This is a genomic window from Neorhizobium sp. S3-V5DH (assembly GCF_004343065.1).
GTDB lineage: Bacteria > Pseudomonadota > Alphaproteobacteria > Rhizobiales > Rhizobiaceae > Neorhizobium > Neorhizobium huautlense.
The window spans coordinates 1-57,671 of record NZ_SMCL01000006.1 but is presented as its reverse complement, the minus strand read 5'-3'; the positions used below and the strand labels follow the sequence as shown (position 1 = coordinate 57,671).

General features: G+C 57.3%; 50 protein-coding genes and 2 pseudogenes (1 of these 52 running past the window's edge). 25 read left to right on the top strand and 27 right to left on the bottom strand.

Annotation, left to right across the window (positions count from 1 at the left end):
* A protein-coding gene (locus tag EDE09_RS11580) for a LysR substrate-binding domain-containing protein (protein WP_132410498.1) crosses the window boundary here: on the bottom strand, window positions 1-157 show its beginning. Its footprint begins 740 nt before the window's first position; the window shows 157 of its 897 coding nt (coding positions 1-157); the start codon lies at window positions 155-157; its stop codon lies beyond the left edge, outside the window.
* A gap of 104 nt (window positions 158-261) precedes the next feature.
* Here EDE09_RS11580 and EDE09_RS11575 point away from each other — a divergent pair, with 104 nt between their 5' ends.
* Window positions 262-462, top strand: coding sequence for a hypothetical protein (locus EDE09_RS11575; RefSeq protein ID WP_105371858.1), 201 nt, complete (start codon window positions 262-264; stop codon window positions 460-462).
* Between the two features lies 1 nt (window position 463).
* On the opposite strand, the gene EDE09_RS11570 is transcribed toward EDE09_RS11575, so the two are convergent.
* Both EDE09_RS11570 and EDE09_RS11565 read right to left on the bottom strand, forming a co-directional pair.
* Complete coding sequence (locus EDE09_RS11570) at window positions 464-1,087, bottom strand: glutathione S-transferase family protein (protein WP_105371785.1); 624 nt, start codon at window positions 1,085-1,087, stop codon at window positions 464-466.
* Window positions 1,088-1,156: 69 nt separating this feature from the next.
* Window positions 1,157-1,513: a DUF4406 domain-containing protein gene (locus tag EDE09_RS11565; protein WP_105371786.1), complete on the bottom strand. Its 357-nt coding sequence runs from the start codon at window positions 1,511-1,513 to the stop codon at window positions 1,157-1,159.
* A gap of 126 nt (window positions 1,514-1,639) precedes the next feature.
* Between EDE09_RS11565 and EDE09_RS11560 the strand changes: the two genes are divergently transcribed.
* Window positions 1,640-2,395, top strand: coding sequence for a DeoR/GlpR family DNA-binding transcription regulator (locus EDE09_RS11560; protein WP_132410496.1), 756 nt, complete (start codon window positions 1,640-1,642; stop codon window positions 2,393-2,395).
* Here EDE09_RS11560 and EDE09_RS11555 read toward each other — a convergent pair.
* Window positions 2,392-3,399 (bottom strand): asparaginase, encoded by a 1,008-nt coding sequence (locus EDE09_RS11555; RefSeq protein WP_132410494.1) that lies wholly within the window; start codon window positions 3,397-3,399, stop codon window positions 2,392-2,394. The genes EDE09_RS11560 and EDE09_RS11555 overlap by 4 nt on opposite strands.
* Window positions 3,400-3,483: 84 nt before the next feature.
* Here EDE09_RS11555 and EDE09_RS11550 point away from each other — a divergent pair, with 84 nt between their 5' ends.
* Window positions 3,484-4,221 (top strand): DUF3750 domain-containing protein, encoded by a 738-nt coding sequence (locus tag EDE09_RS11550; protein ID WP_132410492.1) that lies wholly within the window; start codon window positions 3,484-3,486, stop codon window positions 4,219-4,221.
* Between the two features lie 73 nt (window positions 4,222-4,294).
* Here the strand turns inward: EDE09_RS11550 and EDE09_RS11545 are convergent, their stop codons facing one another.
* From EDE09_RS11545 to EDE09_RS11525, 5 genes and pseudogenes are all read right to left on the bottom strand, one after another.
* A complete protein-coding gene (locus tag EDE09_RS11545; RefSeq protein ID WP_105371790.1) occupies window positions 4,295-4,441 on the bottom strand; it encodes a DUF1127 domain-containing protein in 147 nt (48 codons plus the stop codon).
* Between the two features lie 287 nt (window positions 4,442-4,728).
* Window positions 4,729-5,788: pseudogene (locus EDE09_RS11540) on the bottom strand (GSU2403 family nucleotidyltransferase fold protein).
* A gap of 333 nt (window positions 5,789-6,121) precedes the next feature.
* Entirely contained in the window at window positions 6,122-7,171 is a 1,050-nt protein-coding gene (locus EDE09_RS11535) for a class I SAM-dependent methyltransferase (RefSeq protein ID WP_132410490.1), read from the bottom strand.
* 165 nt (window positions 7,172-7,336) lie between these two features.
* On the bottom strand, window positions 7,337-8,404 hold the full coding sequence (locus EDE09_RS11530; RefSeq protein ID WP_132410488.1) for an alpha/beta fold hydrolase: 1,068 nt from the start codon (window positions 8,402-8,404) through the stop codon (window positions 7,337-7,339).
* A gap of 133 nt (window positions 8,405-8,537) precedes the next feature.
* Window positions 8,538-8,990 carry an Lrp/AsnC family transcriptional regulator gene (locus EDE09_RS11525; RefSeq protein ID WP_132410486.1) on the bottom strand — a complete coding sequence of 151 codons (453 nt, stop codon included), beginning with the start codon at window positions 8,988-8,990 and terminating at the stop codon, window positions 8,538-8,540.
* A 119-nt stretch (window positions 8,991-9,109) separates the two neighbouring features.
* Between EDE09_RS11525 and EDE09_RS11520 the strand changes: the two genes are divergently transcribed.
* Complete coding sequence (locus EDE09_RS11520; protein ID WP_132410484.1) at window positions 9,110-10,090, top strand: nucleoside recognition protein; 981 nt, start codon at window positions 9,110-9,112, stop codon at window positions 10,088-10,090.
* Window positions 10,091-10,456: 366 nt separating this feature from the next.
* Here EDE09_RS11520 and EDE09_RS11515 read toward each other — a convergent pair whose 3' ends face one another.
* The 3 genes from EDE09_RS11515 to EDE09_RS11505 form a co-directional block, all read right to left on the bottom strand.
* Window positions 10,457-11,461: an NAD(P)H-quinone oxidoreductase gene (locus EDE09_RS11515; RefSeq protein ID WP_132410482.1), complete on the bottom strand. Its 1,005-nt coding sequence runs from the start codon at window positions 11,459-11,461 to the stop codon at window positions 10,457-10,459.
* Window positions 11,462-11,539: 78 nt separating this feature from the next.
* Window positions 11,540-13,345, bottom strand: coding sequence for an EAL domain-containing protein (locus EDE09_RS11510; protein WP_112802599.1), 1,806 nt, complete (start codon window positions 13,343-13,345; stop codon window positions 11,540-11,542).
* Between the two features lie 162 nt (window positions 13,346-13,507).
* Window positions 13,508-13,900 carry a VOC family protein gene (locus EDE09_RS11505; RefSeq protein ID WP_132410480.1) on the bottom strand — a complete coding sequence of 131 codons (393 nt, stop codon included), beginning with the start codon at window positions 13,898-13,900 and terminating at the stop codon, window positions 13,508-13,510.
* A gap of 251 nt (window positions 13,901-14,151) precedes the next feature.
* Between EDE09_RS11505 and betC the strand changes: the two genes are divergently transcribed.
* The 3 genes from betC to betA are packed head-to-tail and all read left to right on the top strand — an operon-like array spanning window position 14,152 to window position 18,803.
* On the top strand, window positions 14,152-15,675 hold the full coding sequence (gene betC, locus EDE09_RS11500) for a choline-sulfatase (protein ID WP_132410478.1): 1,524 nt from the start codon (window positions 14,152-14,154) through the stop codon (window positions 15,673-15,675).
* Between the two features lies 1 nt (window position 15,676).
* Window positions 15,677-17,140, top strand: a complete 1,464-nt coding sequence (betB, locus tag EDE09_RS11495; protein WP_132410476.1) for a betaine-aldehyde dehydrogenase — start codon at window positions 15,677-15,679, stop codon at window positions 17,138-17,140.
* 10 nt (window positions 17,141-17,150) lie between these two features.
* Complete coding sequence (gene betA / locus EDE09_RS11490) at window positions 17,151-18,803, top strand: choline dehydrogenase (protein ID WP_132410474.1); 1,653 nt, start codon at window positions 17,151-17,153, stop codon at window positions 18,801-18,803.
* A 103-nt stretch (window positions 18,804-18,906) separates the two neighbouring features.
* Here the strand turns inward: betA and EDE09_RS11485 are convergent, their stop codons facing one another.
* The 9 genes from EDE09_RS11485 to EDE09_RS11445 form a co-directional block, all read right to left on the bottom strand.
* Window positions 18,907-19,839, bottom strand: coding sequence for a HEPN domain-containing protein (locus tag EDE09_RS11485; RefSeq protein WP_132410472.1), 933 nt, complete (start codon window positions 19,837-19,839; stop codon window positions 18,907-18,909).
* A 376-nt stretch (window positions 19,840-20,215) separates the two neighbouring features.
* Window positions 20,216-20,686, bottom strand: coding sequence for a DUF2214 domain-containing protein (locus EDE09_RS11480; protein ID WP_132410470.1), 471 nt, complete (start codon window positions 20,684-20,686; stop codon window positions 20,216-20,218).
* Between the two features lie 10 nt (window positions 20,687-20,696).
* Window positions 20,697-21,080 (bottom strand): DUF6152 family protein, encoded by a 384-nt coding sequence (locus EDE09_RS11475; protein ID WP_132410468.1) that lies wholly within the window; start codon window positions 21,078-21,080, stop codon window positions 20,697-20,699.
* 103 nt (window positions 21,081-21,183) lie between these two features.
* Entirely contained in the window at window positions 21,184-22,545 is a 1,362-nt protein-coding gene (locus EDE09_RS11470) for an AcvB/VirJ family lysyl-phosphatidylglycerol hydrolase (RefSeq protein WP_132410466.1), read from the bottom strand.
* The gene (locus EDE09_RS11465; RefSeq protein ID WP_132410464.1) at window positions 22,542-23,861 is read right to left on the bottom strand and encodes a GNAT family N-acetyltransferase; all 1,320 of its coding nucleotides are present in this window, start codon (window positions 23,859-23,861) and stop codon (window positions 22,542-22,544) included. Before EDE09_RS11465 ends, EDE09_RS11470 begins: the two co-directional genes overlap by 4 nt.
* Before the next feature lie 203 nt (window positions 23,862-24,064).
* Window positions 24,065-25,105 carry a sulfate/molybdate ABC transporter ATP-binding protein gene (locus tag EDE09_RS11460; protein ID WP_132410462.1) on the bottom strand — a complete coding sequence of 347 codons (1,041 nt, stop codon included), beginning with the start codon at window positions 25,103-25,105 and terminating at the stop codon, window positions 24,065-24,067.
* Between the two features lie 15 nt (window positions 25,106-25,120).
* Complete coding sequence (gene cysW / locus EDE09_RS11455; RefSeq protein ID WP_132410460.1) at window positions 25,121-25,990, bottom strand: sulfate ABC transporter permease subunit CysW; 870 nt, start codon at window positions 25,988-25,990, stop codon at window positions 25,121-25,123.
* Entirely contained in the window at window positions 25,983-26,840 is an 858-nt protein-coding gene (gene cysT, locus EDE09_RS11450; protein WP_132410458.1) for a sulfate ABC transporter permease subunit CysT, read from the bottom strand. The genes cysW and cysT overlap by 8 nt, the downstream gene beginning before the upstream one ends.
* A gap of 13 nt (window positions 26,841-26,853) precedes the next feature.
* Window positions 26,854-27,888 carry a sulfate ABC transporter substrate-binding protein gene (locus tag EDE09_RS11445; RefSeq protein WP_132410456.1) on the bottom strand — a complete coding sequence of 345 codons (1,035 nt, stop codon included), beginning with the start codon at window positions 27,886-27,888 and terminating at the stop codon, window positions 26,854-26,856.
* Window positions 27,889-28,212: 324 nt separating this feature from the next.
* Here EDE09_RS11445 and greA point away from each other — a divergent pair, with 324 nt between their 5' ends.
* A complete protein-coding gene (gene greA / locus EDE09_RS11440; RefSeq protein WP_132410454.1) occupies window positions 28,213-28,695 on the top strand; it encodes a transcription elongation factor GreA in 483 nt (160 codons plus the stop codon).
* Between the two features lie 36 nt (window positions 28,696-28,731).
* On the opposite strand, the gene EDE09_RS11435 is transcribed toward greA, so the two are convergent.
* The gene (locus tag EDE09_RS11435) at window positions 28,732-29,187 is read right to left on the bottom strand and encodes an Rrf2 family transcriptional regulator (protein ID WP_105371811.1); all 456 of its coding nucleotides are present in this window, start codon (window positions 29,185-29,187) and stop codon (window positions 28,732-28,734) included.
* 361 nt (window positions 29,188-29,548) lie between these two features.
* On the opposite strand from EDE09_RS11435, the gene EDE09_RS11430 reads away from it, so the two are divergent.
* From EDE09_RS11430 to cysN, 3 genes are read left to right on the top strand one after another with little or no spacing between them, the layout of a single operon-like run.
* Window positions 29,549-30,331, top strand: a complete 783-nt coding sequence (locus EDE09_RS11430; protein WP_132410452.1) for a phosphoadenylyl-sulfate reductase — start codon at window positions 29,549-29,551, stop codon at window positions 30,329-30,331.
* Between the two features lie 40 nt (window positions 30,332-30,371).
* Entirely contained in the window at window positions 30,372-31,325 is a 954-nt protein-coding gene (gene cysD, locus EDE09_RS11425) for a sulfate adenylyltransferase subunit CysD (protein ID WP_112802569.1), read from the top strand.
* Between the two features lies 1 nt (window position 31,326).
* The gene (cysN, locus tag EDE09_RS11420; RefSeq protein ID WP_112802567.1) at window positions 31,327-32,814 is read left to right on the top strand and encodes a sulfate adenylyltransferase subunit CysN; all 1,488 of its coding nucleotides are present in this window, start codon (window positions 31,327-31,329) and stop codon (window positions 32,812-32,814) included.
* 244 nt (window positions 32,815-33,058) lie between these two features.
* Here cysN and EDE09_RS11415 read toward each other — a convergent pair whose 3' ends face one another.
* The 3 genes from EDE09_RS11415 to EDE09_RS11405 form a co-directional block, all read right to left on the bottom strand.
* Window positions 33,059-34,840, bottom strand: coding sequence for a hypothetical protein (locus EDE09_RS11415; RefSeq protein ID WP_132410450.1), 1,782 nt, complete (start codon window positions 34,838-34,840; stop codon window positions 33,059-33,061).
* A gap of 107 nt (window positions 34,841-34,947) precedes the next feature.
* On the bottom strand, window positions 34,948-35,991 hold the full coding sequence (locus EDE09_RS11410) for a hypothetical protein (protein ID WP_112802563.1): 1,044 nt from the start codon (window positions 35,989-35,991) through the stop codon (window positions 34,948-34,950).
* A gap of 212 nt (window positions 35,992-36,203) precedes the next feature.
* The gene (locus EDE09_RS11405) at window positions 36,204-38,012 is read right to left on the bottom strand and encodes a glycosyltransferase family A protein (RefSeq protein ID WP_162712530.1); all 1,809 of its coding nucleotides are present in this window, start codon (window positions 38,010-38,012) and stop codon (window positions 36,204-36,206) included.
* A gap of 353 nt (window positions 38,013-38,365) precedes the next feature.
* On the opposite strand from EDE09_RS11405, the gene EDE09_RS11400 reads away from it, so the two are divergent.
* The 10 genes from EDE09_RS11400 to EDE09_RS11355 all read left to right on the top strand — a co-directional run bounded on the left by EDE09_RS11400 (window position 38,366) and on the right by EDE09_RS11355 (window position 52,389).
* The gene (locus tag EDE09_RS11400; RefSeq protein WP_132410448.1) at window positions 38,366-39,409 is read left to right on the top strand and encodes a hypothetical protein; all 1,044 of its coding nucleotides are present in this window, start codon (window positions 38,366-38,368) and stop codon (window positions 39,407-39,409) included.
* 292 nt (window positions 39,410-39,701) lie between these two features.
* Window positions 39,702-40,652 carry a glycosyltransferase gene (locus EDE09_RS11395; protein ID WP_112802557.1) on the top strand — a complete coding sequence of 317 codons (951 nt, stop codon included), beginning with the start codon at window positions 39,702-39,704 and terminating at the stop codon, window positions 40,650-40,652.
* Window positions 40,603-41,298: an acylneuraminate cytidylyltransferase family protein gene (locus EDE09_RS11390; RefSeq protein WP_208325212.1), complete on the top strand. Its 696-nt coding sequence runs from the start codon at window positions 40,603-40,605 to the stop codon at window positions 41,296-41,298. The genes EDE09_RS11395 and EDE09_RS11390 overlap by 50 nt, the downstream gene beginning before the upstream one ends.
* A 4-nt stretch (window positions 41,299-41,302) precedes the next feature.
* The gene (locus tag EDE09_RS11385) at window positions 41,303-42,256 is read left to right on the top strand and encodes a phosphoglycerate dehydrogenase (RefSeq protein ID WP_205839324.1); all 954 of its coding nucleotides are present in this window, start codon (window positions 41,303-41,305) and stop codon (window positions 42,254-42,256) included.
* Window positions 42,256-43,281, top strand: a complete 1,026-nt coding sequence (gene galE, locus EDE09_RS11380; protein ID WP_105371821.1) for a UDP-glucose 4-epimerase GalE — start codon at window positions 42,256-42,258, stop codon at window positions 43,279-43,281. The genes EDE09_RS11385 and galE overlap by 1 nt, the downstream gene beginning before the upstream one ends.
* Before the next feature lie 151 nt (window positions 43,282-43,432).
* Window positions 43,433-44,191, top strand: coding sequence for a 6-hydroxymethylpterin diphosphokinase MptE-like protein (locus EDE09_RS11375; RefSeq protein WP_280952520.1), 759 nt, complete (start codon window positions 43,433-43,435; stop codon window positions 44,189-44,191).
* Window position 44,192: 1 nt separating this feature from the next.
* Window positions 44,193-48,920 (top strand): 6-hydroxymethylpterin diphosphokinase MptE-like protein, encoded by a 4,728-nt coding sequence (locus EDE09_RS11370; RefSeq protein ID WP_132410446.1) that lies wholly within the window; start codon window positions 44,193-44,195, stop codon window positions 48,918-48,920.
* Window positions 48,921-49,079: 159 nt separating this feature from the next.
* Window positions 49,080-50,924, top strand: coding sequence for a glycosyltransferase family 4 protein (locus EDE09_RS11365; protein ID WP_112802552.1), 1,845 nt, complete (start codon window positions 49,080-49,082; stop codon window positions 50,922-50,924).
* Window positions 50,917-51,672 (top strand): glycosyltransferase, encoded by a 756-nt coding sequence (locus EDE09_RS11360; RefSeq protein ID WP_112802550.1) that lies wholly within the window; start codon window positions 50,917-50,919, stop codon window positions 51,670-51,672. Before EDE09_RS11365 ends, EDE09_RS11360 begins: the two co-directional genes overlap by 8 nt.
* Before the next feature lie 129 nt (window positions 51,673-51,801).
* Complete coding sequence (locus EDE09_RS11355) at window positions 51,802-52,389, top strand: 3'-5' exoribonuclease (RefSeq protein WP_112802548.1); 588 nt, start codon at window positions 51,802-51,804, stop codon at window positions 52,387-52,389.
* A gap of 166 nt (window positions 52,390-52,555) precedes the next feature.
* Here the strand turns inward: EDE09_RS11355 and EDE09_RS11350 are convergent, their stop codons facing one another.
* The gene (locus tag EDE09_RS11350; protein ID WP_105371827.1) at window positions 52,556-52,801 is read right to left on the bottom strand and encodes a hypothetical protein; all 246 of its coding nucleotides are present in this window, start codon (window positions 52,799-52,801) and stop codon (window positions 52,556-52,558) included.
* Window positions 52,802-53,056: 255 nt separating this feature from the next.
* Between EDE09_RS11350 and EDE09_RS11345 the strand changes: the two genes are divergently transcribed.
* The 4 genes and pseudogenes from EDE09_RS11345 to EDE09_RS11325 form a co-directional block, all read left to right on the top strand.
* A complete protein-coding gene (locus tag EDE09_RS11345; protein ID WP_105371828.1) occupies window positions 53,057-54,097 on the top strand; it encodes a hypothetical protein in 1,041 nt (346 codons plus the stop codon).
* Window positions 54,098-54,156: 59 nt separating this feature from the next.
* A complete protein-coding gene (locus EDE09_RS11340; RefSeq protein ID WP_105371829.1) occupies window positions 54,157-54,804 on the top strand; it encodes a class I SAM-dependent methyltransferase in 648 nt (215 codons plus the stop codon).
* Between the two features lie 137 nt (window positions 54,805-54,941).
* Window positions 54,942-55,766 (top strand): ABC transporter permease, encoded by an 825-nt coding sequence (locus EDE09_RS11335; protein WP_105371830.1) that lies wholly within the window; start codon window positions 54,942-54,944, stop codon window positions 55,764-55,766.
* Window positions 55,767-56,095: 329 nt separating this feature from the next.
* A pseudogene (locus EDE09_RS11325) lies at window positions 56,096-57,108 on the top strand (IS3 family transposase); the annotation flags it as partial.
* A 264-nt stretch (window positions 57,109-57,372) separates the two neighbouring features.
* On the opposite strand, the gene EDE09_RS11320 reads toward EDE09_RS11325, so the two are convergent.
* On the bottom strand, window positions 57,373-57,671 hold a 299-nt coding region (locus EDE09_RS11320; RefSeq protein ID WP_165924157.1), incomplete at its 5' end, for a transposase.

Genomic DNA, 57,671 nt, shown 5'->3' with positions numbered 1-57,671 from the left:
CCGGCTGGCCCAGCTGCGCTTCGGCCTTGATGACCTGCTGGCTGACGGCACCGATCGAAACGCCTAGCTCTTCCGCAGCCGCCTGCAACGAGCCGAGGCGGCCGACCGCTTCCAGAGCCCTCAATCCGTTCAGATGCATGAGGTTCAGGTTCTTCATATAGATTTTCTATATCGCTTGGTTTAAGAACTCAATTGCAAGCCATGCCTGCGGCGAGGATACTCCACCTGCAAATGATTACAAATTTGCGAAAGGTGACGATCATGACACCCCTGAAGATTTTCTTGAAGCTGAGGACCTGGTTGGAAACGACAGAAGCGTTTGCGGAGACGCAGACCTGCGACCCGCTCCGCCACCCGGATATCCAGACCATGGATCTCAGGCAGCTTGCGGACCTGCCCTTCCCTGGGACCTATCACGCCGAACCGGCAACTGAGAGACCGCAATTGGCCAAATGCGCCTGAACTAGGCCGCAGTTTCTTCCGCCAGCGCCTTCTGAACGGCAGGCCGCGCCTTTATCCGCTCGAAATGCCTCTGGACGCGCGGAAATTCGGCGATATCGACCTTATCGCCCTCAAGCCAGCCGGCTATCGTGAAAAGATAGGGATCGGCGACCGAATACTGCTCGCCCAGCACATAGGGGCCGGCAAGAAAGTCGTTCTCGATCAGGCGGAAGCACTCGGCCATGGTCTGCGGAACCTTGCGCAGCATGTCGGCATGCGAGGACGGTTCATCGGCCCAGCGGGCGCTGCGCCGCCCGTGCGCATGGGCGACGTGAACGGTCGAGGAGAGATAGGCGTTGAAGGCCTGCATGCGGGCAAACAGGAACGGATCGTCGAGCGGGGCCAATCCGGCCTCCGGCACAATCTGCGCGATGAAGGCGAGGATCGCAACGGTTTCGGTCAGCACCCCCTTGTCCGTGACCAGCGCCGGCACGCGCCCCTTCGGATTGATCTTCAGATAGGCCTCGGAGCGCTGCTCGTTTTCGGCAAACCTTATCCGCTTGACCTCATAGGGCAGGCCGGATTCGGCAAGGGCGATATGGCTTGCGAGCGCACAGGTGCCGGGAGCGACATAGAGCGTGTACATGGCATCCTCCGTTGGGGGCATCCTACGTTTGAGGATGCCCTTTTAGCACGCCCCGACCTGACGGAAAGGTCAGATCACGCCCGGAACGTCTTCCAGCCGGTACCAGACGGGAATCCCCCGCTCTGTCGCGATCCGCACGTCGTTGTCGGCACCCTTGGATTCGCCCGGCAGACGCAGCACGCCCTCGCAAAGCTGCAGCAGGCGTCCCGCCGTCGGGTGGAAAATCTCCTCGTAGAGATCATCGCCCACCCGCTTACCGCCCGCTGCATGCCAGACCGGTAGCGCCACCCATTCGCCGATCATCGGCAGGTGACCCGCCTGGAACAGGGCGTAGGACGGGGCTTCCAGCCGCTTCAGATTCTCCGCCATCTTTGCCGGATCGTCACCCGTTCCAGAACGGTAGGGGCCGGCAATCAAAATCAACATCTTCGTTTCTCCACCTTATCCGCTCGCATCGCGGAACTGCACGAAATTGCCTGATGAGCTTTACTTTTTGCCCACAATCAGGCATTCTTGCGCTTATTCATGCAATATCGTGCAGAGTCAAGAACCATGCTGACCAGCCAACGCAAAAGCCTCATCCTCGACATGCTGCGCCGGGAGGGGCAGGTCGTCGCCAAACGGGCAGCGGAAGAATTCTCACTGTCGGAGGATACGATCCGCCGCGATCTGAGGGAAATGGCGGCCGAAGGCCTGCTCCGGCGCGTGCATGGCGGCGCCATGCCGGTATCGCCGGACCTGCCGGATTTTTCTGCCCGGCGAACGGTCTCATCCGACGTGAAGCAACGGCTCGGGGTCCGGGCGGCCGGATTGGTGCGACAAGGCCAGATGGTCTTTCTCGATGGCGGCACGTCGACTGCAGAAATTGCGCGGGCTCTCCCACGCAACATCCCCTTCACCGTCGCCACCCACAGCCCGACGATCGCAGCCGATCTCGAACATCATCCGTCGGCGGAAGTGATCCTGATCGGAGGCCGGCTCTACAAACATTCCATGGTCGCAACGGGTGCTGCGGCGATGGCGCAGATCACGCAACTGCGGCCGGGCATCTTCTTCCTCGGAGCCACCGCCGTCCATCCGGCGCGCGGCCTTTCGACGGGCGATTTCGAAGAGGCTGCGATCAAGCGGCACGTCGCCGCCTCGTCCGCGGAAACCTACGTCCTGATCACCGCGGAAAAGCTCGACGCCTCCTCACCCTGCACGATCATGCCAGTCTCCGATCTCGCGGGCATGATCGTGGAAAAGGGGATCCAGGAGGAGCGCCTGGCGCCCTATCGCGCGCAGGGCGTCAACATCATCGAAGCTTAGGCGAACAGCGCATCGGTGACGCGGATGTCGCCGACATGCATGCCGTTCCAGTTGCTCATGGATTTGTTCGCCATCGCCAGCAGCTTGGTCTCGACCTCGCCGCCCTTTTCGAAATAGCGGGAGACCAAAGCAAAGATCATGGCCTCGGCGGCGCGCGTCGTGCCGTCCTCGCATTTGACCGCCATGGCGATCCCGTGCTCCGGCAGGGCCGCAACGAACACACCTTCTGCACCGGTCTTTGCGAAGATCCTGCCGGGCGCGACCTGCATCAGCTTGGTGCAGGCCCGGCCAGTGCCGGCGACATAGAACGGCTCGGCCATACAGGCTTCGATCAGACGGCGCGACGCCTTGGCTCGTTCGACCGAGAGCGCGGCGCCCGTCGTCATCTTTGCAAAACCGTGGGCGAGCCCCTTCAGCGGCACCGCATAGCTCGGGATCGAACAGCCGTCGATGCCGCAATTGTCGTGACCGAGCACGGTGCCGGTCAGGCTTTCCATGACGTTGCGGATCTCCCGCTGCAGCGGATGATCGTAGCCGACATAACCCTTCACGTCCGTGCCGGCGTGGACGCAGGTGCAGACAAAACCGGAATGCTTTCCAGAACAATTGTTGTGGAGCGCGCTCGGCTTGTCGAGCGAGCGAGCCTGGTGGATCAGCACATTCTGGTCGAATGCCCAGTGCGCGCCGCATTCCAGGGCGGAGTGATCCCGGCCGGCTTTGGCAAGCATGGCGGCAGCGGTCGCCACATGGGCGTCCTCGCCCGAATGGGAAGAACAGGCAAGCGCCAGCTCGACATTGCCGAAGCCGTAAGCGTCCGCCGCGCCGCTTTCGATGAGAGGCAGAGCCTGCATCGCCTTGCAGGCCGAGCGCGGAAAGACACCCGCATCCGCATCTCCGAAGGAAAAGAGGATCTTGCCCTCCCCATCCACGACCACGCCGAGGCCACGGTGGCGGCTTTCGACCAGGTTGCCTCTGGTAACTTCGACGGTAACGGGGTTTTGCATGGCCTGTCCTGAAATTGCTGTTTTCAATGATCCATATCACCGGCTCATAAACCAGTCCGGCGGGACTTGCACGGGGCGCTTAGCATGAAATCCGTTAAACGGTTGTTTCTGATTATCTTCATCGTCTACCTGCTGCCGACCTTCGCTTCGGCGGGCTTGTGGGCGATCAAGGAAAGGCCCTCCCGGTGGAGCGAGGCGAGATGGTCTTCGGCGGGCATATTGCCGGAGGCCAGCGACAGCGAGGAGGCGGCGATCTACGTGTTTTCCGCCATGACCGGCGGATTGAAGGGTGCCGTCGCAAGCCATGCCTGGATCGTCACCAAGGCAAAGGGCGCGAACAGCTACACGCGATACGACAAGGTGGGCTGGGGCTCGCCGATCCGCAAAAACCACCGACCAGCGGACGCCTACTGGTATTCTAACGCGCCACAGCTCGTGGCCTCGGTCAAAGGCGCGAAAGCGGAACTGCTGATTCCGAAGATCGAGGGTGCGATTGCCGCCTATCCCTATGCGGAGCCGGGAGGTTACACGATCTGGCCAGGGCCGAACTCCAACACCTTTGTCGCCTATGTGCTGCGAACGGTACCGGAACTCGGTGCGGTATTACCGCCGCATGCGGTCGGCCGCGACTATCTTCCGGACGGAGAGTTCTTCCACCTCGACGACGACTGGCGCGACCTGCATGTCACGCTGCGCGGCCTTGTCGGCTTTTCCGCCGGTGTGCGCAGCGGTTTCGAGGTGCACTTTCTGGGATTGGTGGCGGGGCTGGATTTCTCGCGGCCGGGCATCAAGGTGCCGGCCCTCGGGCGTATCGGAATTTGAAGATCAGCTATGCGCAAAATGCAAAACGCCCGCGGTCGAGCGGGCGTTTGACATACATAGAGTCAGATGGCGATCAGAAGCCGACGGCTTGGCGAGCAACGCGGCGGATATCGCTCTGTGCGATGCCGAGGTCGTTGAGTTCGCGCGGGGTCATACGGCCCAGTTCGGCAACCGTCTGACGGTACTTGCGCCAATTGTTGAGAGTGCGTGCGACGTTCATGATGGTTCCCCTTTCCTGGGATTTTCGAAGCTTGAGCGCCAGTCCTTGGCGCTCTCGTTTGCTTCGATGGCTGTTATATAGGCCCTCCCCAGTTGAACTGAAAGCGCGCACTTGACACGCCACCCATGCGTTTTGTGCATGGGTTGGTCAATTGGAAAGCAAAAACCGCGATCACTCTAGGGGAGAGTCGTCGATGGGTGGCCATCTCGAAGCTTCGATGCCTTGTTCCCTGCGCTCGATGTCCGGGGACAGTCTATGACAGCCCTCTTCTTCTATTCCCGTGATCGTCAGAATGGCAGGGTGATATCCTCGCCGATGGCGACGGCCCCTGCCCTGAGACAGTGCCTGAGGCGATCTCGGTCCTCGTCTAAGAGCATTCCGGCTCCGGCGCGGATCGCCTCCTGCCATGCAGGCCCGCGTTCCCATGCTTCGTTATAGACAAGCGCCAGGTCGGATGCTCTGCGCGTTTGCTGCAGCGCTTCGAATAGAAGGGCGGCTTGCCGGATGTCCTTGTCCCGCTTCAGCACGCTTTGGCCGTCGGTGCGCCGTCTGGTGGCAACGATGAGCTTGTGGACCGCATAACGTTCTGGGGCAGGGACTGTCACAGGGACACCGCCCTTGTGGAGCAGCACCGTCCGGATGGGATCCCTTATGAGGAAATCGAGGAAGCGCAGCGGATCCGCGCTCGCGCCGCCGAGGCCAGGCATCTTCGACGGCTGGTCGATGTAGTCGTTCGATCCGCGGTTCGAGGTCAGGAACTCAACCCGGTAGCCACTGTCAGTTTGAAACGCGCTGGAGGCCGAAGATCCCGATCGATGTGGAACAGCCCGAAATGTCGGATCGACAGCCTGCAGCAGTTCGACGAACGGAGGCAGGGTGTCCTCGACCTCCCGGCTGATGGCGTAGTCCTGGGCAAGATCGGCATCTCCGGTCAGCAGCGCGGCCATGGGGAGCCGCACTCCGAGTATCCCGGCGCAGGTCTGGAAGGCTACAGTGCCGATCAGCACGCCGCGGAGCCGGAAGAAGCCTCCGGCCGCCGATGCCTCCACGATGTCCCCGGACATGGCATCGGGAGCGATCATGCCGCCCTTCGCGGGTGAGACTGGTGACCATGCGCCTGCGAGCACGGAAATCGTCTTTGTTGCGTTTGAAAGATTCGACGCGCTGCGCGATCTCGGGGTCGTCTGCAGGGCCGACATAGCGCCGGGACTTGCCTCCGGAGCCGTCAGGGATGTCGATGTACCAATACCGCTTGTCCTTCACTTGCGCCGTAATGAAGCGTCCTTCAGCAGGGAAGTCCGCTGTCCATGCCCTGTCCATGGTCCGCTGCGTCAGTTCAGCGAGCATAGGCTGATACGTGAGATCGATGGCCTCACGTCCATCTCCGAACGAGTTGTTACCGCTTTTCAAAAACGGTAATAACCGAAATAGAGAGGAAGGAGAAGAGGCGGCTCTCGCATGGACTTGTGTACGGACTGTCCCACGACTTTGCACAAGCATGGGCCAGTCCATGTCCATAGCCTAAAAGAAGTGGAGCCCTCCGACATGGCCAAGGGTGGAGACCGCTTCGAATTGGCTTCAACTTTCCCGACTCTCCGGACGCTACGTACCGGCCGTCTTCCCGCCCGACCGGCATCGGCATAAGAGGTCGACCTGCTATCGCGCCTTCAGCTTTCCTTCTCAGGTCGCTTCAAGCACCATGTTGAGCGGCGTCTGAGCCGCCCGCCGGACATGAGTGAAGCCGCCCGACCGGATCACCTCGGTCAACCGGCGTTCGCCCGCTTGAGCGCCAAGTGCCAGTCCGGTCTCCTGGGCCAGCGAGGTGGGGACGCAGATCATCGTCGAGGCGGAGTAGTAGAGCCGGCCCACCGGATTGAGGTTTTCCTCAAGCGTGTCTCCGGCGGCAGGCTCAACGACCATCCACGTCCCACCCTCCTTGAGGGCCTTATGGATATGAACCGCCGCAGCCTCCGGATCGCCCATGTCGTGCAGGCAGTCGAAGCAGGTGATCAGATCGAAGTCGCGCCCTTCGAAGTCCTGGGCCCTCCCGATCTCGAAGTGCAGGTTCGCCAGCCCGTGCGCCCGCGCATGGGCGGTCGCAGCAGCAATCGAGCCCGGATGGAAGTCGTAGCCTGTAAACTGCGAGCGGGGAAAAGCCTGCGCCATCAGAATCGTCGACAGCCCATGGCCGCATCCAACGTCGGCGACCGTCGCACCCGCTTCGAGCTTGTCGATCACGCCGTTCAGCGCCGGCAGCCAGTCCTGCACCAGGGCATTGATATATCCCGGCCGGAACAGCCGCGCCACGGCACAGAACATGCAACCGGCCTGATCGCCCCAGGCGACGCCCCGACCGGTCTTGAAGGCGGCCTGCACCTTCGGCTGGTTTTCGACCATGGCGGCGGCGGTATCGAAAGCGCCGATCAGGTTGACCGGGCTGTCCGGCTCCGCAAACACCAACGACTGCTCGGGCGTCAGCGAGAAACGCCCGTGCTCGTGATGCACATAGCCCGAGGCTGTTTGCGCCGCCAGCCATTCCCGCACGTAACGCGGCGCGCAATCGGCCGCTTCGGCAAGCTCCTCGGGTTTTGCCGGACCGATCTCCTTGAGCGCATTGTAGAGTCCGTGCGCATCGCCGATCCGCACCAGCGGCACGCTGACCGCTCCGCCAAGGTCGCCAAGGACGCGGCCTACCAGTTCGTTCAGCGTGGTTTCGTTGAGTTCCGTCATGTCGAATTCCCTCCCGGTTTTCGGGCGGCGTCCTGCTGCCCGTGGCCGGAGGATGCGCCCCGCCGCGACGGCGGGCATGAGGCGGCTGTCCCTTGCCGGCTGGAAAGTTCCCGGCTTGCAGGGACAGATGTCCCGTCGGCGCCGGGTAGCGACGGCAACCCTCGATCAGCCGGACGAACCGGACAGTGCTATGACGATCGCCTGGGAGCGGTTGTGCACCCCAAGTTTGCTGAAGATCACCGACAGCTGGTTGCGCACGGTCTTTTCGCTCTTGCCGAGGCGTCCCGCGATCGCATGGTTGTCTAGCCCTTCTGAAACGAGGTCGAGGAGCGCCGCCTCGGCCGGTGTCAGCCCAGCCTCGCGAATGGCGCGCGGCCGCATGGACTGGCCCTGCCCGAGGAAGGCGGCAAGTTCGGCCTGAAACACGACCCAGGCCGGTTCGTCCGGCAACAGCACATGGTTTTTGCTCTCAAGCGGCACGAAGCGTGCATCAGGGATCGCGGCTGCGAGTTTGCAGCCCTGATCGAACGGAACGCGTAAGTCACCACGGCTATGGGCGATCAAAGTGGGGACGGAAAGCGTGGCAGCAAGCTCCAGGACATCGATCCCCTGCATCTGCCAAAGCAACTCCGCGGCGACCTCGGCCGTTGCCGTTACCCGCTCGAGGTCGCCCCACCAGCGATGCTGTTCGGGCGTTCCGTTAGGGATGAAGAGATTGGTGAAGAACTGACAGAACGCCGGATTGTCGCGTCCCCAGCCGATGCGGATAAAATTGACAAGGGTTTCGGCTTCAAGCCGCTCAGCGTCGGTCTGAGCCCTGGTCCGGGCGCCCTGAGCGTAGGCATTCAGCAGCACCAGATGCGATACGCGTTCGGGATGCCGCCGGGCATAGGCGATCGCAAGGGCGCCGCCCTGCGAAAGACCGAGGAGGACAAAGCGCGGATCCTCGATCGAGGCCGCAACGGCGTCCAGATCCGCGTGCCAGGCGGCGATCGAGAGGTCGGCGACATGACGGTCCGAGAGACCGCAACCACGCGGGTCGTAACGCACAAACCGGTTGTTGGCCGAAAGCGCCTGGACCCAGGGCCGCCACACCGGGCTTTCGAGATCGTAATCGACATGGCTCAACCAGTGCGCGGCGCGCAGGATCACCTGCCCCTTCCCACATGACGCGACGGCGATCCGCGTGCCATCCGCCGAGGTACAGAACCTTATGGTCTGGCTAAGCTTCATGGGCCGAGAATATCGCAGCGCAAAGGTGCGTAACAGGCCCATCTCCCGAGCCAGATCGAAACGGTGCCCTGTGACGGACAGTCTAGATCGAAACGATGAGCCTTGTCGGCCGGATAACGCCACTCTGCCCGGGCTACAAAGGAATTGCGGTTTCATTCTTTGCAGTGCGAATGATCATCATCGTGAAGAACCTGGCCACATTTGTCTCGTCCCGAAAGAGACGATCACAAAGCGCATCGTATTCCTCCATATCGCGAAGATGCAGCATCAGGACGACGTCAACCTCCCCCGTTACCGCATAAGCCTGCGCCACCGCATCCTCTCTGGTTGCCCGATCGAAAAACTGGCGCATCTGCTGCTCGCTGTGCAGCTTCAATTCGACCGTCACCATTGCTTTCAACGTGCGCCCGGCACTGGCTGGATTAAGGATTGCGACAATCCTGTCGATGACACCCGTCTGGCGTAGCCGTCGAATGCGGCGCAGGCAGCTCGACGGTGAGAGCCCGACCTCGTCGGCCATATCCGCGTTCGTTCGCGATGCATCGCGCTGCAAAAGATTGAGGAGCTTCCTGTCTATCCGGTCCATACGCTTCTCCAAGGAGGCGCGAGAAGAATGCAATAAAATTGCATAACAGCGCAATATTTGACCGCAAATGCGAACGGCTCCGGTTTACACGATGGCTATAGCAGCATCAGGAAACAGGCATGTCAGCGCTCGAATTTACTCTCCGCAAGACCCGGGAAACCTTGCAAATATATTGGGAACTCGTTCGTATCATCGTTCCGGTCACGATAATGACCGAAGTGATGTTACGCATGGGCTTGATCGAGGCCATTTCGCCTGCCCTGGCACCAGTCATGGAGCTTTTCGGCTTGCCCCCGGAACTGGGATTGGCCTGGCTGACAGGCATGTTGGTCGGTTTATGGGGCGCGATTCCGATGATCTTCACGTTGGTGCCGCCGTCATCCTTGACGGTCGCGGACATCACCGTTTTCTCAGCGCTTTTGCTTTTCGCGCATGGTCTGCCGATCGAGCAGAAGATCATTCAAAAGGCGGGACCGGGATTTGCCATAACCACGCTGATCCGCGTCGCCGGCAGCGTGGTTTACGCCATCATGCTTCATCATCTTCTTGCCGCGACCGGCTGGCTGTCGCAGACCTTGGATCCGGCCTGGATCCCGACATCCGCCTCGACCGACTGGTGGGGATTCCTTACAGGCCTGATCGAGGCGCTCGTCTTCATGTTCCTCATCCTGACGGCGCTCGCCTTTGGACTGGAGATACTGAAACTGTCCGGGCTCATGGCTTTGCTGATGAGAACGCTCGCACCCTTTCTGCGCCTCGCCGGAATAAATGCCGAAACCGGGCAGTTCACCGCCGTCGGCCTGTTTCTGGGCATTTCCTATGGCGGCGGGCTGCTCATTCGCGAAGCGCGGTCAGGCCAGGTTTCGCCTCGCCAGGTGTTTATCTCATGCGTCTTTATGGGATTTGCCCACAGTATCATCGAAGACACTTTGATCGTCATGGCATTGGGTGCGGATGCCATAGGCGTGTTTGTCGGAAGGATTGTTTTCGCAATTTCTGCGACCGCCCTGATTGCCTATGTCGTTCGGTCAATTCCGGATCAAAGCTTTTTTGCATGGGCATTTCGGCGAGCGGACTGCCAGACGGCAGCAGGTCTTTAGAGGGGATTAAGCCTCCGCGGACGTTCCTCTATCGCCCAGAAATGGAAAAGGGCCGCTGCTGGCGACCCTTCCATGAGTTTTGGTCCGGTTGAACGAACCCGGGCGCTTTGTAAGCCGCCCGAAGGAAGATGAAGTTCAGGCCGAGGGCTGCCCCGTCAAAACCATCACCTTTCCATTGCCCGTTACGCAGACCGAAATCTCATTAGACATTGGATCACCTTCCTTTCATTACGTTGACGATGGGATGAAGGTAGGGGCCAGGCCCTGAGTCTGCAAGGCAAGTTATGTGAACGATTGCGTATATAATTGAGTTGCCAAACGATTTTCTGGCGCTATCATTCGCGAGCTTTCAGTCGAGAGCCCCTCTCAGCCGTCCAGGTTCAACACGATCTTTCCGATATGGCTGCTGCTTTCCATCAGCTGGTGCGCCTCTACGACGTCTGCGAACGGCAAGGCAGCGTGGATGACCGGCGCGACCGTCCCCGCCTCCAGCAGCGGCCAGACCTGGCCTGAGAGATCGTCGCGGATCGCCCGCTTTTCTTCCGCCGTTCGCGGCCGCATTGTCGAGCCGGTGACCGTCAGGCGCTTCACCATGATCGGGCTCAGGTTTACCTTTTCTGCCACATTGCCGCCGAGGAAAGCGATGATCGACAGGCAACCATCCTTGGCGAGCACGGAAAGGTTCTTTTCGAAATAGGCAGCGCCGATCATGTCGAGGACGACGTCGACGCCCTTGCCGCCGGTTTCCGCCTTGACGACCTCGGCAAAGTCTTCGGTTCTGTAATCGATACCCCTGACGGCGCCGAGCCTTTCGCAGGCCTGGCACTTTGCCTTCGAACCCGCGGTGGCGTACACAGTTGCGCCAAAAGCGCGGGCGAGCTGGATCGCCGTGGTGCCAATGCCGCTCGTGCCACCATGGATCAACACGGTTTCGCCCTCGGTAAGCCCAGCCATCTGGAAAAGGTTGGCCCAGACGGTAAAGAAGGTCTCGCAAAGGGCCGCGGCCTTGACCGCGTCATATCCCTTTGGCCAGGGCAATGCCTGGCAGGCCGGCACGGCGCAGAATTCCGCATAACCGCCGCCATTTGCCAGCGCGCAGACCTTGTCGCCGATCCCGAAATCGCTGACACCGTCACCCAGCGCGACCACTTCGCCGGCAATCTCCAGCCCAAGAACGGGGCTGGCGTCCTTGGGCGCCGGATAATTGCCGCTGCGCTGCGCTACATCCGGCCGATTGACGCCCGCCGCCTCGACCTTCACCAGGATCTCTCCGGGCAGCACCGCCGGCAGAGGTCCGGTCGCAAGCACCATCACTTCAGGCCCGCCGAAAGTCGGCAGATCGACAAAACGCATTTGCGCGGGAAGCGACATGGCAGGACTCCTCTCAGTGGCTTGCCACTGACTTAGGACAGTCTGCCACCGACGGGAAGGCGACGTTCCGCCGCGCGGCTACTTTGCATCGCCGAAAATTGCAAAAACGAGGCCGCCGTCGTTGTCCTTCGCCTCCGCCTTGACGGCGGCAATCTCGGCGCCGATGCGGCTGACATCATCAAGCAGCAGGCCCTGCGGCAGTTCGAGCACGCCGATCGAACAGCGAAGCAGGGGGAAGTCGCGTTCTTCGCCGAAACGGTCGTGCCCGCGGATTTTCCCAGCCGCCCGTTCTTCCGACGAATAAAGCTCGATCACATCGTCATGGAAATCGGACAGAAGGCGCTCGAGGATCTCCGTCAGTTCGTCCCGCGTCCAGTCGCGCACGCCGATGAAAAAATCGTCGCCGCCCACATGGCCGAGGAAATCGTCATCCGAGAAAAAGTAGCGTCTGACCAGCGCTGCAAAAAGCGAGATCGCGTGATCGCCCATATGGAAGCCGTAATGATCGTTGAACGGCTTGAAATGGTCGAAGTCGCAATAGCAGAAGAAGCGGGTCTGTTCGTCGTCGCGGCCGGCTTCCTGCATGAAGTCGCGGATGGCGCGGTTGCCCGGCAGGCTCGTCAGCGGGTTCTGGTCCTGCGCGATCTTCAACTGCTTTTCGTTGACGACCTTGATGAGCGAGGCAGCCGAAACGACCCCGGCGTAACGCATGTTCTCCGTCAGGATGACGCAGGCGCTGTTGTCCATATTGGCAAACAGGCTCATCAGTTCCTCGGCTTCCGCGTCGAGCCCGATGATTGGCGCGCGGTCGACGAAATGGGCGATGGTGCGTTCGTAGACCTTGTTCTTCAAAAGATCGCGGCCGAACGGCTGATAGATATATTCCTTGAGGTGATATTCGTTGATGACACCGCGCGGTTCGCCATTGGCATTGAGGACGGGAAAGAAGGCCTGCCGGGGATTGCGGCGGAAAAGTTCGAAAACGCTGTCGATGCTTTCGTTCTCGTAGACGGTCGGCAGGTGTTCGATCTGCTTGCGGATGAGGATCTCGTCGAGCGACTGGCTGGAGCGGCGGGAACGGCCGATATCGGCAAGATAGGGAAACGACGGCTGTAACTCGCTGACAAAGGTGGTCGGCCGGGCGATGAACCAGCCCTGGACGAGGTCGACGCCATATTCGCGGCAGGCGAGGAATTCCGCCTCAGTCTCGATGCCCTCGGCAATCACCCGGATGCCGAGTACATGCGCGATGTTGACGATGTTCTTCACCAGGTGCCGCTTGCGCGGATTGCGGTCGATGCCGGCGACGAAATGGCGGTCGATCTTGAGATAGTCGACCGGATAGTCGCAAAGCAGCTTCATCTCGCCATGGCCGACGCCGAAATCGTCGATCGCAAGCTTGAAACCCTCCTTGCGCATCTGCGTCACCAGATCGGCAAATTCGGGTACGCTGGTATTGTCGAACCGTTCGGAAAACTCGAAACAAACCGAAGACGGCGCGATATTGGCCATCCGCAGGTGCTGGACGACCTTTTCGAGGAAGAGCTGGCCATGCGGGATCAGCCGGACATCGAGATTGAGGAAAAGCGTTGCGGAAGAATAGTCGGGAACGCTTGCAAACTTTGCAAGAGCCCGGGTCGCCATCATCTGCTCCAATGCCAGAAGCTGGCCGATCTCATGCGCCTGGTCGAGAAGTTCGGGCGGAGAAGAAAAGCCGATCCGCTCCTGGCCCCGCAGCAGGGATTCATAACCAAAGACGGAGCCCGTGCCGATCTCGACGATCGGCTGGAAAGCATTTTCCAGAACCAGCTTCCCCAGCGCGACCAGCTGATCGCTTGCGTATCGACGGAAGACGCCCGGTTCCAAAATGGCCGCAGACGACATTACTCATTACCCCACGCGCAATGGCCTAAAATTGCAGGTGAAGCTCCCACCAATTCCTCAAGAATCCCTTTCCCGAGGATGAAAGTTTTGTGACGATGAAAGATGTTTTTATTCAATATTTTGGGGAGTTTGGCAAGCGTGGCATCCGGCTATGGGCGGTTGCTAAGCGCCCGACGTAATATCGTCAGATGCAGGCTGCTCCTTCGTCGGTTCCCAAAGCTCGACCGGATTGCCTTCGGGGTCGTGAATGCGAGCAAAGCGACCAACTTCCGAATCCCACTCGGTGCGAGTTTCCACCGTGATCCCGCTCGCCGTCAGGCTTGATATGAACCCATCAAGGTCATCAACCCGAAAGTTGATCATCCATTGCTGTCCTGCTCGTCCAAAATAGTCGGTATTTTCAGAGAACGGACCAAAAATTGTTGCTCCTGCCTGTTGTTGCCATACCGACTTGTGCAGGTCGTCAATTCCAAGATGTTTCTCGTACCATTCGGCAAGCCCTACCGGGTCGGCCGCTTTGAAAAACACACCACCAATTCCAACGATCTTCGGCACGCAATTTCTCCCCTAACGTGGGAAGACAATGCCGCCGAGGGCATTCACATGCAACTCCAGATCGACCAAGGCGGCCTTCTGAGGCGGGTGGAGCGACCTTCTTCCTTGGGCATTTCGATTTCAGCAACTTCCCAATCACCCCCATCCGCGCTTTTGGGACAGGATGGTTCGCAATCCCTTCTTGATTGGCGACGGGATCAAAAATAACTCAATCTGGTGAGAAGACCGTCGCCAGAGAGTCGATTCCGCCAATGACCAAACCCAATATTCTGATCATCATGGTCGACCAACTGAACGGGACCTTGTTTCCGGACGGTCCGGCGGAGTGGTTGCATGCGCCGCATCTCAAAAGCCTGGCGGCGCGTTCGGCCCGATTTGTCAACAACTATACCTCTTCGCCGCTCTGCGCGCCGGCGCGGGCTTCCTTCATGGCCGGGCAATTGCCGAGCCGAACCCGCGTCTACGACAATGCTGCGGAATATGTTTCCTCGATCCCGACCTATGCGCATCACCTGCGCCGCGCCGGATATTACACCGCGCTGTCGGGCAAGATGCATTTCGTCGGGCCAGACCAGTTGCACGGCTTTGAGGAGCGGCTGACGACGGACATCTATCCGGCCGATTTCGGCTGGACCCCGGACTACCGAAAGCCTGGAGAGCGGATCGACTGGTGGTATCACAATCTCGGCTCGGTGACCGGCGCGGGCGTTGCCGAAATCACCAACCAGATGGAATATGACGACGAGGTCGCCTTCCTCGCCAACCAGAAGCTTTATCACCTCGCCCGCGAGCGTGACGATGCAGCCCGTCGGCCCTGGTGCCTGACCGTTTCCTTCACCCATCCGCACGACCCCTATGTGGCACGCAGAAAATTCTGGGACCTCTATGAGGATTGCGAACACCTTCTGCCGGAGGTTGGCGAAATACCGCTCGCGGAACAGGATCCGCATTCCCAGCGGATCATCTTTTCCTGCGACTACAAGAATTTCGACGTCACGGATGACCATATCCGCCGGGCGCGCCAGGGCTATTTTGCCAACCTTTCCTATATCGACGAGAAGGTCGGCGAACTGATCGATACGTTGACCCGCACACGGATGCTCAACGATACCTTCATCCTGTTCTGCTCCGACCATGGTGACATGCTGGGAGAGCGGGGGCTGTGGTTCAAGATGAACTTCTTCGAAGGATCGGCGCGCGTGCCGCTGATGATTGCCGGCCCGGGTATCTCCCCTGCCCTCCTTGCAGCGCCGGTTTCCAACCTCGACGTCACGCCGACACTCTGCGATCTGGCCGGAATTTCGATGGACGAGATCAAGCCATGGACGGATGGCGAAAGCCTGAAGCCGGTCATCGATGGAGGCATCCGCTCCGCACCGGTGCTGATGGAATATGCGGCAGAAGGCTCCTACGCGCCGCTGGTCGCTATCCGCGAAGGCAAGTGGAAATATATCCACTGCGAGCTGGACCCGGAGCAGCTATTTGATCTCCAGGCCGATCCGAAGGAGCTCAGAAACCTTGCCGCGGATCCGGCCTATACAGACGTGCTGGAGGATTTCAGAGCCAAGCGGAGGGCCAAGTGGGACATGGCCGCTTTCGATGCGGCCGTGCGGGAAAGCCAGGCACGGCGCTGGGTGGTCTACGAGGCGCTTCGCAACGGAGCCTATTATCCTTGGGACCATCAGCCATTACAAAAGGCCTCGGAGCGCTACATGCGCAACCATATGAACCTCGACAATCTCGAGGAATCCAAACGCTACCCGCGCGGAGAATGAGATGAAAGCCCAGCCGATCGCCAGCCATTTCATCGATGGCGAATATGTCGAGGATACCGAGGGCACTCTCATCGAAAGCCTTTATCCGGCAACCGGGGAGGTGATTGCCCGGCTGCACGCGGCAACGCCTGCCATCGTCGAACGGGCGATCGCTGCGGCCAAACGCGCCCAGCCAGAATGGGGGGCAATGAGCCCGACGGCGCGCGGGCGTATCCTCAAACGCGCCTCGGAGATCATGCGGGAGAGGAACCGCGAGCTTTCCGAACTTGAGACGCTCGACACCGGCAAGCCGATCCAGGAGACGATTGTCGCCGACCCGACCTCCGGGGCGGACAGTTTCGAGTTCTTCGGCGGGGTGATCGCCGCGGGCATGAACGGCAGCTATATCCCGCTCGGCGGCGATTTTGCCTATACCAAGCGTGTGCCGCTCGGCGTCTGCGTCGGCATCGGCGCCTGGAACTATCCCCAGCAGATTGCCTGCTGGAAAGGTGCGCCGGCACTTGCCGCCGGCAATGCCATGGTCTTCAAGCCGTCCGAGAACACGCCGCTCGGGGCGCTGAAGATCGCCGAGATTTTGCATGAAGCGGGCCTTCCCAAGGGACTCTACAACGTCATCCAGGGCGACCGGAATACCGGGCCGCTGCTGGTCAACCACCCGGATGTGGCGAAGGTTTCCTTGACCGGTTCGGTGCCGACAGGCCGCAAAGTGGCGGCAGCGGCTGCCGGGAGCCTGAAGCACGTGACGATGGAACTTGGCGGTAAGTCGCCGCTGATCGTTTTTGACGATGCCGATATCGACAGCGCCATCGGCGGCGCCATGCTCGGCAATTTCTATTCGACAGGGCAGGTCTGCTCCAACGGCACGCGCGTCTTCGTGCAGAGGAATCTCAAGGATGCTTTCCTGTCGCGGCTGAAGGAGCGGACGGAAAAGATCGTCATCGGCGACCCGATGGACGAGGCGACGCAACTTGGACCGATGGTCTCCTTCGACCAGCGCCAGAAGGTTCTGAGCTATATCGACAAGGGCAAGGCTGAGGGCGCGACGCTTCTGACGGGAGGCGGCATTCCCAACCACGTCACCGGCGAGGGTTATTACGTGCAGCCGACCGTGTTTGCGGACGTCACCGACGATATGACTATCGCCCGCGAAGAGATTTTCGGGCCTGTGATGTGTGTGCTCGATTTCGACGACGAGGAAGAGGTGATCGCCCGCGCCAATGCGACCGAATTCGGCCTGTCGGCCGGCGTTTTCACCGCCGATCTTTCTCGCGGCCATCGCGTGGCGGATCAGCTTGAAGCCGGCACATTGTGGATCAACACCTACAATCTCTGCCCGGTGGAAATTCCCTTCGGCGGCTCCAAGCAGTCCGGCTTCGGGCGCGAGAATTCGCTTGCGGCGCTGGAACACTATTCGGAGCTGAAGACGGTCTATGTCGGCATGGGCAAGGTCGAGGCGCCGTATTGAGGTTGACGGAATGAAAAGCGCAGATTTCGTCATTATCGGTTCCGGCTCGGCGGGGTCGGCGCTGGCCTATCGTCTGTCGGAGGACGGCAAGAACTCGGTGATCGTCATCGAGGCGGGCGGATCGGATTTCGGGCCGTTCATCCAGATGCCGGCGGCACTTGCCTGGCCGATGAGCATGAAGCGCTACAATTGGGGTTATCTTTCAGAACCCGAGCCGAACCTCAACAACCGGCGCATCACTGCGCCGCGCGGAAAGGTAATCGGCGGGTCATCCTCGATCAACGGCCTCGTTTATGTCCGCGGCCATGCGGAAGACTTCAATCGCTGGGAAGAGCTTGGCGCGACCGGCTGGGCCTATGCGGACGTGCTTCCCTATTTCAAGCGCATGGAGACGTCCGAGGGTGGCGAGGACGGCTGGCGGGGCACCGACGGACCGCTGCATGTCAAGCGCGGGCCGGTGAAGAATCCGCTCTTCCACGCCTTCATCGAAGCCGGGAAACAGGCCGGCTTCGAGCTCACCGACGATTACAATGGCTCGAAGCAGGAAGGCTTCGGGCTGATGGAACAAACGATCCACAATGGCCGCCGCTGGTCTGCCGCCAACGCCTATCTGAAGCCGGCGCTGAAACGGCCGAATGTCGAAATCGTCTATGGCTTCGCCAACAGGGTCGTCATCGAGAATGGCCGCGCGGTGGGCGTGGAGATCGAGCGCCGGGGGGGCGCCGAAACCATCATGGCCAATCGCGAGGTGATCATTTCGGCCTCCTCCTTCAATTCGCCGAAACTGCTGATGCTTTCCGGCATCGGTCCGGCGGAGCATCTGAAGGCTATGGGTATCGAGGTGAAGGCGGATCGGACTGGCGTCGGTGCCAACCTGCAGGACCACATGGAATTTTACTTCCAACAGGTCTCGACGAAGCCGGTGTCGCTTTATTCCTGGCTTCCCTGGTTCTGGCAGGGAGTGGCCAGCGCGCAATGGCTGCTTTCCAAAGGAGGGCTCGGCGCTTCCAACCAGTTCGAGGCCTGCGCCTTCCTGCGCTCGGCACCCGGTTTGAAGCAGCCGGACATCCAGTACCATTTCCTGCCAGTGGCGATTTCCTATGACGGCAAGGCAGCAGCAAAAAGCCACGGCTTCCAGGTCCATGTCGGCTATAATCTGTCGAAATCACGTGGAAACGTGACGCTTCGCTCGCCCGACCCCAAGGCGGATCCGGTTATCCGGTTCAACTACATGAGCCATGCGGAAGACTGGGAAAAATTCCGCCACTGCGTGCGGTTGACCCGTGAAATCTTCGGTCAGAAGGCCTTCGACCAGTATCGTGGTCCGGAGATCCAGCCCGGCGAGCACGTCCAGACGGACGAGGAGATCGACGCCTTCCTGCGCGAGCATCTGGAGAGCGCCTACCACCCCTGCGGCACCTGCCGCATGGGCCGCGCCGACGATCCCCTCGCCGTCGTCGATCCGGAATGTCGGGTGATCGGCGTGGAACGATTGCGCGTTGCCGACAGTTCGATCTTCCCGCATGTCACCTACGGCAATCTCAACGGTCCGTCGATCATGACTGGCGAGAAGGCCGCCGACCATATCCTTGGCAGACAGCCTCTGCCCCGCAGCAATCAGGAGCCCTGGATCAATCCGAGAGCCGCTGTGAGCGACCGGTAGTCAGTGGCCAACGCTGTCGAGAAAATTCCGGGTGTCTCCCAAGCGCCTGCGGCGGCGAGCCATGATGCCGGGCCATTCGTTCGAGGGGCTACTCAGTTCAAGACTATGAGGATGCCTTGGTCGCTAGTGCCTCCTTGCAGACTTGCTCGACGAGCCCCTGAAGGACCTGAATGCGTTCCACCAGCCATTGCAGCTCTTCGTCAGTGATTTCGTAGTGGGGAGAATAGCGTGCATCGACATAAGCGCGATCGAGCCGTTCGAAGCACCGGCGGGCGAACTTGGTATCCCGCGGCCATGCCTCGATCAGCCGCGGCTCGAGCCGCTCTGCCGAGGACCGAAGAGATTTCAGCCGGTGCGATTTTGGGCTGTAGAGCGTCAGCACGAGGAGGACGCAGTGGTAGAGGCGCTCTGTGGCCTGATGGAGCATAAATGCACCATCGCACCAAATCCTTCGCTCGATGGCAATGCTGGCTAATTCGAAAGCGTCCGCGGAAAGGGCGAACCATCTTTGAAAATATGCCTGTGCTTCCTTCCTCGCCTCGTCTTCGCTGAGCGGCTTTGGTGCCACAAAGGGATGGCCGTCCTTCTCATAGAGCATGATGCCATCGCGGACGATGTCGATGAAGAACGGCTTCCCGCGGGCCAGCTGGTCGTTCACATCCTGCAGCGTGTGCACGATGACATTGACCGGCGTTTCAATCGTTTTCGTCACCAATAGCTCGCGCAAAAAATGATCGGAGACGTCGTGCCAAAGCTCGTTTTCCTCGCCGACGCTATGCATGTTGACGACGACAAGAATGTCATAGTCGGAGCGGTAACCGCTCTTGTGGTCCTCCACCCAGCCGCCGCGGCTATACGAACCAAATAAAATGACTTTGAGGATCCGGCCGGCCTTCTGTTTTTCCGAAAGCTTTGACTGCTGCGCGGCATCGAACTCCTCGAAAATAATCTTCAAGGCGCGCGAAAGCTCCCGCCGCTTGCGCTCCGGAAGATGGCCTAAAGCCTCGTTGTCAGTCACACCAACACCTGTGTCCATTGTCGTACAGCAGCCTCGCAAATTTATGGAAGCAAGCCACGCTTGAAATCGTGGCTACGACTTGATCATCGCACTAGCTCACTCGTGAAGATATACAACCTAAAGGCTTTCCCCGCCACTCGTTGCACATACCGATGACGTCAGTGACGATAGTCTGCGTGCCGCGGACTCGCTAGTTCCATAGATGCCCTTGGTCAACCTGAACGAATCTACGAACGGAACAGATGCCACGGCCTCGACTCGTGATCAGACGTTCAACATGTCGGTGCCCGAACGCGATCGTCAGTCAAAAAGAGCTGCTCACACGCGTCCAGTTCGACATCAGCCAAAGATAGGGTCGCGTAAGAGATAGCCCCTTCGGATAGCGATCTCCCATCTATAAAAACCCGATCCAGCGACCAGCAATCACGGCGCCGACCCAGGAAAGAACCGAAAATGTTGCACCAACACGCAATGCCATACTTGGCGTCTCTCCCGAAAGCACCGCTCGCCATCCGCTTCCGAAGTGCACGACCGCGACGTTGACAAGGGCGAGCGCGACAAGGCAGAGCTTCGCCAGGAAGGCGGTGTTTCTTGCATATTCCGTTGGTCGGACAGAAAACAGGCAGAGGCCGGTGAGGACGGCGAGAAAGACGCCTGCGGCGGCGATCCGGGAAAGATAGGGAGCAATCGCGGCCAAGGGGACAGCCGGAGCAAAGCCCAGCAATCGCAGGTCGAGCGCCAGGATCGCTCCGAAAAGCGTACCGATGCCGAGGATATGTGCGGCGTTGACCAAGAGATAGAGTGTCGAAGAGGCAATCAGGGCTCGTGCAAGCAGCGTCTCGGCAAGCGGCGCAAGCCACTCCATCGACATCGCCTCAATTGCTCTTGATCCGCTCGGGATAGATGTCGAAGGTTTTGCCAGCGACGATGATCCGGACGGCCTTCATGCGCTTTTCGTTGCGGTCTTCGGAACGGTTGCCGGTGGCAACGATTCCATCGCCGACTTTTGCCTGCCCCTCCACAAAGCCCGAGCGCTGGGTCTGGTTCGGGTTGCCGAGTTCGACACGCCAGACTCCATCTTCGGCCTTGACCTCTAAAGTAGGATGCGGCGGCGCGAAGGAAAGCGACTGGATCGTGCCCTTAAGATCGATCTGGTCGGCTTCGGCCCAGGACCAGCCATGGTGGGCCGCAGCCGAGCCCGCCAATGCGGCGGCAAGGGCGGCTCCGGCAAAAATGCGGGTGATTGGATATCGGGTCATGGAGGCTCTCCCCGGGGTTTTAGAATTCACCTGGGAAGATGTGGACGCGGTGGCGATTGACCAGAGGGTTTCACCTCTTCTTGAATGACCGGTGAGACGCCGGTCAATTCGCCGCCGTCACCGCAATCGCCCGATCCAGGATCAGCCGGCCGAGCGCACGGTAGTCGCCATCGAAATGGTGGCCGCCGTCCCGCGCCAAGATCTGAGCGCCCGGCATTTCCGCAACCGCCGGGCAGGCGCTGTCTTCCTCCGCAAGACCATAGATACACTGGATCTTGAAGGGCTCGATTGCCCTCAGATCATCGATGGGATCGCCATATTTGCCGGCGCCGGAAAAACCGAGCCAGCCGGTGACATCGATTTCAAAATCGGCCTGATGCGACAATGCCAGCAGCGAGACAAGCGTGACCGCCTGCCTGTCTACCTCGGGCAGAAGCCGGTAGGTGGCCGGCAGAATGTTCGCACCGAAGGAATATCCGATCAGCAGCACGTCTTCGACCTGCCACCGGTTGCGATAAGCTCTGATGATCCGGGAAAGATCGGCGGCGGTCTGTTCCGGCGTCTTTTCGCTCCAGAAATAGCGCAACGCATCCACGCCCACGACCGGAATGCCGTCCTCCTTGAGATAGGCGCCCAGTTGCTGATCGATATCGCGCCAGCCGCCGTCGCCGGAATAGATGATCGCCATGGCGTCGTGCCGGGGTATCGCCTCGATTGGCACGATCGGCAGATTGAGTGGGGAAGCGGAGCCGGCCAACCCTTTCGTGATCGACGCGGTGTTGAGCGTCAGCGCCGCAGCGGGATTGTCCGCCGTCTCGCGCAGTTCGACCGCCGGATGGGTTTCCTTCAGGGCTTCCACGTGCACGCGACCGGCAGCGTCCGCGCCCGGGGTGAAGACGACGCGCACCGGATTGGGCAGATCGCCCGGGGTCAGTCCATAAACCATACCCTCCGGTACGGGCGTTTTCGGCGCCGGGGTGCAGAGCACTTTGGAGAGCGGGATCGTGGTCTTGGGGTCCACTGAAATGGTTTCGGCAATGGTGGAGACGGGCGTCTGGGCTGCAATGGCGAGCGCGAGCGTCGCCCCGTCGCCGATGCCGGCGACCACGGGCGGGCGGTAGTCGGAAATCTCGGCCGACCGATGAAGTTGGCGGCTCAGATCCTCGATATCGGCGACAAGATAGAGGCAGTCATCCTGCTCAGCCTTCAGTGCAGCGTAATATTCCGGCAGATCGACTCCCACCACCAACGCGCCGTCCTTGATAAGAGTGGCGGTAATCTCCGCTTCCCTCTCCGACCAGCCTTCGCCATCGGAAAGCAACACGACGATGCCGACTGCCGGGCCGTCGGGATAGGAGATCCGGCTGGTTGGCAGACTTCTGGTCTCAAGTTCGGAACCGGATACGAGATGGAAGACTGTCGCAGCAGCCGTGATGCTTGCGACGATGATCGGCAAAAGCCTCATCGGCGCAATAGTCCCTTGAGCCCACCGCCAATGAGCATGGTTATGTCGAATACTGAAAGGACGGGCATGCCAGTGCCGGAGACCGCCAGATAACGCGGATGCCAATCCGGATCGAACTTTGACTTGAAAGCCTGGACCCCGCGAAAATTATAGAAGCGTTCGCCGTTGCGGAAGATGCGCTCGCCGACATGGTTCCAGAGCGGAGCCTTGCTATGGGTCGAAAGGCCGGCAAGCGGCGCCATGCCGAGGTTCAGCGTCTTATACCCCTCGGCCTTCATGTGCTCCATGATACGCACGAAGAGAAGATCCATCATGCCGCGATGGGTCTCGGGGAGATGCCGCATCAGGTCGATGAAGGCATCGCCGCCGGACGCCGTGGAGAGAATGCTGGCAAAGGCCACAATGCGGCCTTTCAACCGGATGACTGCCACCGGTCCGGCAGCGACATATTGCGACTGGAATGTCCCCAGCGAGAACCCTTTTTCCGCTGCATTCTGCGCGGCAAGCCATGTGCGGGAAACGGAAAGCAGTTCATCAAGAACGGCCGGCACCTCCTCCGGCTTCAGCATCGAGAACTCGAGCCCGTCGCGGACCGCCCTGTTGATCGAACGGCGGAGCTTCAGCCAAGCGCCGCCCTTGAGATCGAACCTGGTGAGATCGACGACCGCCTGTTCGCCGAGCTTGTAAGGCTTCAATCCGGCCTCGACAGTCAGCGGCAGAAATTCCGGCGAGACCTGATAGAACACCGCCCGGCACCCTGCCTTTCGGGCCGTCTCCATGAATTTCAGCACCAGATCGGGCCAGGCCTTGCGGCAGCCGATCGGATCGAACAACGCCACCCATGAGCGGCCTTGCTGGGCATACATGATGAAGGCCTTGCCGCAGCTGGAGAAGAGGATCTTCTTGTCGCCGAGGCGCACCAGGCCCCCGATCGCATTCGGCTGCGTGGCTAGGATCTCCACGGCCCGGTTCATCTCCTCGTCGGATGGGGGCTTGCGGCAGGGAGCCGCGCGCCGCAGCCGGTTGGTGGCGACCGTGCCGATCAGAAGCGTCAATGCAAGGCCGGAGGGCGCGTGCATCGGGTCGCCCGAAAGAAACAGCGTCCAACCCAATCTCGCCAGGCTTTCCTCGAGAAAGAGATTGGCGGCGAATGCGATCGTAAAGAGGATCAGGCTGAAGAAGAGGATGATACCGCTGCCGGGGGTAAGCCTGCGGATCAACACCTTCGCCAGCGATACAGCGAGAGGAGCAGGCCGGCTTTCCGGCGAACCCGTATGCGGCTCGGAAGTGTCGTCAATTTGGGCAGTCTCTGCCATGGAATACCTGTCGGGATTAAAGATTGCGCGGCACATTAGATGTCGCGCATGGACCGAAGCTTGCGACGACGGCTATTTACCCGCACTCCGTGAAGCAGAAAATGACATGTATCAATTTTTTACGCTTTTAATGCGGGCGAGAACGGGGTTTAAGGCCGGCCGCGATGCAGCGGCCGGGCCAGATAACCCGAAGACCGGCATCGTCAGGCGTTTGTAAAAACCTTCCACCGCGTCGGACGAAAGCGCACCTCGCTTCCGAGCGCCACCGGCGCATGAAGCGGCACCTCGACCTCGACGTGATAAGGCGCATGGCCCTCATTGGCGATGTCGATCTCTGCAATGCGGGTGCCTGCCAGCCGGCGGCAGGCGGTGACCTTGCCGAACAGCGCATCCTGAGCGTCGACAAGAGATACATCCTCAGGGCGGAAGAAGAGCTCCCCGCTTCCTGCCGCCGGTTCTGAAATGCCGATGGGTTGCCCCTGGAAGAGAATGGTTTTGTCTTTTACTTCCACCGGCAAATGCGAGGATTCTCCGATGAAGGAAAAGACGAAGGGCGAGCCGGGACGGTCGTAGACATCGTCGGCGGAACCGACCTGCTCGATCTTGCCCTGGCTCATGACCACGACCCGGTCGGCAAGCTCGAGAGCCTCTTCCTGGTCATGGGTGACAAACACCGTCGTATGACCGGTCCTGTCGTGAAATTCCCGCAGCCAGCGCCGCAATTCCTTGCGTACCTTGGCGTCGAGGGCGCCGAACGGTTCGTCGAGCAGCAGAATGCGAGGCTCAATCGCCATGGCGCGGGCAAGCGCCACGCGCTGGCGCTGACCGCCGGAAAGCTGGTTCGGATACCGTTTCTCAAGCCCCCCGAGGTGAACCATGTCCAGCAGATCCGAGACGCGGCGGCGTATCTCGGATTTCGGCGGGCGGGCTGACGACGGGCGGACCTTCAGACCGAAACCGATGTTCTCCGCGACCGTCATGTGACGGAACAGCGCGTAGTGCTGAAAGACGAAGCCGACATTGCGCTCCTGCACCGAACGGTGGGACGCGTCTTCGTCGCCGAAAAAAATCTGACCCGCGGTCGGAAAATCCAGACCGGCGATCAGGCGCAGAAGCGTCGTCTTGCCCGAACCGGAAGGCCCGAGAAGCGCGATCAGTTCACCGGAAGCGATTTTCAGCGAAACGTCGTTCAGCGCCGGAAAGCGTTCGAATTCCTTGCGGATATTGTTGATGGTGACTTCCATCGATGCGTAAACCTTTCAATGCCTGCCGCCGGCATTGCCGGCACCGAACCGAAGTTCGAGAAGTGTCTTGAGGGCAAGGGTGACGAGCGCAAGCAGTGCAAGCAGCGATGCCACCGCGAAGGCCGCTACCATGTTGTACTCATTATAAAGTATCTCGACATGCAGCGGCATGGTGTTGGTGAGCCCGCGAATGCGGCCTGAAACCACCGACACGGCGCCGAACTCGCCCATGGCGCGGGCATTGCAGAGCAACACCCCATAGAGCAGGCCCCATTTGATGTTTGGGAGCGTGACCAACCGGAAGGTCTGCCAGCCGGATGCGCCAAGCGACAGCGCCGCCTCTTCGTCGCCGCTTCCCTGGTCCTGCATCAGCGGGATCAGTTCGCGCGCCACGAAGGGAAACGTCACGAATACCGTCGCCAATACGATACCCGGCACGGCGAAGAGGATCTCTATACCCCAGCTTTTCAGAAGAGGGCCAAGCAGGCTGCCCGAACCGAAAAGCAGAACGTAGACGAGACCCGAGATTACCGGGGAGATCGAGAACGGCAGATCGATGAGGGTGATCAGGAAGGCTTTGCCCTTGAACTCAAACTTCGCGATCGCCCAGGAGGCACAGAGCCCGAAGACGAGATTGAGCGGCACGGCGATCGCTGCGACCAGAAGCGTCAGCCGGATAGCAGCCGCTGCATCCGGCTCGGCCAGAGCTTCGTAATAGGCGCCCCACCCTTCCCGGAAAGCCTCCACGAAGACCGAAAGGAGCGGCAGAAAAAGAAAGAAGACGAGAAAAGCAAGCGAAAGCAGGAGAAGCACGACCTTCGTCGCCAGCCCCTCATCTGCCGGATCGCGGAAGGCCGCTTTGGGAGTGCGGGGGTGGTCAGACATTACCGTACCTCCTGCGGCTCCAGGCCTGAATGAGATTGATGACAAGCAACATCAGGAAGGAGATGAGCAGCATGATCGTGGCGATCGCTGTTGCGCCCGCATAGTTGAACTCCTCCAGCCGGATGACGATCAGCAGCGGCGCGATCTCCGAAACATAGGGAATATTGCCGGCAATGAAGATCACGGAACCATATTCTCCGACACCTCTGGCAAAGGCGAGCGCAAAGCCGGTCAGTATCGCCGGCGTCAGTCCAGGCAGGATGACCCGGGAGATCGTCTGGAACCGGTTGGCACCGAGCGTTGCAGCTGCCTCCTCAACCTCCCGATCGATCTCTTCCATGATCGGCTGAACGGTGCGAACCACGAAAGGGAGCCCGATAAAGATGAGTGCTATGACGATGCCAAGCGGCGTAAACGCGATGCGGAAGGGCATGAAGAGGGAGCCGATCCAGCCGTTCGGAGCGTAGAGCGAGGCAAGCGCAATGCCGGCTACAGCCGTCGGCAAGGCGAAAGGCAGATCCACCATGGCATCAACCAGCCGCCGGCCGGGAAAGTTGTAGCGGGTGAGCACCCAGGCGAGAATCGTGCCGAAGACGACATTGACCAAGGCAGCCAGAAAGGCCGTGCCGAAGGATATATAAAGAGCGTCGAGCGTACGTCGGTCGGCAAAGACGGCAAAAAAGCCGCTCCAGCCAAGCTCGGCGGTGCGCCAGAGCAGACCGGCAAGGGGGATGAGAATGATCAGCGACAGGTAGGCGAGCGAAAAGCCGAGCGTCAACCCGAAACCCGGGATGATGCTCGGCTGCTTCAGTCGCCACTTCGCCGGTGAGGCAGTGGCGGTATGGGTCATAAAGGATTCCGAATTACTTCCCGGGCTTGTAGATCTGGTCGAAGATGCCGCCGTCGCCGAAATGTTCGGGCTGCGCCTTTTTCCAGCCGCCGAAGATCGGATCGTCGATTGTGACAAGCTTGATGTCCGGCAGAGCCTTCAGCAGATCCGGCTTTACCACATCACGCTTAGAAGGACGATAGAAGTGCTTCGCGGCGAGGTTTTGCCCTTCGTCGGAATAGAGATAGTGCAGATAGGCCTCGGCCTGCTTGCGGGTGCCCTTGGCGTCGACATTGGCATCGACGACGGCGACCGGCGGTTCGGCGAGGATGGAAACCGGCGGTACGACGATATCGAAAGCGTCCTTGCCGAATTCTTCGCCGGCCAGATAGGCCTCGTTTTCCCAGGCAAGCAGCACATCGCCGATCTGGCGCTGGGCGAAGGTGACCGTCGAGCCACGGGCACCGGTGTCGAGGACGGGCGCGCGTTTATAAAGATCGGCGATATAGCCCTTGATCTTCGCCTGATCGCCCTTGAACTCCTCGTTCGCCCAAGCCCAGGCGGCAAGATAATTCCAGCGCGCGCCACCTGAGGTTTTCGGGTTCGGGGTGACGATCTGGACGTCGCCCTTCACCAGGTCGCCCCAGTTCTTGATCCCCTTGGGATTACCCTTGCGGACAAGGAAGACGATGGTCGAAGTATAGGGCGAGGCATTGTTGGGAAGGCGCGCACGCCAGCCGGCTTTGATCTTGCCGGTCTTCTCGATTGCGTTGATATCGCTTTCGAGCGCCAGCGTCACCACATCCGCCTCAAGGCCATCGATGACCGAGCGGGCCTGCGCACCGGAGCCGCCATGCGACTGCCGGATCGACACGTCTTCTCCCGTCTGGGCCTTCCAGGACTTTGCAAAGGCAGCGTTGACGTCCTTGTAGAGTTCGCGGGTCGGATCGTAGGAAACGTTGAGAAGCTGGGTATCGGCGAAAGCGGGCGTGAACACCCCGACTGTCAGGGAAAGACCGAGAGCGACGGCCCCCAATCCCTTGCCGAATCGCCTGGTGAAACTGAACATGAAGCTCCCTCCTGTGGTTTGGCCGAAACTCTATCGGTTGGGTCGACTTAGTCAATCGAAGGCAAAAAGAAGGCAAAACTGTTTCCCTCGCCGTATTCGGGGGGCAAAGAATGGGTTAATCTTTCTGGCAACGGCAGAACGTGCGCATTGGGAAAAGCGCCTTCGGGAAAATCACAATCCAGCCGCAAGGGAGATTTTGAGGCATTCGAAGAAAGATTTTTCGCCTATTCCGCAACGTGACCGGTTATGGCCATATATGATCCGACGGATGCAAAACCGTTGCTGCCGATCCAAAGATCACCCGCGCCTAACGGAGTTGAAAGATTGAGCGTCGCCTTCACCAAGGAAGATAGTGCCGAAACCGCTTCGGAAACCCTATTGCCCGACCGTCCGATTTCACCTCACCCGAACCTGGTGACGGAGGACGGATTGAAGGCACTGGAACTGCAGCTGGCTCGGGCGCGTGAGGCTTATGAGGCTACGACCACGATCGAAGACGTGAACGAACGCCGCCGGCAGGCTGCCGGCCCGCTGCGCGATCTGCGTTATTTCGCGGAAAGAGTCCGCACCGCGCAGGTTGTCCCAAACCCCGCGTCGGCCGATACCGTCGCCTTCGGAAACACTGTCACCTTCAGCCGCGAGGACGGCCGGGTGCAGACGTATCGGATCGTCGGCGAAGACGAGGCCGACCCCAAGGCCGGATCGATTTCCTACGTATCGCCGGTGGCAAGAGCGCTCACCGGCAAAGCGATCGGGGATGTCGTGAATGTAGGGGGCCAGGAACTGGAAATAACCGCGATTTCGTAATCCCGGCTCCACAGGCGATAGCGGAACCCGGCACTTTCAGGCCGTCAGCAGTTCCCTGACCGGCGTTTTGGTGTCGCCGGCACCTTCGACCGCATCGGCGATCGTGGTGCTGAACAGCACGTCGCGGGTTGCGTCGGCCACGCGGGCGAAGACATGGCGGATCTCGCAGAGGTGCTCGCCATCGCAATCTTCGCATTTGCGGTAGGCGGTCTGAGACAGGCAGGGAAGCGGCGCAATCGGCCCATCCACGAGGCGCAGCACCTCGCCGAACGTGATCGCATCGGCCGACTTCAGGAGCAGATATCCGCCCTGCTTGCCGCGGCGGCTGACAACAATGCCCGAGCGCTTGAGGTCGAGGAGGATCTGCTCCAGGAACTTCTTCGGAATGCTCTGCTGGACGGCAATCTCGGAGATCAGCATCGGCACGTCCGGATCGGCCTGCGCGAGGGCGGCAAGCGCCCTCAGCGCGTATTTCGCTTTCTGGGATATCATCACGCAACCATTAAACGATAACGTCGCCGCGAGGCGAAAGTCCTCACAGCGCCGCTCAAACAGCTTTCAAGGGCATCCACGGGATCGCCGGAAACGGCGCTCAGGGGCTGCATGTCCGCAAGTGGCAATCATGCCTTGCGGGCATGTCTCTGGATTAGCTCAAATTCCGAGAAATTACAAACCAATGCGGGTAGTTAGAGCGGCAAAAATGGTCACGTTTGGTTAAGGCGGCAGGTTTTCTGTGTGCTTGCCGCTTTGGAGAGATATTTGCTCCTCATCCTGTTGTGATGGGACGGGTTTTTCTGTCCTTTCGTGCGCGGAGCCGGGATAATCCAGCAAATGCTCACGGAATGATATCCCCATGACCTTTCATGATGCCGCCAGCCGGGATCGCCTGATACTGGCTTCCACCCTCGACGCACAGCTGCAAGACCTCGATCTTGCAGGTCGTCTCGCGCTTGCCGCCGAGCTTGGCAATGCCGTCTTTACGACGAGCCTCGGCATTGAAGACCAGGTGATATCAGCAGCAATCGGAATTCATCGCCTGTCGATCGAAGTTTCGACACTGGAAACCGGCCGCCTGTTCAAGGAAACGCTGGACCTCATTGGAGAGACGGAGGGGCGGTATGCGATTTCGATCCGCCGCTTTGCGCCTGAACCGGAGGATGTCGACGCCTATGCTGCGAAATATGGCATGAACGGCTTTTACGACAGCGTCGAAGCCCGCCACGCCTGCTGTCATGTGCGCAAGCTGAAGCCTCTTGCAAGAGCTTTGGCAGGAGCGGACGTCTGGATCACCGGGCTTCGCCGCGGCCAGTCGGGCAGCCGTGCCGCGACGCCGTTTGCCGAATACGATGCCGAGCGCAACCTCATCAAGATCAACCCGCTCGCTGACTGGGACATTGATGCGATCCGTGCCCATGTGGCGGCCGAGGCGATCCCGGTCAATCCGCTGCATGCCCGCGGCTACCCTTCGATCGGCTGCGAACCCTGTACGCGCGCCATCAAGCCCGGCGAGCCTGAGCGCGCTGGCCGCTGGTGGTGGGAAAACGACGAGAAACGCGAATGCGGGCTGCATGTGCCGGAAAGCGCATCGCAATCCGCCTCACAGCCCATCCCGCAGGCGAGCCAGATCGCTCGCTGAACCCTTTGTGTTTGTTTCGATAGACTGCCCGGAGACCGAAATGCCTTTGTCAGTACAGGAAACGGAAGTAAAGAACCCGCCCGTTTCCAGACCGCCGCTTGATCCGCATCTCAAAGCCCTCGAAAACGAAGCGATCCACATCTTTCGGGAAGTGGCAGCGGAATTCGAAAAGCCGGTGATGCTCTATTCCATCGGCAAGGACAGTTCCGTCCTCCTGCATCTTGCCCGCAAGGCCTTTCATCCGGGTCGCGTCCCCTTCCCGCTTCTCCACGTCGACACGACATGGAAGTTCCGCGAGATGATCGAGTTCCGCGACGAGATCGCACGGAAATACGATCTGGACCTCGTTGTCCACACCAATCCGCGCGGCGCGGAAGAAGGCATCACGCCCTTCTCCCACGGTTCGGCGCTCTATACAGACATCATGAAGACCGAAGCGCTGCGTCAGGCGCTCGATGACGGCGGCTATGACGCAGCCTTTGGCGGCGCACGGCGCGACGAGGAAGCCTCCCGCGCCAAGGAACGGATCTATTCCTTCCGTACGCCCGACCACAAATGGGACCCGCGCAACCAGCGGCCGGAGCTCTGGAACATCTATAACGGCATGATCAAGAAGGGTGAGAGCGTACGCGCCTTTCCGCTCTCCAACTGGACCGAAGTCGACATCTGGCGCTACATCCAGGCCGAGGACATTCCGCTCGTGCCGCTCTATTACGCCGCCGAACGCCCCTATGTGGAGCGCGACGGGATGATGATCCTCGCCGAGGATCCGCGGCTTGAGCTCCTGCCCGGCGAAACCGTTCAGCACGGCATGATCCGTTTCCGCACGCTTGGCTGCTTCCCGCTGACCGGCGCCATCCGCTCGACCGCTTCCAACCTCGAAGAGGTGATCGCCGAGCTTGAAATCGCCACCGTTTCCGAACGCCAGGGCCGCGCGATCGACCGCGACCAGTCCGGCTCCATGGAAAAGAAAAAGCGCGAAGGATATTTTTAAGATGACCGCTCCAGCCCAAACCGCTTCGGCGACCATCCTGCCCTTTGCCGAACCCGTAAAGGCCGCGCGCGACACGCGCCCGCTGCGCCTCATCACCTGCGGTTCGGTGGACGACGGCAAATCGACGCTGATCGGCCGCCTCCTCTGGGACACCAAGGCGGTCAAGGAAGACCAGGCGGCAACGCTTGCGCGCGACAGCGGCAAGCAGAACGACCTTGGCCTGCCCGACTTCGCACTACTACTCGACGGCCTGCAGGCGGAGCGCGAACAGGGCATCACCATCGACGTCGCCTACCGCTATTTCTCAACCGACCGGCGCTCGTTTATCGTCGCCGACACCCCCGGCCACGAGCAATATACCCGCAATATGGCAACCGGCGCATCGACCGCCGATCTCGCGATTCTTCTGACCGACGCCCGCTCCGGCATACTCGAGCAGACCCGCAGGCATGCGACGATCGCCGCTCTGATGGGCATCCGCCAGTTCGTGCTGGCGGTCAACAAGTTCGACCTCGTCAACTACGACAAGGCGATCTTCGAGAAGATTTCCCACGAATTCCGCGAATTCGCGCTTTCGCTCGGCGTACGCCAGATCACCGCAATTCCGATGTCGGCGCTGAAGGGCGAGAACGTTGTCTATTCGGCCGACAGCGCCATGCCATGGTATGACGGTCCGACGCTAGTCGAGACGCTGGAACTTGCGACCGTACGCACCGCTCAGGCGGGTGGCTTCCGGCTGCCGGTGCAGCGCGTCGCGCGTCCTGGAGAAAGTTTCCGCGGCTATCAGGGCACCGTTGCCGGCGGCTCGATCAAGCCGGGCGACCCGGTCGTCGTCCTGCCGTCCGGCGTGGTCGCCAACGTCAAGCAAATCGTCACCTTTGATCTCGTGCGCAATGCCGCCGTGGCAGGAGATGCGATTACCCTCGTGCTGGACCGGCAAGTGGACGTAGCCCGTGGTGACGTGATCGTTTCGCTCGAAGGGCAACCGATGACCGGCCTTCATTTCGATGCCCAGCTTGTCTCGCTGCAGCCGGGCGGCATCGAGCCGGGCAAACGCTACTGGCTGAAAAGCGGCTCGCGCCGCCAGCGCGTTGCCGTCGAGCCGATCTCCCAGCTTGAGCTTTCGAGCGGCAAGTGGCAACCGCATGCCTCGACGCTCCAGATGAATGCGATCGGCAAGGTGCGGCTTTCCTTCGAGGAGCTGGCGGTCTTCGACGCCTATGAGCAGAACCGCTCGACCGGCGCCTTTATCCTGATCGACCCGGATACGCTGAACACCGTTGCAGGCGGCATGATCACGGCAAAACGCGCCGAACTCGGTGGGATCCACACAGAGGGCCAGCGCGTGCTGATGTCGCTACCGGCAGATCTTGCCGAGCAAATCATGGCAAGCGAGCTGTTCGCCAACCGCCGCGATGAGACCGAAATCCGAAGACTGACGGCAAAGCAGGCTGCCGAGGTTTTCTCGAACGCAGCGAGCGACATCTGAAGTCTTTCCGATCAAGGATGGCGAAGGCGGAGTTCTGCTCCGCCTTAAGACCGGAGATATTAGCTAGAGAACAGGCCATGGCAAGAGAACTCTCCGCCAACTGTCGTGACCAGACGGAACGGAAGCCCATGGCGCCGAAGCATACTGCATAAGTATTTGAGACCTGACATTTGAGACTTCACGAAGAATGCGCTCAATACGCGCAGGGTATTTGTTCCTCGCGACATTCAGCCCCTTGAGCGGATCATCTCTTGCGACCAAGGAGTGCAGCCCGATTGCGCGCCTCGATCACTTCGAAGCCATTTTCGAGTAGGAACGGCATCGCGGTTGTTCCTTTTGCTGACCAGTTGCCCTCGAAATCAGTCCATGTATCGTCGAAACAAATTAACCCATCCTCGGCGAGTGTGCGTACGAGGGACCGTGCGCAATCAAGATGCATCTGGTGGCATTCCGCGTCGCTGATTCGATTGCCAAGGTAGCGTTCGTACCGCTCCTGACGCTGCTCGGAGTGATTTCCATGATCGAAATCGTACGCGTCGAGGAAGACGTAATCGATTGGAGCGGTGTGAGAGGCAAGAAAATCCTCACCTTTGGCAGTGATCGCCTTAAAGGGCAATCCGAGGCGTTTGAACATACGACGCGCACGGCGGCTGTTCGACGGGTCCATATCGACAGTGATGAACTCTATCCCCAGTTCCGCGCAAAGCTGTGCCAACTTACGGGTCGATCCCTGCCCTGGAACATCTTCCCGTGTGGTGCCAATCTCGATCATCAACCGTTTACGTGACATGGGCTCCGGAGGCCTATCCCGCAGCCGCGACATCAATAAAGCGTGTCCATGATCGCCAGTTGATTTCTTCGCGGGCCTGCCGGCAAGTGCCTCATCAAGCGTTGCGATCTGAGGCGGAGCCAAAAGACCCGACTGTCGGAGGCCCGACGTCAACGCGTCCAGGGCCAACGCTCCTCTATTCATATCAAGATAGAGAGACGAGGCCAGTGCGGTGAGCCCCTGAGCCTGCGAAGAGGTTTCATCAAGCGCTTCGGTTACGAGACTGAGTGCCTGCAACACCTCGCCCTTCCGAATGAAATGAGCAGCCACAAGCAGCATGGCGAGTGCCCGCTGCTCCCCACCCAGCGAAGAAAGGAGGGCATCGAGAGCCTCCGGCACAGCTTCCGCAGCGACGATCGAATCAATCTGCGGCAAGAGCGCCTGCACGTTGCGAACGCTAGTGTCAGGAAGCAACATGGAAACTCGCGGCAAGAACCAGGAGATCTGGGCCGAACCGCCCTGTGGTGCGGCAAGCCATGTGGACTCGGCGCGGTAGGTCAAGCAATCGGTTTCGATGAGGCGATAGGGATCGTAGCTGAGTCTGGCGCAAAGTTGTTCGTAGGCTGGAGCTCCGCCGAAATAATCTACCGGCTCTACTACAGTTGGTGCCGGAGGACTCGGCGGTGATTCCTGGCCCAGCAGTATCTTTATCAAAACCGCCTGACGATTAGCTGCGTCTTCGTAGCGCAAAACGTTATGCGTTGTAAGATCCTGCAGGTGTTCGGAAAGCACTTCGCAGAAATCCTGGAGGGAAAGGCCTAACGCCGGACCAGCTGCCACATAGGCCCGCCAAGGATGACAGACCAACAACCGCATTCGTGATGGGTTGAAGGCGAAGCCGGAAGGGAGAGTAAAGGGTGTTGCGATCAGGAAAAGCTCACGTCCCTCGCGCGCGAGATCATGCTGCATCGTTCGAACCATCGCTTCGGACAGGTACAATCCGTCCGGCTCGGACAATCGACGAAACTCCATGGCCGGCACATGACCACGCCACCAGTCCAAATCGAGGGGAGGCAGGCCGGGGAAGGCGACAAGAAGCGCCGGCGCTTCCGTTTTCGGAGTTGCCGCGATCTTTTCGCACTGCTGCAAGAGGCTGGTTAGCGGCTCGCCGGGAAGACTCCCTAACGTCTGTTTTGGATAGGAACCACTTTCAAGGACTCTGATCATGTCTTCGAAAAGCGCGACGGTTTCGCTCAATCGTATTGGATCCGAGGTTACGACGGAATTCGGAACATTTTTTTGCATGGTTTCTTCTTCGATAGTGGCCCATCGACTTGGCCGATACGCTTTATTTGCTTTCGTAATCAGCCCTGGTCCGCGGCGGGCTCCGTATGCGCTGCATCCTTCGGTGCCGGAGCAAACAGCTCCCGCAATTGCCCAGCTGCTTCCCGCAAGCGAGGAGTCAGCTTTCGAATAAGCTCCTCAAGCTGACGCTTCTCGTCAAATACGCTCGCATAGCGACCACGCAGGTCCTTCAGGTCGCCCTGAGTTACCCGCAAACTCTCTAGCATTAGGGACATCTCATGACGGGCACGGGCATAATCCCCCCGAGCTCGGGCCAGCGCCTCTTCGTTCTCACGAAGCGAACTCTGAGCCTGGCTTGCCACGGCCTTATGCGCGGCGACACGCTCCTGCTCGGCTTTCAAAGACTTTTCAAGCTCAGCCAACGCCTTTGTCATACCATCGATTCGAGCTTCGAGCGCCGGAATTCGGCGGCCATTCAGATCTGCCGCGAAGGCCAATTGCGGCCAATCAGGATCCTCCCCGCGACGATCCAACAGATAAAAGAAATGCGCCTTCAACCACTCGCGGATCTGGGCCTCATCGGAAGCATGCTCGAAGAATATGTCTTTACCGCACCGGAGGTGGATGGTCGTGACCCTGGCGAGAAATCCTGACTCCTCAAGATACTTTAGAATGGACAACTCTGCTCCCGGCGTTTCAACGACGAGGGCGAACGTCTCATCTTCACGCCCAAGAACCGATGACAGGCTTTCCGTCGAGATATAGTCCGCCGCCGCGACTCCCTTGACGCGAAGGCCGGGAAAAAGCGACTGTAGCGCCGTGGTCGTCCGCGCACTACTGAATATTTTGGGGTGAGTATGGGAGAAAATCTCCGTCTGGCCATCTTTGTCTGAAGGTATGCCAGCGATATGGATGATCTCTATATCGCTCTTCGACAGGCTAGAAAGGGCCGCTGATTTGCTACCGATCGGGTCCAGAAGGACAACTCGCTGGGGGGGGGCATGCGGATTTCGTTCGGAACACCATTTTAGGGTATCGTAAACACCCCATACGACAGCCAGAACGGTCTTCTCTGGACTATAGGCACCTTGCCTCTCACTCATAAAACACTCCAACCAGCCTACTGCTTTTGCTCACACCGATGTATCAACTGACTATTCCGGGTTTAATGGAAACTGACAGTATCGGACCCGATCCGCAATATGAACACCGGGACACGAATATTGTCACATCCCAATCGAACATTCGGCGATGATCTCTGCTTTTGAGAAGTTCGAGCCGGCCGACGCACCGCATAGAAACGGTGCCAGATCGGTCATTGGCCGGCTATAAATTGAGTACCTTCATTTCGCATCCGAGACGCGGTTCTAAGGCGCTCGACCGCGCCATCCAATTGGGCGAAAGGACCATGCCGTCCCTTGTCCGGTTCACACAAGGCATCCGTCATCTCATCGATCGTGCGCAAATATCCATAAAATTCCGCGGCGGCTTCAGCGGAGACCGGAACTGCACTGAGAGCCGCGATGATCTCGCTCGTCTTGGTGACGATGTCGAGTGTCCGCCTCCCGGCGTGAAGATCGAGGAATGCCGGCCCGTTTGCCCTCACTCTCCCCTGCCACTCATGTAACTCGCCCAAATCGGCTACCAGCTCATCCTCGCTTCGGCTGACCGGATAGGCTCCCATTGGATCGAAGGTGAATTTGTCCACCTTTTCATTGTGGATATTGAAGTAGAAAACCGGTTTGTTGTACGCTATCGCTTCGAGTATGCCACTTGCAAAGCGCTGTACCGAAGCGCAGCAAGTTTGCAGCGTTTGATAGAAATCCTCCGTTGAAACAAGTTCAGGGAATAGGCGGCCCATATCGGCAGGATGTCTGCTGATAACGGGCTCATAACCCGCTCGTCTCACAGCTTGGACGGCAGAAGCCAACCACTGGTCGCGATGCTGGGTGAGCACCCCGTAGGAAAAATTCGAATTGATCAACACGCGCCTCTCCATCGCGAGGGATGGAGCAGTTTCAGGCTGATTCCGCATAGCCTGAATACGAGGTATTCCACTGATGAATACGCGCTGGCCAGAAGCGTTGACGAAATACCGATAGTCAAACGCGCCGGGCAGGATTACATTCTCGACCAGCCGGTAAGCTTTCCTTTCAGCCCGAGTATCGACGTCGTCGTAATCCTGAATTCCTTCCACTATACCAAGGGTACCCAAACCGGCAGCCCGCGCGGCTAACACCAAAGGCCGAGAGATGTAGTCCCAGTCATTAAACGTCACCACCACGCTGGGAGCGAAACGCCCAACCACGAACTCCCCTAAGCCCAAGAGTTCAACCTGATAACGTTGCGCGCTACTTCGCACACCGGCCTCGCCCCACTGCGGGGTCAGGTCGAGTGACAAGAATTCCGCCCCCAAAGCCCGTAGCTGCGGCGCGAGCAGGCCAATCGTCCACACGTGGTAGTCCTTGTGTGGTATGAACAGTATGGGCAAGTCCCTTTGGTTTTTAGTGGAGCAGCTTGCACGGCTCGAAGCTTTGGCACCGATAGTGTCCGCTTCGGTGGGGCCAGTCGCCAATGTATAGCCGGCATCCAGAAGTCTGGCGAAGAAGCGCGCCTCGTCATCGACCTCATCCGTTTCGACAAAACCTCCAATCGCGCGCACTGCGTCGGCCCTCAACACCGTTTGGTCGAAACGCGGTCCCTCGACGAGTCCGACATATAAGCCTGCATGCCTCGACGCATCCATTCGATCAAGCTGCCGCGACAGATCGGGCAAAGAATACTGACCTTGAATCAGGGCGACATACCGCGTTTGGGCCAACCGGAGGCCGGTGTTACGCGCCGCGCCAATGGAGGCTGGGGCACGGAAACTTATGATGCGGAAGCGAGGGTCGCCATCCGCAGCAGCGTTCAAGGCCTCTTTTGAAGGGTCGGCCTGGGAGCAATTGACGACGATGCACTCGAAGTCGCGAAATGCCTGCTCACGCAGGGATGCAATTGCACGCGTGCCGATATCGGTATGGCCCGGTACACAGAGTATGAGCGAGATTCTTGGAATAGGCTGCCGAGGGCCAGGATGCATAACGAATTGGTCGCTCCCAATCGACACGGCTTGGAAAGACACGCCACACTGCATGTCACTGTTTTTTGGAGGCTACAGAATTTTAAAATGCACCGCAAGCATGCGCTGGAGCCGCCGTCTCGTGCGGACCTACGCCTACATTTCATCGGCGAGCGCATCAGCTCAACGTCGGTCGAGGGTCAATTGCTCGCAACTCGCTGCGAATCCGCGCCGGGCACACGGACGCTTCCCCGCATCAGAACAGCGGAGGTTTCCGTCCGCCTACGACGGGATTGACGCTAAAGTCGGGATCGTTTAGCCCTCTCTTGCAGCTCAACCCGCACATAATGATGCTCAGAAGCGGGCGGTTTGGAGATTGAGGAAAAATGCTTTTTGAGGGTGGGAGCGGAGCTATCGTGACAACTCCAGCGACGACGACTATCGGCAGCCAGTACGCAGAGGTTATCGCGAAACTTCACGATATCCTCGGAGGTACTACCCTACGTATCATTTCCGCAGTTCCCACCGAAAACGGCAGCGTAAGCGCCCTGTCTTTGCCCGAAGAGACAGTAGCACCGATATTGATTCTCTACGAAACTGCCGAAGACGCAGTTGCACGTGGCTTGCTGAAGGGAATTCTGCCCAGCAAGGTACTGGCAAAATGGATAACGGATGCCGCAGCTCTCCTTTCCCAGCACCGCGGGCGCCGCCGACAGGCAACGCTCGCCTCGATTGGGTCCGTTCTCACTGAACCAGCTATTTTCGTTAAAGAACTTCGCAATCGCCTAAAGGAGCTGGAGTTTTCTGAAGACAAGCTCAGCCCAGTGAAGCCCGTATGGCCTGCGCTGCAGGGCTTACTGGCACGTCAGATCGTCTCCAGTGACCCTGTGGCGACGCGTTTAAGCTTTGAACTTGAGGCGGCTGCACTGCCTACGCCAGCGGTTCATTACGATTGCGATGTCGCGGCGTCCGAACTCAATGCGCCGAATCTAGAGACGGAATGCACACTGCTGCGCGCCCAGATCACACACTTGCAGCAGGCGATCCAGGAACATGAGAGCGCCCTTGCCGCAAAACAACAGCAGTTTTCTGCTACCTATTTGGCGCTGACGGCTGCTCAAGACCGCGTTGATGGCCTCGAAGCCACGTTAAAAGGCTTGACCGTTCAGAGCGCACGAGACAGAGCCAATCTCGATCAGCTGGCGGCGAAACGGCAGCAACTGCTGCAGGAATTCGGTCAAATCATGCACAGAGTTCTTAATGGCTCAGGACTAATGAGCTGGCCGATCAATTGGCGGAAAGCGGAGCAACTGAGGATCGTACGCGATTGCGGCCTCATCGATCCCGATTGGTACCTAAAAAATTATCCGGACGTCGCTCAAGCTGGCCTCGATCCATTTAAGCATTACATCAACCATGGCGCTAAAGAAGGTAGAGCACCCAACGAAAGCTTCTCATAGGTGTTCCGCGGAACAATCCTCAAACAGCACATACGTCGACGGAGTGTGGTTTGTTAATTTTTACGCGTTTGTCAGCAACGGGAGGCTTCGGCCATGTTATTTTCCGGAATTGGTCATCCCTGGCCCTATCTAGCTGTTGGAAATTATCGAAGTTGCGCGCGGCGGAGCTTTTGCCATTTAAGCCGCCGAAATTCGACAACAAGGACATAGACATTGCAGGTTCTATCCGTTAGTTCTCTGATACCGCCGGACATCATCAATTCGCTTTGTATTGCCTAACTCCTAGTTGAAAATGCGCGCCAGCATCATAGTCAGAACTTTGAACGAGGCACGATATCTTGGCGATCTGCTCGTTATGATCGAGCGGCAAGTTACGGATGCGCTCGAGATCGAAACGGTTGTCGTCGACTCTGGGTCCACCGATGGAACGATTGAGATCGCCAAAAGATATGGCGCCAGGGTTACAACAATAGCGAAATCGGAATTTTCGTTCGGACGTTCACTTAATCGTGGCTGCGAATTTGCCACGGGTGATATCCTGGTGATGATTTCGGGGCATTGCGTGCCCGTTGACAGATTCTGGCTGCAAACGCTGTGTCAGCCTTTGATCGACGGCACCGTTGCCTACAGCTACGGCCGCCAGATTGGCGACGATCAGAGCAACTACAGCGAACGTAGAACATTTGCGAAGTATTTTCCCGAGAAGTCCCGCCTACCGCAGGAAGGTTTCTTCTGCAACAATGCCAATTCGGCCATCTTGCGATCCTTCTGGGAGACGCACCGTTTCGATGAGGAACTGACGGGTCTCGAAGACATGGAACTGGCAAAGCGCCTTTTAGCGGCTGGGCAACCGATCGGCTATGTGGCAGAGGCTCCGGTTTTCCATCATCATCAAGAGACCTGGGCACAGGTCCGCCGGCGCTTCGAACGTGAGGCCATTGCGTTGCGCTTGATAATGCCGGAGATTCATCTTTCCTGGTTTGATGTATTGCGGTTCGTCCTTGCAAGCACTGTGGGAGATTGGCGTTCCGCGCGCCGGAACGGAATTAGCTCAACTTCCCCAATAGACATGCTCCGATACCGCTGGAACCAATATCGCGGATCCTATAAGGGCAACCACGAACACAAGATTCTTTCGCGACAGGCGAAAGAGCGTTTTTTCTATCCCCAAGTTTCACGAAAGGCAGATCAAGATGAGTGGCTTAGGCCGTTGCGTCGCCCTTCTTCCCATGAAAGCCAATAGTCAAAGGGTTAAAGGCAAGAATTTCCGGCCACTTCACGGCAAACCCCTTTTTTCCTGGATCTTGGACAGTCTTCTCGCGATCGCCGAGATCGACCAAGTCGTTATCAATACGGACGCGCGCGCCATTCTGGCGGAAAACGGTCTGGTTGATAGCGATCGTGTGTTGATCCGAGATCGGAAGGCAGAGTTGTGCGGGGATACGGTCTCGATGAATCTCATCCTCGCTGATGATATAGCCACAGTAGGTGCGGACACCTATGTGATGACCCATACCACGAACCCGCTGCTGAGCGCTGAGACCGTTCACGCCGCTCTGGAACGCTACAAAGACGGCATCACGGCGGGAACCGCGGATTCGCTTTTTACGGTTAATAGAATTCAGACCCGGTTCTATCGAGCTGATGGAAGCGCGGTGAACCATGATCCGGACAACCTCATCCAGACCCAAGACCTGGAACCATGGTTCGAAGAAAATTCCAATCTGTACATATTTTCCCGTGACAGTTTTACCAGCACGAATGCGCGTATCGGGCGCAAGCCGCTGCTATATGTCATGGACAAGATGGAAGCTATCGACATAGACACGCCAGAAGACTGGGCTCTGGCTGAAGCAGTGGCTTCTCTGCGCGGCTACACCGCCAGATAACCCGATGAAGGAAGCGAAAATGAAGGATATTCTTGTCAGCTGCCCGCCAATGCTGGGGCAGATCGGCCTATTTATGGACTATGCCGCGGAGCGCGGGCTGAAATTGCACCCTGCCCAAGTCACCCAGATTTTGAGCGAAGACGAACTCAAAGACCTACTCCCCGGCTACGACGGCTGGATCATCGGCGACGATCCGGCAACCCGCTCGGTTTTCGAAACTGCGAAAGGGGGACGGCTCCGGGCGGCGGTCAAGTGGGGGATCGGCGTCGACAACGTTGATTTTGCGGCTTGCAAGGACCTGAATATCCCGATCATCAATACCCCCCAGATGTTTGGGGCTGAAGTTGCGGATGTTGCAACAGCCTTCGTGATCGGTCTCGCACGCCAGCTTTTCCTTATCGATCGCGGCGTCCGCGACGGTAAATGGCTTAAACCTGCGGGCATCAGCCTCCATGGACGCCGTGCAGGCGTGGTCGGGCTCGGAGATATTGGACGGCACACCGTCACACGGCTTCAAGCGCTTGGACTCAAGGTTGTCGCTTATGATCCGGGCGTTCAAGGAGATACGGGGATACCAGGGCTGGAACGTGCCACCTGGCCCGACGTTGTGGAAGATCTGGACTTCCTGGTGTTTACCTGCTCGTTAAATACCCACAATTTCCACATGCTCGACGCCAAAATTTTGGCGCGCTGCAAGCCTGGCGTCCGCATCGTCAATGTGGCACGCGGTCCGCTAATCGATGAAGCAGCGTTGATCGAAGCACTCCAATCTGGCCATGTACATTCAGCGGCACTCGATGTTTTCGAAATCGAACCTTTGCCGGCCGACAGCCCCCTGCGTCACATGGAGCGAGTGATCCTGGGCACGCACAATGGATCGAACACCATCGACGGTGTCATCCGCGCAAGCCATACGGCAATCGACCGATTGGCCGGCTTTTTCCGGGAGCTTGGGTAATGCGAATCGTCTTGACCGGCGGCGCGGGGTATATTGGTAGCCATACATTGGTGGAACTGCTTCCGCTCGGTCATGAGATATGCGTTATTGACAACTACGCCAACAGTTCTCCTGAGGCGTTACGCCGCGTCCGTGAACTTTGCGATCGGCCTTTTCAAATAGAAGAGGCCGATGTTCGCAATTGCGTTCATCTGACGGCAATCTTTGACGCCTTCCGCCCCGATGTTGTGATCCACTTCGCCGGGCTTAAGTCCGTCGGAGAAGGTGAGGCTCGACCTGTCGAATACTACGAGACGAATGTCGCCGGGACGCTGGCATTGCTCTCGGCGATGACGGCCGCAGGTTGTAAACGGATCATCTTTTCCTCTTCGGCCACCGTCTATGGTGAGCCGGAATACCTTCCGCTCGACGAGAGGCATCCCTGCCGGCCCGCCAGTGTCTACGGCCGTACAAAATATATCGCCGAGCAGATCTTGGCGGATTGGGCACAGGCCAGTTCTGGCACGTCTGCAATTCTGTTGAGGTATTTCAATCCGGTCGGCGCCCACAAAAGTGGTCTGATCGGCGAGGATCCCCAGGGGATCCCCAACAATCTCATGCCATTCATCGCTCAAGTGGCCGTAGGTCGACGAGAAAGTCTTGCAATCTTCGGAGACGACTACGATACGCGGGATGGCAGTGGGTTGCGGGACTACATCCACGTGGTTGATCTTGCCCGTGCGCATATTGCGGCAATGAACTTTTCTGCCGGACATCAAGGTGCGATGACCTTCAATGTGGGTACTGGCACGGGAACTACGGTGAAGGAAATGTTGGCGGCCTATTCTCGAGCCTGTGGACGCGATCTGCCCTCGCGGGTGCTAGACCGTCGCTCAGGTGACGTTGCCGCCTCCTATGCAGACGCATCGAGAGCCGAGGAGATGCTGGGGTGGCGAGCTACTCACAGTCTCGAAGATATGTGTGTGAGTTCGTGGAAGTGGCAGTCGGAAAATCCCGCCGGTTATCAGGCCTCTGAGAAAACGTAGGATTTGAACGAACTTTTGGTGACTGAGTCATACGGAGGTCGCAACGCTTATGGCAAGTGGATTGAACCATGGGCATTGGTCGACAATCCGCATCGACCCGAGTGTTCAGATTGCTTTAAACTAAGGTGAACCTTCCCTCTCATTTCAATCCGTGACACCCAACCTTTCGCGAGGCTCAGTTATGCCATCCGTTACAGAATTCTATAAAAAGTATGATGGAAAACGGTGCTTTATTTTAGGAAATGGGCCATCCTTAAATAAAGTCGACATGGCTAGGATGCGAAACGAATTTACATTCGGAGTAAATTCAATTTTTCTAATGACGCGCAATAATAACTTCAGGCCAACCTTCTATGTTGTCGAAGACAATCTCGTTTTTAGTGAGAATAAAGATGATATTGACGCTTACCAAGGAGTGATTAAGATTCTCCCTCAGCGCTATGCTGAGCAACTTAAGTCTGGTGATAGCTGTCATATTTTCGAAATGGACACGTCGTTCTACAACCGCACCGATAAAGCAAATTATGGCACGCCGCAGTTTAATATTGGATCGGAACCCGTGTTCTACTGTGGACAGTCCGTTACGTATATCAACATGCAGCTTGCGTATTATTTTGGTTTTTCAGAAGTTTACCTAATTGGGATGGACTTCTCCTACTCAAAGCCCAGCGACCATCACCAGAAGGGAAACCATATTCGCTCCGAAGGCGACGATCCGAACCATTTCCACAAAGATTATTTCGGCAAGGGCAAAACCTGGAAAGATCCTCGTCTTGGCCGCGTGCAGCGTAGCTATCTTCGCGCCAAATTCGAGTTTGAAATTGCAGGCCGGATAATAATGAACGCAACCAGCGGAGGAGAACTGGAGACCTTTTCCCGCATCGACCTCGACACTCTGTGGGGGAATTGAAATGCAGATTGCCGTCTACGTCCTCTACCAACGTCATGAGTTTGCCAAGGCATCTTGCTTTCTGACGCGCGTTGGTCCTTGTCTCGGTCCGGATGCGAGGCTGTGGCTCCTAATCAATGACCAAGATTGTCCAGACATCCGCAAGGTTGCCGCTACGATTTCCCAGCATATCCAGATCCTTTGCGTGGGACAGAATCTAGGAGTCGCTGGGGGGCGTAACCATCTAATTCGCGCCGCGATGGACGCAGGCGCGGAGTTTCTAATTTCCTGCGACACAGACATTCTCTTCGAGCCTCACTATTTCCGAGGTATCGCTGCGGCGTGGCAAGCCCTCCGCGCAAAAGACCCGAACGTCGGGCTGGTTCAGCCTCTACTACTCGATGGCCCTAAAGTGTCGGGATGCTTTGAGGCGTTGAATGGTGTTCGGGATTGGTCCGAACTGCAGGGTCGTTTCAGCGGAGACACTAGCCTTTACCAACCATTCTGGCCAAGAATCCGTAATGTTTTGGGCGAAGACCTCGCCTTGGGTGCGATTATGCACTCTGGAGTGAGCAACGTCTGGGCGGCCCATTTTGGTGCGCCGATCGGCAACGATGTAGATACGCCCGATCTGGAAGCAGGATTTCTAGAAACTTTTCGGACCCGTTTTCCCACCCTCCGAAGCGCTTCGGGCCTGCTGGCGACGGTGCTGGCGGAGGGTGTGCCAGTACGAGTCGGCGCTACGGCTGGCGGCATCAGCGCCTTTCACCGTAGCCTTTATGAAAGTGTGGGTGGATACGATGAGATCTTCAACCCTTTTGGTTTTGAAGACTCCGAATTTGGTTTTCGCGCGCAGGCAGCCGGTTTTCATCACTATCTGGTACCGAGCATTACCGCTATTCACGACATTTTTGTTAGTGGTCAGGCCCGGAGCCTACTTTATGCGGCGCGGATCGGGCTCTTGCGGGGTGTTGAGGCCGGTGGTGGTGGCCTAACAGACACCCAGCGTCATTTCGCTCTGCGTCAAAGTCTCTTCTTCGGCCTTCGCACTCTAATAACAAGCTTCCAGCGCCACTTAAGTGAGAATCCGGCTGAAGAATCGGCAATCAAGAAGCTCCTCCCTTCAGCGCTGGCCTCATACGGGTTCGAGTTCTTCCGAGGACTTCTCCATGCTGCAAAGCGCGATGGAACCTCGGCTTTCAATGGTCTAACCGATCTATTGGCGCCAGGGCGACAAACGCTAGAATCCGTAGCCATACCTCTTGACCAAAACGTAGCTTTAGTCGGCCGACGTGTAACTAAAGCGGGAAACTTGTTCAACACTGGCGGTGGGCAGTTTAGCCTCCACGCCTATGACTGCCATATCCAAGAGATAGTTGGAAATGAAGTATTGCCGTCGCGCTACTTTGACCTCTCACTGCACGTCCGTCGCAGAGATGAAAGAAACGACTATATGTTCGCAATGGACGTGCTATCTGACGATATCCTTTACAAAATCGATGCTAGCTTCCGCATCGATTTTGCTAATGCAGCTCGGGATGGAATCTTGAACATCGTTGACTTCGAATGCCGAACCAAAGTGCACGATTACGGCGCCTTCTCGAATGAAGATCTTTACCCTTCCCCACGGCTTTCCTTTTCGACAACCTGGCTACCCATGGTGCTTTCGCAGCTCCGGTTTGCGGGCGACCTCGATATAAGATTAGGAATTAAATCACCGCTCGCGGCTCTGGTTGATTATCTGCAATTAGGTAAGGATTCTCAGCCCGAAGCTTCATCAGCTAAGGCAAGCATGGTCGTAACTCCGCCGCCTAGGCGCGTGTTGATTTTCACTGACAGCCGCGGACAACACAAGCCGCGCGGTTGCCACCATGACGTCTTTGCCGAACGCATGGCCAAGGACCCGCGCCTCGAGGTCGAGAGCTACCTTTGCCCGATGAAATGGACGACGTCGTTGGACTTCTTGATGTTGTTCACTCCGGATCAATTGGCGCGCTACGATCATGTTATCCTGTATACCGGGATTGTCGATTGGTCTCCGCGAAAGCTGTCTAATGCGATGGAGGATCTATATGATCGAACGGCTGCAGAAAACCTCGCCAATCTTGGCTTGAATACTCGCGATTACTCGAAGAAGGTAATCAACTCCAAGAAAGCCAAATTCGACGAAATCTTTGGGGCGGACGTGATGACACGCCATTTCGCAAATCCCTTTGGCATCGTTTACGAGGGCGAACGCACTATTAATATGTATCCGCTGGAGGATGGTGTCGAGCAACTCGGTTCGAGGCTAGCCGCGATTCCCAATCTAATCTTCATTAACGCTAACCGGATCGTTCCGGGCTGGCGCGGTGACTATCCGCGCGAGCGTCCGACCAATATGTCAATCATTCATGACTATTCTAGCCGGTTTGCAGCTAAATTCCCCTCCGAAAGGATAGTTGATCTCATGGAGTGGGGCGACGCTGAAGTTCAACGCTACACCTGTGACAATCTGCATTTGACGGAAGCCGGAAGTGACTGGATCTATGAGAAGCTGATGGAACGACTACAGATGCAACCACAGGCCAAATCAAGCTCTACCGCTCCCGCTTCTTCCCCGCAATCGGCGTCTTCAAAGACGGCGGCGGTTTCTAACACACAAATTAAATGGCCCGAGATCACATTCCATCCTTTTGCGCCGGTGGAGCGAATGACTCCAAGCGAAATCGCAGCTGTGACCAACCGCGTTGGTCGGCAAGGCCAGACGCTTGCGACATTGATAATAGGGCTTCGGCTAGTGGACAACGCCCCGGAGCGGTTAACGAACCTTCGCGCGCTGCTGGATTGGATCGACAAGCATTATGCCGATCTCTTCGACGTTCTGCTTGTCGAACAGGATGCCCAGCCGAGGTTGAAACTCTCCGATCTAGGAGCCAAGTCCTACGTCCGTCACGAGTTCATTTTCAACGATAGGGAATTCAATCGCGGCTGGGGTTACAACGTTGCCGTACGACATTTTTGTGAGGATTCCGTCGTTGTAGCCCTGATGGACACCGACGTTTTAACCGGTCCCGGTTTCGTCTCGGGCGTGATCTCCTGCTACGAAAATGCAGACGTCTGCTCCCCATATGTGAATGTTTATTATTCCACGGCCGCTGAGGCTCAAACAATTCTTTCCACCGGCACACTCGAACACCTGACAAATCCAGCAAATGTAAAAAATCCCGTTACAATTTGCGGTGGCATCGTTATTTTCCGCCGCTCAATTTTCCTAGCACTAAAGGGCTTCGAGCAGTATATCGGCTATTCCTGTGAGGATCGGGCACTGGACGTAACTTTACTAAATCATCTTGATCCGAACCGGATTAAGATACTGCCCGAGATCTATGTTCATCTCTTCCATCCCAGCGACCAAGCATCTCGAGTCAATGTCGATCAGATAATCACACACCTGCAGGAAAATTACAGTTGCCGATATCACGAGGAAATTAAGCCCTTCGAGTTTATTCACCGCCTCTGCCATCACGCGTCAAAAGAGCAGACAACGGCGCTGATGATTGAGCGGGCCATCGATTTCGGTGATCTCGAGCTCTATCGATCTGGCGCGCCCTTGACGGTGAACGGTCGACGTCGGCGCACTGCTCCTTTGACGCATCATACGGTCGGCGAGGTTGCAGGCGATCTGATTTTCCCACCGAACTTCACGAACCTTTCCGATTATCCCGAACGTGAAGTCTATCCAGGGTCTCAACCTCCCGATTCGGAAGAACTTACTTGCTTCTATAACCGCTATAAAGGCGAGCGTTGCTTCATCATCGGTAACGGCCCCTCACTGAACCGTCATGATCTTTCTCTACTCGAGGGGGAGTTTTCTTTTGGAGTGAACTCCTTCTATTACAAGACCCGCGAAACGGGCTTCGTGCCGACGTTTTATGTTGTCGAAGATAGTTCGGTAATGAAGGAAAATGTGGAAGAAATTCGCGCCTTCGATGCGCCCTTTAAGTTCTTTCCGACAATTTACCGGCGTTTTGTGCCTAAGACACCGAATACGTTCTTCTTCGAGATGAACAGAAGCTTTTATGAAAAGAGTTCGCCAAACTATGTGGTGCCGCGGTTTTCAACCGATGCCTCAAAGGTTCTTTATTGCGGACAGTCAGTAACCTACATCAATCTCCAGTTGGCCTTCTTCATGGGGTTTACGGAGGTTCACCTCATCGGAATGGATTTCGATTACGTCATTCCCGAAAGCCATAGGCGCACCGGTGATATTCTTCTATCCGATACAGATGACCCTAACCACTTCCACAAGGATTACTTTGGCAAGGGAAAGACATGGAAGGACCCGAAGCTCGATAGAGTGGCCTTGAATTATCGGCAGGCGAAGCTTTCATATGAAGCGGTGGGCCGTAGGATTTATAACACCACAATCGGGGGCAAGCTGGAGGTTTTTGACAGGGTCGACTACGAGACACTACTGCGCGATCCCCGTACTGGCGGGAAAAGGAAAGAACGAATCTTTCCGGGCTTTTCATCGCGCGGCTCTCAGGAAGCTGCTCCGACCGTCGCTCCAATCGCACACGAAGGAAGCGCCTTCCTCCGCAACCTCGCATCAGAACTTCTGCTTGACTCGGCCAACGGTTTCGCTCGCTTGCAGGATAAAGAGCTTTCAACCAGAGTAGAAATGGCTCTCGCGACGTTGCCTGATGAGGATCCGCTTCTTCAACACTTTCAACGAGTGAAGGCGTTTGTCCAATCGCGAGGTACTTGAAGTCGGGTGCGGCAAGGGGCCGCTCCAACAGCGCCATAAGGTTGATCATTGATCGCCATAGACGTATAGCCGACTAGGACATCCGGATTGCGGAGTACCTTAGCGTATTGATGACGTAGCCACGTGCCCATAGTGGCAATAGAAAGATCCGGGCGAAGTATGGTCACGAAAGTTCTGGGCGCTTCCTATTATCTGATCGCTAGCATTTTGTTTCGTCGGTCAAGTCTATTCGATGCCCAGTGGTACGAACTCGCCTACCCTGCCCTAACGAAAAGGGATTCAATCCATCACTACCTCACGAAAGGCGCTACCCTCGGCTACAATCCTAGTCGCCTTTTCGATTCACAAGCCTATCAGAAGCGCTATCTTGCCAACTCGCCATCCTCTCCCGACCCTCTTCTTCACTATCTGCTGATCGGTCGCTGGCGTGGGTTTCAGAAACAGCCGGCGGAACCCAGCGACGCCGATATCATCCGGGACTCCGGATTTTTCAACGACGACTGGTATTACGCGGCCTACCCCGATGTGTTCGCATCTCGAATACCAGCACTCAGGCATTTCATGACTTTTGGCTGGCGCGAAAACCGCTCTCCTGGACCTGAGTTTAATTCGACATGGTATTTGAACCGATATCCCCACGTCATAGGCCAGAACCCGCTCCTCCATTTCATCAAGCACGGACGGGGCGAAGGATATTTGGCTACGCCGCCTACCGTCGATTTGGACAGCGCCCGGAAAGTTATTGAGGAAGTTGAGGATCTGGACCCCGAATTTTACGCCGCAAACTATGGTCAAGATATCGCCAATCTGGAAATCTCCACGAGCATGCCGCGCCATCGCATCGCGCTTGTGTTTGAGAAGATCATATCTCGGCTGAATAAACCGCCTAAGATTATCGTTTTCGTACCATGGCTGAAGCGCGGCGGTGCTGATCTGCTCGCCTGCCATGTTGCCCGTGCATGCGTAGAAACCTTCGGGCTCCACTCGATTCTGGTGGTTCTCACAGACAATGATGACCGGTCCGGAGAGCATCGCTTGCCTGATGGTGTTAACGTTGTTTCGTTTTCCGCCATTGCACCGGATCTCGACGAGTCGGCCCGGGTGGAACTCGTTGAGGCCTTGGTCCGCAGCCTGCAGCCGAGCGCGATCATCAACGTAAACAGCCGGCAATGCTGGGAGGCGATCCGGCGTCATGGCCATAGGATGGTACAGTTCGCTCAGCTTTACGCGATGCTCTTCTGTCCCGATTATGATTCTCAAGGTCGCCGCTTCGGCTATTCGTACGAGTTTCTGCGCCCCTGTCTTCAGTTCTTGGCCGGCGTCTACTTTGACAATACGACCCATCTGGAGGACCTAAAGGAACAATTCGCAATACCGCCGGATCTACAAGATCGCCTCGTCTGCCTCCTGCAACCCGCGCCGCCTCTCATTCCTCCACGCTTGAGAGAGGATGGCGACACCAGGCGCCCGAACATATTGTGGGCAGGTCGGATCACTCGTCAGAAAAATATCCGACTTCTCTTGGAAATTCTCCAGAACGCCCAGCAATTCGATTTCCATATCTGGGGCGATACCGACGATCCTACACTTATGGCTGCGCTTGACGATGTTGCACGGTCTAGGGACTACGTCTTTTTGAATGGGAAATTTGATCGCTTCGAAGACCTCCCCTTGCCCTCCTACGATGTCTTTCTCTACACCTCGCTCTGGGATGGGCTTCCGAATGTGCTTCTGGAAGCAGCTGCCTCTGGTCTTCCTATCGTCGCGTCGGAGAGCGGCGGAATTGCTGAATTGGTCAACGATACAACCGGATGGCTGGTCCCTCCATCTCATCAGGCCCCTGGTTTCATCGCCGCCCTGCGGGAGGCGACCGACAACCCGGAAACGGCCTATTTGCGCGCGACTGCGATGCAGCGCAGGCTTATCGAGCATCACAACTGGAAGTCTTACAAGACGGTGCTCACCCAGCAGCCATCGGCAACTGGAGGCTTGCTCCATGGCTAAATCAAAAATCACGGCGATCCTGAATGTCCATCGCGAAGGCCTACTTGCCGTGCCGGCGATAGCAAGCATCTATCGCAACACCGACCGTCTGCTCGATGCTGGTTATGAAGTAGAAATCCTCGGGATAATGGACCGGTCCGATCCATTGACCAAAAGCGTTATCGAAAGCCGCTTCCGAAAGGATGTCACCCTCATCGAAACTGATTTTGGCGACGCTGGTCTCGCTCGAAATCATGCCGTCAATGTCGCCACGGGTGACTTTCTAGGCTTTTTAGATGCGGACGATCTTTGGGGAGCTGACTGGCTGATCCGGGCCGCCGACATGGCTCAGACGCGTGAAGCTTCGGTCATCTGGCATCCGGAAGTTTCCATTTACTTCGGAGATGCGAAACTGGCCTTCTATCACATAGACATGGAAGACCCGCGATTCGAGCCAACTGGCTTAGCATTGGACAATTATTGGACAGCGTTGAGCTTTGCCGCCCACGAAATTTATAGCCAAAATCCATATCCTCCAACAGACCTGCGGGAGGGCATAGGCTTCGAAGATTGGAGCTGGAACATGAATACTATCAGCGCCGGCCTTCTCCACAAAGTCGTGCCGAAAACCGGACATGCCATCCGCAGACGGTTACGATCGCTTTCTCGCATGACGTTGAAGGCCGATGCGATTTCGCATCCCGGCGATTACATCAAGCACGTGATCGAGACACGTGATCTGCAAATGCCCCTTCAAATTGAGCAATAAACTCTTGAGCGTGCTCCGTTTTCCAATAACCCGCAGTTTGAAGTAGGCAAAAGAATTACAGGCGATGATCACCAGCAGATTGGTCCGCGAAGAGCGCGATTTACATGAAACCTTCAACAGGCTGTACTAATGATTTCTTTTATCGTGACGGACATCGAAACAGACGGCCACGTACCGGGCACCCACTCGATGATAAGTCTTGCCTCCGTTGCAATCGGCGAAGACGGAGCATCCCACGGGACCTTCAGCATAAACCTGAAACAGCTCCCTGACGCCACGACAGACGGCGAAACGATGCTGTGGTGGCACTCACAGCCGCTTGCCTGGCGAGCGGCTACCGTTAATCAACAAGATCCAAAAGAGGGAATGCGCGCTTGGGCAGATTGGGTTGAAAGCCGTCCTGGCGATCCCGTCTTTGCCGCCCACCCCTTATGCTTCGACGGACCCTGGGTAGATTTGTACTTGCAGAAATTCGTCGGACGCCGCCTCTTCAAACACCCGCGAGATTCCAGTCTCTGCATGGGCTCAGGCGTCGATATTCCCTCACTTATCATGGGTACGACGGGCTGGGATTACCGTCATTGCAACCGGGAACACTATCCCGCAGAATGGCTCGGAGGCCACGCCCATAGTCATTTCGCCCTGGACGATGCACTTGGTTACGCCCACTTGCTTAGTCTCATCTTGACCAGTTCCCTCCCGCATGCAAAGCGTTGAGACAGCTAGGTCATGCCGCCCGGCATCGAGCTCAGCGCGACTGCGATCCCGGGTGGTTTCGCCATGATCCGCGCTTCAGCACTGAGGCTTTATCAGCTGGCCGTTCCAATGACGCGCCAGGCCAGTTTCAACCTCGGGATAGACTCAGTAAAGTCAACGTCGCCGTCTATAGTTCGTCGTATTCGCGCCCGACGCGACCGAGCGCAATGGCCTGCAACCACAATATCGGCAGGCCACAGATCAGGAGAAGCAATTCCTTCACCGTAACTCTGCGGCGAGCATCGGTTGCGCCGGTATTTTGGGGTAGCTGAACAGCGTTTCTCAGGAGAAGCTGCGTCAGCTGGCGATCCTCTTCAAGTATCGTGCCATCACCGTCAACCACCTTTGAGGCCGGCTTTGCGGTCTGTTTCATATGGGCTTCCCAACGATAGATAAAACTCTAATTATCACAGCTAAGATGGATTGCCAAAGTTAATGTCGTACTGGAGAAGGCCGATTCATCCCCGTCACCCGAGATGGCGTGGTCCGAGCTTTCAGATTTGCTGTTAGAGAGCCAACACGGCTGATGAATCCTTGAGCTCTCTCCTTCTTGAAATGGAGCGCTTGTGCAAAAGAGGATATTAACCCATATATCCTCTCTAGATCGGGATCGACTCGCTGTAGCTCAATGAATTTCTGCGTTTACAAAGACATAGGCAAGGAAATCCACGGTTACCTTGTACCGGACGGATATTCTACAAAGCCGAAAGTATTGGTCAGGATCAACGACGACAGCAAAATTACCGAGGTCAATACCTGGATTTTTATCGAAGGAGCACACGCCCAAGGACTGCACGAGACCGGAAATGTCGGTTTCATACTGAACGAGAAAAACGTTCCGGGCGTCAGCACAGCTTCCAAGGTCGAGATATCTGACTCTGAAACAGGTATGATCATCTATCGGCGAGCGCAGCCAGAATATATTCCCAAGAAAGTCCTGCGTGTCGAGACCGCATATTTTCCTCAGACCGATCTCGACCTTTGCCTAAAGCCGTTCTTCCAGTTTTATGAACACCGCGTCGAGCATTATGGTTTTGAGACGGTGCGCCAAATGCTCGAGATTTTGCATCAGCCGTCCGTCTACGTTTCGGGTCGTATCCTCCTGAAAAATTATCGCATCTATATCGACTACAACATTGATGTGACGATGATTTCTCTGCGAGATCCGTTTTATGAACTTGCCCTGCGGCTGATCATTTTCAGCCGATACAACAAACAGAAGTTTCCATTTGTCGCTCCCCGCGATATACTCTTATTTAAGCCGGTTATGGACTGGTTCGACGATCTTGCCCTGCAGGACGAGGCTGCAATTTCGAAGGCAATCCGGAGCGCACCCAATGACACACTGAAACTTCTGGCATCGCCATTTACACAGCAGCTCGTCGCGGACAATCCGTCGGACACCGCGACACTTGATGATGTCTCGCAAGCCCTTGATATACTTTCACAGTTCACCTTGTTCGACGCGGGCCGCGACGATCGGACCTACCCGAGGCATATTGCTGAGCTGCTCGGCATACCGGAAAGCAGCGTGCGCACGAGAGGCCAGCTTGAATCGGTCCATCAACTAGCTGATATCTTGAAGAAAATAGGCCGCATTGAGCATTTGCTTGAGGCTGACTTGATCCTGTATCATTTCATCCAGAAGGCAGAAGCCCGCGCGCAATGAGGTTGAATTAACTGAGCGCCACGTCCATTCGAAGCACCTATCTAGATGAGAGTAAGATCGTGTTTTTCCACAGCCTGAAAACGCTCGTAAAAAAGAACAGCCTTCTTTGGGGGAAGGACGTTGCCGATGCTTATCACGGCGCCGCGTCGAGAGACATGAATGCGCACTGGAGCGTCTTTGTACAACCAGTGCTTGATCGACATCCAATCAATTTCACGAGGAGCATCGACTTTGCATGCGGCTACGGTCGAAATACGGACAAGCTGCTTGAACTTGCAGATCATGTGACCATGATTGACGTAAATCAAGAAAATATTGAACACTGCCAAAAAAAATATGCAGGCAATCCGAGGACCAGCATCACGGAATGCAATGGATATGATCTACGCAACGTCGCCAGTGAAACGTGCACTTTCTTCTACACGTTCGACAGCATGGTGCATTTCCCTCCGGAAATCGTGAAATCCTACCTTCCCGAGTTTTACCGTGTGATGTCCCCGAGCGGCTACGCGTTCATTCATCATTCAAACTACACCCAGGCTGGGCCAAAAAAAGATTTCCGCCAAAACCCTCATTGGCGGAACTACATGTCGGCCGAGATCTTCGCGGACCTGGCCCGGGCCGCAGGTTTTACGGTTGTCGAACAGACGTTTCACGATTGGGGCGTGCCTAACCTCGATTGTATATCGCTGCTAAAGAAGGCCTAAAGCTCACTTGAGATCAAGGAGTCTCCCTAGTCTCTAAGTGCGAGATCCTGGCACCCCACGGCGTTAGGTTTCGCCGTATTGCGACCCAAATGGTGGTGTCATAGATGTGGCAGTGGTGGATTGCAGTTTGAAGTAAGATGGTAGAAACAAAAACTCTGGACCAACGAACGAAGCCGGCGACAGCCTCCTCTGCAATCGCCCTGCAAAGGATACTTAACGTCATGCACGCAGTGATACTGCGTGACATCCGAAGCCGTTTTTTCAACAACGGCCTAGGCGCCTTAATTCCGCCATTGATGCCAATAGCACATGCTCTAATTCTGCTACTAATCTACACACTTACAAGCCGAACGGCGATTTTTGGTGACGACTTATTTTTATTTTTTGCCACTGGCCTTATACCGGCTTTGACTTTCTCGTATATTTCAAGATTTATGGCAGCATCTCTTCTAACGAATAAGAATATGTTGGCCTTTCCTGCAATTCATTTGCTCGATATTATTCTAGCGCGCTGCGCTCTCGAACTCATCGGGATTGTAATCTCAGTTTTTGTAATGTTTATCATTTTATTATCAATTGGCTCGGACCCCTACCCCCGGCAACCGGACCAAGCTCTTTTGGCAATGCTGAGCACTGCGCTTCTTGCCATCGGCGTCGGTATTATAATCAGCGTTATTTCGGCGATATATCCGTTTTTTGCGAGATTCTACTCCCTCTTTGTGGCGATAATATATCTCACCTCCGGCGGACCAATTTACCTGTATATATTTCCAAATGAGTTAATCTATTATTGCACGTTCAACCCCGTTTTTCACGCGGTTACTTGGATGCGTAGCGCCTACTACCTAGGTTATCCAACCCAGGCGCTAGATAAACTCTACTTAATTGGCTTCGGAATCCTGTGCCTTTGCATAGGCTTGTTGATGGAAAGGCTTCTGCGCAAGAAACTTCTCTCCCACTGAGCCCCCATAATTAAAATCAACTTCCACTTTACTGGAACTAGCGATTTTGGGTAGAGCATGTCCTGTTGATGTCAGTTGTCGAGGGTATCGACTGTCACGGCTGGCGAGGCATGAACATCTCTCCGACTCGTTTCGTGAGAGACCAATGCTGCGCCCATTACCGAAGATTGCGATGAGCCATCAGCGTCCTTCAGCAATCTTGCCAAAGTATGCAGGCTTGCGAGATTGACGTGCGGGACCGCCAGGCTTGACGTGCCCCCAAGAATTTAGGCCATTTGGAACTGGAATTTTCCACTTATGATCCCTGTTGGGAAGAAGAGGAGAATTCGATAAAGGCCTCGAAGTTTTCAGAAGCGCAGATCGCATTTGTTTTGAAGCAGGCAGAGGATGGGACGCCGGTCGGTGAGGTGTGCCGCAAGGCAGGGATTTCCGATGCGACCTTCTATAACTGGCGCAAAAAATACGCGGGGCTGATGCCTTCGGAGATGAAGCGATTGCGGCAGCTCGAAGAGGAGAACGCCAAGCTGAAGCGGATCGTGGCGGACCTGTCATTGGACAAAGCCATGCTACAGGATGTGCTTTCAAAAAAGCTCTGAGGCCTGCCCGCAAGCGCAAGCTTGTCGACACGGTCAAGGCGGACTGGAAGGTCTCGATCCGGCGTGCATGCGCAGTGTTGAGAATCGACCGGACGCTTTATGTCTACAAGTCCAGGCGCGGCGAGCAGGCCGAATTGAAGCTGAAGATCAAGGACATCTGCCAGACCAGGGTGCGTTATGGCTATCGCCGCGTTCACGTTCTGATCAGGCGTGATGGTTGGGCCGTCAACCCGAAGAGAATCTATCGACTTTACAAGGAGATGGACCTTCAGCTCCGCAACAAGACGCCCAAGCGCCGCGTGAAGGCGAAGCTGCGAGCCGACCGCACGGAGCCAGCCCATTCCAACCATGTCTGGGCTATGGACTTCGTTCATGACCAGCTGGCTACCGGCCGCAAGATCAGAGTTTTAACGGTTGTCGATACCTTCTCTCGCTTCTCGCCGGCGGTCGATGCACGTTTCAGCTATAAGGGCGAGGATGTGGTCCAAACGCTCGAACGGGTATGTCGCCAGGTTGGTTACCCTGCCACCATTCGTGTGGACAACGGCAGCGAATTCATCTCCCGAGACCTTGATCTATGGGCCTATCATAAGGGCGTCGTGCTCGACTTCTCGCGACCAGGCAAGCCGACCGACAACAGCTACATCGAAAGTTTTAACGGCAAGTTCCGTGCCGAGTGCCTGAACGCCCACTGGTTCATGAGCCTTGACGACGCGCGTTCGAAGATGGAGGATTGGCGTAGAGACTTGTATGAAGCGGCGTTTGTCAATCCATCGTCATCCCTCCCAAGATTGCCTTCCATCGGTTGTTCGCAGTCGTCTGGCAATCCGGCACCCGTTGGTGCCTCCACTTGTATCCGGCTGAGGCAGCTGCCTCCGACCATAATCCCGATTCATGGTGGCCAAACGCCTGCTTCGAAACGCGGTACCAAACTACAACTCGGCGTGTGATTTCCATCTCTACGCACGGTAGCCACGCTTCCTCTCAACTGCCCGTCGGCGGTTGAACCCTTATTTGGCGGCGATAGATAGCGTGGCCCCTTCGGGCACCACACCGTCTTCGATGAACCGCCAGAATGCTATTGCAAGTTTGCGGGCCAAAGCGACTATTCCGACCTTTCCAGAACGACCTCCATGCCCCGAGAAGCGGGAGCGATACCATTGCGTGAGCTGGCTTTGTGGTTGGTACTTGAGCCAACACCAAGCCAGTTCGATCAGCATCACGCGTGCTTGTTTGTTGCCCGCTTTGCTGATGCCCTGATCTCGATGCACCTCTCCACTGGAATACGGGCTGGGAGACAGTCCGAGGT

Excerpts from the sequence above, each read along its gene's own strand:
- EDE09_RS11345 (WP_105371828.1), top strand. The coding sequence starts at position 53,057 with ATGAATTTCTGCGTTTACAAAGACATAGGCAAGGAAATCCACGGTTAC.
- betB (WP_132410476.1), top strand. The coding sequence starts at position 15,677 with ATGAAAGCCCAGCCGATCGCCAGCCATTTCATCGATGGCGAATATGTC.
- EDE09_RS11535 (WP_132410490.1), bottom strand. The coding sequence starts at position 7,171 with ATGACGGAACTCAACGAAACCACGCTGAACGAACTGGTAGGCCGCGTC.
- cysN (WP_112802567.1), top strand. The coding sequence starts at position 31,327 with ATGACCGCTCCAGCCCAAACCGCTTCGGCGACCATCCTGCCCTTTGCC.
- EDE09_RS11430 (WP_132410452.1), top strand. The coding sequence starts at position 29,549 with ATGACCTTTCATGATGCCGCCAGCCGGGATCGCCTGATACTGGCTTCC.
- EDE09_RS11545 (WP_105371790.1), bottom strand. The coding sequence starts at position 4,441 with ATGAACGTCGCACGCACTCTCAACAATTGGCGCAAGTACCGTCAGACG.
- EDE09_RS11435 (WP_105371811.1), bottom strand. The coding sequence starts at position 29,187 with ATGATATCCCAGAAAGCGAAATACGCGCTGAGGGCGCTTGCCGCCCTC.
- EDE09_RS11385 (WP_205839324.1), top strand. The coding sequence starts at position 41,303 with ATGAAGGAAGCGAAAATGAAGGATATTCTTGTCAGCTGCCCGCCAATG.
- EDE09_RS11515 (WP_132410482.1), bottom strand. The coding sequence starts at position 11,461 with ATGTCGCTTCCCGCGCAAATGCGTTTTGTCGATCTGCCGACTTTCGGC.
- betA (WP_132410474.1), top strand. The coding sequence starts at position 17,151 with ATGAAAAGCGCAGATTTCGTCATTATCGGTTCCGGCTCGGCGGGGTCG.
- cysW (WP_132410460.1), bottom strand. The coding sequence starts at position 25,990 with ATGTCTGACCACCCCCGCACTCCCAAAGCGGCCTTCCGCGATCCGGCA.
- EDE09_RS11350 (WP_105371827.1), bottom strand. The coding sequence starts at position 52,801 with ATGAAACAGACCGCAAAGCCGGCCTCAAAGGTGGTTGACGGTGATGGC.
- EDE09_RS11465 (WP_132410464.1), bottom strand. The coding sequence starts at position 23,861 with ATGGCAGAGACTGCCCAAATTGACGACACTTCCGAGCCGCATACGGGT.
- EDE09_RS11575 (WP_105371858.1), top strand. The coding sequence starts at position 262 with ATGACACCCCTGAAGATTTTCTTGAAGCTGAGGACCTGGTTGGAAACG.
- EDE09_RS11360 (WP_112802550.1), top strand. The coding sequence starts at position 50,917 with ATGGCTAAATCAAAAATCACGGCGATCCTGAATGTCCATCGCGAAGGC.
- betC (WP_132410478.1), top strand. The coding sequence starts at position 14,152 with ATGACCAAACCCAATATTCTGATCATCATGGTCGACCAACTGAACGGG.
- EDE09_RS11550 (WP_132410492.1), top strand. The coding sequence starts at position 3,484 with ATGAAATCCGTTAAACGGTTGTTTCTGATTATCTTCATCGTCTACCTG.
- cysD (WP_112802569.1), top strand. The coding sequence starts at position 30,372 with ATGCCTTTGTCAGTACAGGAAACGGAAGTAAAGAACCCGCCCGTTTCC.
- EDE09_RS11570 (WP_105371785.1), bottom strand. The coding sequence starts at position 1,087 with ATGTACACGCTCTATGTCGCTCCCGGCACCTGTGCGCTCGCAAGCCAT.
- EDE09_RS11555 (WP_132410494.1), bottom strand. The coding sequence starts at position 3,399 with ATGCAAAACCCCGTTACCGTCGAAGTTACCAGAGGCAACCTGGTCGAA.
- EDE09_RS11485 (WP_132410472.1), bottom strand. The coding sequence starts at position 19,839 with ATGGACACAGGTGTTGGTGTGACTGACAACGAGGCTTTAGGCCATCTT.
- EDE09_RS11390 (WP_208325212.1), top strand. The coding sequence starts at position 40,603 with ATGAGTGGCTTAGGCCGTTGCGTCGCCCTTCTTCCCATGAAAGCCAAT.
- EDE09_RS11460 (WP_132410462.1), bottom strand. The coding sequence starts at position 25,105 with ATGGAAGTCACCATCAACAATATCCGCAAGGAATTCGAACGCTTTCCG.
- EDE09_RS11370 (WP_132410446.1), top strand. The coding sequence starts at position 44,193 with ATGCAGATTGCCGTCTACGTCCTCTACCAACGTCATGAGTTTGCCAAG.
- EDE09_RS11475 (WP_132410468.1), bottom strand. The coding sequence starts at position 21,080 with ATGACCCGATATCCAATCACCCGCATTTTTGCCGGAGCCGCCCTTGCC.
- EDE09_RS11335 (WP_105371830.1), top strand. The coding sequence starts at position 54,942 with ATGGTAGAAACAAAAACTCTGGACCAACGAACGAAGCCGGCGACAGCC.
- galE (WP_105371821.1), top strand. The coding sequence starts at position 42,256 with ATGCGAATCGTCTTGACCGGCGGCGCGGGGTATATTGGTAGCCATACA.
- EDE09_RS11530 (WP_132410488.1), bottom strand. The coding sequence starts at position 8,404 with ATGAAGCTTAGCCAGACCATAAGGTTCTGTACCTCGGCGGATGGCACG.
- EDE09_RS11365 (WP_112802552.1), top strand. The coding sequence starts at position 49,080 with ATGGTCACGAAAGTTCTGGGCGCTTCCTATTATCTGATCGCTAGCATT.
- EDE09_RS11520 (WP_132410484.1), top strand. The coding sequence starts at position 9,110 with ATGTCAGCGCTCGAATTTACTCTCCGCAAGACCCGGGAAACCTTGCAA.
- EDE09_RS11395 (WP_112802557.1), top strand. The coding sequence starts at position 39,702 with ATGCGCGCCAGCATCATAGTCAGAACTTTGAACGAGGCACGATATCTT.
- EDE09_RS11480 (WP_132410470.1), bottom strand. The coding sequence starts at position 20,686 with ATGGAGTGGCTTGCGCCGCTTGCCGAGACGCTGCTTGCACGAGCCCTG.
- EDE09_RS11560 (WP_132410496.1), top strand. The coding sequence starts at position 1,640 with ATGCTGACCAGCCAACGCAAAAGCCTCATCCTCGACATGCTGCGCCGG.
- EDE09_RS11525 (WP_132410486.1), bottom strand. The coding sequence starts at position 8,990 with ATGGACCGGATAGACAGGAAGCTCCTCAATCTTTTGCAGCGCGATGCA.
- cysT (WP_132410458.1), bottom strand. The coding sequence starts at position 26,840 with ATGACCCATACCGCCACTGCCTCACCGGCGAAGTGGCGACTGAAGCAG.
- EDE09_RS11445 (WP_132410456.1), bottom strand. The coding sequence starts at position 27,888 with ATGTTCAGTTTCACCAGGCGATTCGGCAAGGGATTGGGGGCCGTCGCT.
- EDE09_RS11355 (WP_112802548.1), top strand. The coding sequence starts at position 51,802 with ATGATTTCTTTTATCGTGACGGACATCGAAACAGACGGCCACGTACCG.
- EDE09_RS11510 (WP_112802599.1), bottom strand. The coding sequence starts at position 13,345 with ATGTCGTCTGCGGCCATTTTGGAACCGGGCGTCTTCCGTCGATACGCA.
- EDE09_RS11410 (WP_112802563.1), bottom strand. The coding sequence starts at position 35,991 with ATGAGTGAGAGGCAAGGTGCCTATAGTCCAGAGAAGACCGTTCTGGCT.
- EDE09_RS11565 (WP_105371786.1), bottom strand. The coding sequence starts at position 1,513 with ATGTTGATTTTGATTGCCGGCCCCTACCGTTCTGGAACGGGTGACGAT.
- EDE09_RS11470 (WP_132410466.1), bottom strand. The coding sequence starts at position 22,545 with ATGAGGCTTTTGCCGATCATCGTCGCAAGCATCACGGCTGCTGCGACA.